We start from the raw sequence: 56,249 nt of genomic DNA on the forward strand, positions 1-56,249 counted from the left end.
CGTGGCCACGGAGCACGGCGTGGCGCTGCTCAACGGGACCGACGAGGTCGTGGAACTCGACCGCGAGGGGCCCGCCCGCGGCCCGCGTCGGCACGCCCTGCCGTACACCGCCGCGGACTTCGACGGGGACGGCCGGGACGAGCTGGTCCTTGCCTGGAGCGCGGACAGCGTGTTCGCCATGTACGGAGAGAACCCGACGCACTGGTGGATCACGGAAGGCACGTCGGGACGGGACCGGGCGGCGTTCGACGCGACGGCGTGGGTGAAGCGGCGGCCGTACGCTTCGCCGTCGTCCTGATCGCGGCAACGGTGTTGCGGTCTCGGGGCTCCGCCCCGGACCCCGCTGCTCGATCGCCGCAGGGGCTCTAATCCGCCGCAACAAACTCACGGATCGCCGCCGCCAAGGCCCTTGGCTGGTCCAAGGGAATCAACGTTCCGCAGTCGTCCAGCTCCACCAGCCGCCCCTGCGGCAGCAGTTCCGCGAGGCGCCGGCCGTGGGCCAGGGGCATCATGCGGTCCTGCTTGCCCCACACCACCAGCGCGGGCCGGTCATAGGTGCGCAGCGCGTCCGCCGCCTCCATCATCTCCGTCTTCACACCGGAGCGGAGGTAGTGCAGGAGGAGCTTGCGCGCCGCCGGATCCTTGCGCAGCGGCTCGATCCAGCGGTCGATGAGCTCGTGCGGGACCGGTCGCTGCGACATCACCGCGTACCCCGTGCCGGGCATGCGTCGCAGGGGCCGTACGGACAGCGTGCGCACGAGCATCGTGATGCCGCCGGGGACCCGGGCCGCCACTTCCAGGAGCTTGCCCGCCGGGCCCGGCGGATAGTTGTCGAAGGCCTCGCAGCCCGCGATGACCATGCGGCCCACCCGGTCGGGCCGCTCCGCGGCGAGCTGCTGGAGGCGCCCGGCGTCGTTCTCCACGAACACCGTGTCGTCGCCCAGTTTGAGCGCGTCGGCGAACTCGCCGATGAGCAACGCCACGGAGTGCGGGGTGATCTTGGCGCCGGGCCGCACGGGCACATGGTTGCTCCCGTACGGGAGGGTGGGCACGATGCACCGCACGGACGTGCCGAGTTCGTCGACGACGTGCCGCCACACCGTGCCGTCCTGGGCGAGCCCGTGGAGGAGGACGACGGTCGTGCCGTCGCCTCCCGTGTCCTCGTACGCGATCGGGCCCACGGAGAGGTCCACCGAGAGTTCCGTCTGCTGCGTCATGCCGCCGAGCCTAGGCCTCGTTCGTGCTCAGGGCAGGACGGCGATCCCGTCGAGTTCCACCATGGCCTGTTCGTCCCACAGGCGGCTCACTCCGATCACGGCCATCGCCGGGTAGTCGCGGCCCGCCAACTCCCGCCAGATCCGGCCGAGTTCGCGGGCGTTCTCCCGGTAGTCCGCCACGTCCGTGGCGTAGACCGTGACGCGCGCCAGGTGCTCCGGTGTGCCGCCGGACGCGCGCAGCGCGGTGAGCAGGTTCGTCAGGGCGCGGGTGAACTGTGCGGGGAGCGTGGCGCCCACGACCTTGCCGTCGGCGTCCAACGACGTCTGGCCCGCGAGCATCACCAGGCGGCCGCCCGTCGCGACGACGGCGTGGGAGAAGCCGGTGGGCGGGGAGAGTTCGGGCGGGTTGACGCGTTGCAGGTCGCCGCTGTTGCCGCTGCTCACGAGGACTCCTTGTCGTGTTCCTTGTACAACTCGCGGGCGATGATGGCGCGTTGGACCTCGGATGCGCCCTCGTAGATGCGGGGCGCCCGGACCTCGCGGTACAGGTGCTCAAGCACGTGACCGCGGCGCAGCGCCCGCGCTCCGTGCAACTGCACGGCGGCGTCGACGACTTGCTGGGCCGCCTCCGTGGCGATGAGCTTCGCGGCGGCGGCGCGGCGCGGTACGTCCGGGGCACCCTCGTCGTACGCGGACGCCGCCGCGTAGACCATGAGGCGCGCGGACTCGACCCGTACCGACATGTCGGCGACCTGGTGGGCGACGGTCTGGAGCTCCTTCAGGGGCGCGCCGAACGCCTCCCGCTCCGAGGTGTGCGTGAGCGTCGCGTCGAGGGCGGCCTGCGCCATGCCTACGGCGAAGGCGCCGACGCTGGGCCGGAACAGGTTCAGCGTGCCCATCGCGACGCGGAACCCGGCGTCGACCTCGCCGAGCAGGTCGTCGCGGGTGACCGGGACGCCGTCGAAGGCGAGGGTTCCGATGGGGTGCGGGGAGATCATGTCGAGGTGCTCGCCGGTCAGCCCCGGGCGGTCGGCGGGGACCGCGAAGGCCGTCACGCCGCGCGCGCCCGCGCCCTGGGTGGTGCGGGCGAAGACGGTGTAGACGTCGGCCTCGGGTGCGTTCGAGATCCAGCACTTCTCGCCGGTGAGCCGCCAGCCGCCGCCGTCGCCGTCGTCGGGCCTGGCTTCCAGGGACAGCGCCGCCGCGTCCGAGCCCGCCCCCGGCTCGCTCAGCGCGAACGCCGCCACGGCCCGGCCGGCGCCCACCTCCGGCACCCACCGCTCGCGCACCGCGGCGCCGCCGTACGCGTGGATCGGGTACGCCCCGAGCCCTTGCAGCGCGAGCGCCGTCTCGGCCTCCGTGCTGACGCGGGCCAGGGACTCGCGCAGCAGACACAGATCGAGCGCGCCCGAGGTGAACAGGCGCTCAAGGAGCCCGAGTTGGCCGAGTTCGGCGACGAGGGGGCGGTTGACGCGACCCGGTTCGCCCTTCTCGGCGAGTGGGGCGAGGCGGTCGGCCGCGAGGGCCCGTAGCTCGCCACACCACGCGAGCTGCTCCGGTTCGAGCGAGAATGTCCCCATACGTGGTGCTCCTCTCACGACTGCCTACCGGTCACACCCAGGAACCGTATCGCGCCCCGTTGACTGTCGTCACCATCACGATACGCTCGATGCGCGCCGCCTCACCCGGCGACGGCATGCGAGCCACTCACCACGAGGGGGCGCCAGGCCATGACCCACCATCCGCTCAGCCCACTGCTTCCTTCTGGGCACGTCGACACCTTCGCGCGCGACCATCTGCCGCCCGCCGAGCTGTGGCCGGGACTCACCTTCGACCTGCCCGAGCTGCGCTACCCGCAGCGGCTCAACTGCGGGGCCGAACTCCTCGACGCCACGATGGAACGGCACGGCGCGGACCGCCCGGCCTTCCACTCCCCTGGCCAACCCCCTTGGTCCTACGGCGAGTTGAAGGCGACGGTCGACCGGATCGCGCACGTGCTCACCGACGACCTGGGCGTCGTCCCCGGCAACCGGGTGCTGCTGCGCGGCCCCACCACCCGGCATCTCGCTGCCTGCTGGCTCGCCGTGATGAAGGCGGGGGCCGTCGCCGTGACCGTCCTCGCGCAGGCGCGGACGAGCGAGCTGGCCACCGTGTGCGGGATCGCGCAGGTGGGGCACGCCCTGTGCGACATCCGCTCGGTCGACGACCTGGCGAAGGCCGAGGTGCCGGGGCTGCGCGTCACCACGTTCGGCGGCGACGGACCCGACGACCTGCTGCACCGTGCGGCCGGGAAACCGGCGTCGTACAAGGCCGTGCCGACGGCCGCCGACGACGTCGCACTGATCGCCTTCACCTCGGGGACCACCGGGCGCCCCAAGGGGTGCATGCACTTCCACCGGGACGTGCTCGCGGTCGCGGACACCTTCGCGCGGCACGTACTGAAGGCCGGTCCCGACGACGTGTTCGCGGGGAGCCCGCCGCTGGGCTTCACGTTCGGGCTCGGCGGGCTTGTGATCTTCCCACTGCGGGCGGGTGCTTCGGCGCTGCTGCTCGAACAGGCGGGCCCGCAGAAGCTGTTGCCCGCGATCGCCGAGCACCGGGTGTCGGTGGTGTTCACCGCGCCGACCGCGTACCGGGCGATGCTTGCTCTGCTTGCCGAGGTCCCCTCGTACGACATCTCCTCGCTGCGCCGCTGCGTGTCCGCGGGCGAGAATCTGCCCGCCGCGACCTGGCAGGCCTGGCAGGAGGCGACCGGGCTCCGCATCATCAACGGGATCGGCGCGACGGAACTGCTCCACATCTTCATCTCGGCGGCGGACGACGCGATCCGGCCCGGCACCACGGGCGTTCCCGTGCCCGGCTGGGAGGCGCGGATCGTCGACACCGAGGGGCGCCAACTCCCGGACGGAGAGCCTGGGTTGCTCGCCGTGCGCGGCCCCGTCGGCTGCCGCTACCTCGCCGACGAGCGGCAGACCGTGTACGTACGGCACGGCTGGAACGTCACCGGGGACACGTACGTCCGCGAGGCCGACGGCTACTTCCGGTACGTGGCCCGCGCCGACGACATGATCATTTCCGCCGGGTACAACATCGCGGGCCCGGAGGTGGAGGACGCGCTGCTGCGCCACCCGGACGTGGCGGAGGCGGCTGTCGTCGGGCGGCCCGACGAGGAACGTGGTCAGGTCGCCGTCGCGTATGTGGTGCTGCGGGCGGGGGCGCGGCAGGACGCCGAGGGGCTGCGCGAGTTCGTGAAGGCCGAGCTGGTCCCGTACAAGTGCCCGCGCGCGATCGAGTTCCTGGACGCGCTGCCGCGCACGGCCACGGGAAAGCTCCAGCGGTTCCGGCTCCGCGAGCCCTCAGCCGTAGAGTGATCACGTGCCCGAGCAGCCCACGCATACGCCCCGCTCCCTCATCGTCACCCTGTACGGCGCCTACGGCCGCGGTCTGCCGGGGCCGCTGCCGGTCGCCGAGCTGATCCGGCTGCTCGGCGCGGTCGGCGTCGACGCCCCGTCCGTCCGCTCGGCGGTGTCCCGCCTGAAGCGCCGCGGCCTGCTGCTCCCGGCCCGCACCACCGCCGGAGCCGCCGCCTACGCCCTCTCCGACGACGCCCGCCAGCTCCTCGACGACGGCGACCGCCGCATCTACGGGAGCGGTTCGCCCGCCGACGGCTGGGTGCTCGCCGTGTTCTCCGTGCCGGAGTCCGAGCGCGCCAAGCGGCACGTGCTGCGCTCCACGCTCACCGGCCTCGGCTTCGGCACGGCGGCGCCCGGCGTATGGCTCGCGCCCCTCGCCGTCTACGAGGAGACCCGGCACACACTGGAGCGCATCGGCTGCTCCGGGTACGTGGAGCTGTTCCGCGGCGAGCACCTGGGCTTCGCGGCGACGGCCGACGCCGTGGCCGGCTGGTGGGACCTCTCCGCCCTCGCCAAGCTCCACGAGGCGTTCCTCGACGAGCACGAGCCGGTGCTGCGGGCGTGGGAGGCCCGCGAGGGCACCCCGCCACGCGAGGCCTACCGCGACTACCTCCTGGCCCTCGACTCCTGGCGCCACCTCCCGTACGCGGACCCCGGCCTGCCACCGGAACTCCTGCCGGAGGGGTGGCCGGGGGTGCGGGCGGCGGGGGTGTTCCGGTCGCTGGATCTGCGGCTCCGAAAGGCGGGGGCGCGATTCGCGGGCGATCCGGAGACGTGTGCCGACGGGTGAGTCCCGCCACGCCACGGGGCTCCGCCCCGGACCCCGCTGCTCAATCGCCGCAGGGGCTTTAAATGCTCACCCCGGCAGCATCAGCCGTGGTTTCGGGGCGTCCAGGCGGCCCGTCTGGGGGCGCCTGCTGCCTGCCCCGTACTGCTGGGGCCACGTCACTCCCGGCCCCGCGTACCCCTGTTCCGCCGCCGCGTGGAGCGTCCAGTTCGGGTCGTACAGGTGCGGGCGGGCCAGGGCGCAGAGGTCCGTACGGCCCGCCAGGACAAGGGAGTTGACGTCGTCCCACGAGGAGATCGCGCCGACCGCGACGACCGGGACACCGGCCTCCGCGCGGATCCGGTCCGCGTACGGCACCTGGTAGGAGCGGCCGAACGCGGGCCGCTCGTCCGAGACCACCTGCCCCGTGGACACGTCGATCGCGTCGGCGCCGTGCGCGGCGAAGGCACGGGCGATCGCGACGGCCTCCTCCGCGCTGGTGCCGCCCTCCGCCCAGTCCGTGGCGGAGATCCGCACCGTCATGGGCCGGTCGTCGGGCCACACCTCGCGTACGGCGTCGAAGACCTCCAGCGGGAACCGCAGCCGACCCTCCAGCGAGCCGCCGTACGCGTCCGTGCGCCGGTTCGTCAGCGGGGAGAGGAAGCCGGACAGCAAGTAGCCGTGCGCGCAGTGGAGTTCGAGGAGGTCGAAGCCCGAGCGCGCCGCGTTCCGTGCCGCCGACGTGAACTGCTCGCGTACGTCGGCGAGTTCGGCCGTCGGCAGCTCGCGCGGCAGCTGGCTGTCCGGGCGGTAGCGGAGCGCGGACGCCGCGACCAGCGGCCAGTTGTCGTCCCGCTCCGGGAGCGGTTCGTCCATGCCCTCCCACATCAGGCGCGTGGAACCCTTGCGGCCCGAGTGGCCGAGCTGCACACCGATCGCCGTGCCGGGCGCCCGCGTGTGGACGAAGTCCACGATCCTGCGCCAGGACGCCGCCTGTTCCGGTGTGTAGAGGCCCGCGCAGCCGGGCGTGATGCGGCCCTCGGGGCTCACGCACACCATTTCCGTCATGACGAGTCCGGCGCCGCCGAGGGCCCGCGCCCCCAGGTGCACGAGGTGGAAGTCGCCCGGCACCCCGTCCACCGCCGAGTACATGTCCATCGGCGAGACGACGACCCGGTTCCTCAGCTCCAGGCCGCCGAGCCGGAACGGCGTGAACATCGGCGGCGTGCCCTCGGGGCAGCCGAACTCCCGCTCCACCGCCTCCGTGAAGCCCGCGTCGCGCAGCCGCAGGTTCTCGTGTGTCACCCGGCGCGAGCGCGTGAGCAGGTTGAACGCGAACTGGCGCGGCGGCTGGTCGAGATAGCGGCCCAGCTCCTCGAACCACTGGAGGCTGGCCCGCGCCGCCCGCTGCGTCGACGCCACGACGGGCCTGCGCTCCTCCTCGTACGCGGTCAGCGCCGCGTCGGTCGTGGGCTGCTCGGTCAGGCACGCGGCGAGCGCGAGCGCGTCCTCGACGGCGAGCTTCGTACCGGAGCCGATGGAGAAGTGCGCGGTGTGCGCGGCGTCGCCGATGAGCACGCAATTGCCGTGCGACCAGCGGTCGTTGACGACGGTGCGGAAGGTCAGCCATGAAGAGTTGTTGGTCTTCAGGGTGCGGTCGCCGAGGGCGTCCGTGAAGATCTTGGCGCAGGCCTCGATCGACTCCCGTACGTCCATGCGGTCGAAGCCGGCCGCCTGCCACACCTCTTCGCGCATCTCGACGATGACCGTGGAGCCACCCTCGCTGAACGGGTAGCCGTGCAGCTGCATCACGCCGTGCTCGGTCTCGGCGATGTCGAAGCGGAAGGCGTCGAACGCGAAGTCGGCGGCGAGCCAGATGTAGCGGTTGCGGTGCTCCTCGATGTGCGGTCCGAACGCGTCGGCGTACGCCTCGCGGGTCTTGCTGTGCACGCCGTCGGCGGCGATGACCAGGTCGTACGCCTCGCGGAGCTCGTCGATCGGCGGCGCCTCCGCCTGGAAGCGCAGGTCCACGCCGAGTTCGCGGCAGCGGCTGTGCAGGATCTCCAGGAGGCGGCGGCGGCCGAGCGCCGCGAATCCGTGTCCCGTCGAGGTGTGGCGGCGGCCTTGGTGCACGATGTCGATGTCGTCCCAGCGCACGAACTCGTCCTGGAGCGCCCGGTAGACCACCGGGTCGGCGTGCTCGATGCCGCCGAGGGTCTCGTCGGACAGGACGACGCCGAAGCCGAAGGTGTCGTTCGGGGCGTTCCGCTCCCAGACCGTGATCTCCCGGTCCGGGTCGAGGCGCTTGAGGAGGGCGGCGGCGTACAGGCCGCCGGGGCCGCCTCCGATGACGGCGATGCGCCGGGCGCGTACGGTCATCCGCCGGTCACCTCCCCTGCCACTTCGGCGAGCGCTTGTCCGTGAACGCGGCGTGGAACTCGGCGTAGTCCTCGCCGTGCATGAGCAGCGCCTGCGTGGCCGCGTCCATCTCGATGGCCCCGGCCAGCGGCATGTCCAGCTCGGCCGTAAGCAGCGCCTTCGTCTGTGCGTACGCGAGGGCGGGCCCCTCGGCGAGGCGCCGGCCGAGGGCGAGCGCGGCCTCGTCGGCCCCGCCCTCGTCGGTCAGCTCGCTGATCAGGCCGATGCGCTCGGCCTCGGGCGCGCGGACCGCCTCGCCGAGCATCAGGAGGCGGGTGGCGTGGCCGAGGCCGACGACGCGGGGCAGCAGATAGGCCGCGCCCATGTCGCCGCCGGACAGGCCGACCTTCGTGAACAGGAACGCGAAGCGGGCGCTCGGGTCGGCGACGCGGAAGTCGGCGGCGAGCGCCAGGACCGCGCCCGCCCCGGCCGCGACCCCGTGCACGGCGGCGATCACGGGGAACGGGGCCTCGCGCACGGCCCGTACGACCTGCCCGGTCATCCGGTTGAAGTCGAGGATCTGCGCGGTGTCCATGGAGAGCGTGGCGCCGATGATCTCGTCGACGTCGCCGCCGGAGCAGAAGCCGCGGCCCTCGCCGGTGAGGACGAGGGCGCGCACGGACTTGGTCCGGGACAGCTCGGCGAGGAGGTCGCGCAGGTCGGCGTAGGCGCCGAAGGTGAGCGCGTTGAGTTTCTCGGGGCGGGCGAGCGTGACGGTGGCGACGCCGCTCTCGTCCACGACGTACGTCAGGTGCTGCCAGGAGTCGGTACGGGGGGTGGAGCCGGTGAAGGGACTCATGCGATGCCTCCGGCTGGTAGCGGGCGTGCCGAGGAGGGGCAAGACCCGTTGACCGTATCACCGCATCGTGACCGCCGTCACGAGTGCGCGATAAGCCAGAGTGTGGCCAAAGGGCGGAAAGGGTCGGACGTCCCGACCTGCACCGACCGGAGCCTCTTTCGCCCCACGCCGTACCATTCATAAGGTTGAACGCAGGACAGTCCCCCTTGAGCCCGTTCCTCCGAGCCCGCCCCCAGGATTCCGCCGTGACTCCCTTCTCCGGTCCCCCCACGCCCACGTCGTGGCGCATCGCACTGCCGCACACGGTCGCGGCCGTGCCGGTCGCGCGCGCCCTCGTGCGGACCGCGCTGTCCGAGATCGACTCACCGGCCGCGGACGCGGACACGGCGGAGCTGCTGACGGCGGAGCTGGTGGCGAACGCGGTGGAGCACACGACGGGGGACACACCGATCGAGCTGGTCGTGGAGCTGCTCGACTCCGGCTGTCAGGTCGAGGTGCACGACACGGACCCGGCGCCGCCCACCGACCTCACCAATCCCGAGGACGACGGGCCGCCCGACCCCTGGCAGGAGCACGGCCGCGGCCTGCTCCTCATCCGCACGCTCAGCTCGTCGTGCGGGCACCGCCCCACCGATTCCGGCAAGGCGGTGTGGTTCACGCTTCCCTCTACGGTGCCGCCGCAGCGCCCGGCGTCCGAGGCGTAGGTCCTGTCGGCTCAGCCTTCGCCCGCGCCGAGCCGCGAGTTGCGGCGGCCGTACAGCGCGTACACGAGCGCGCCCACGACGAGGAACACCGCGAACTGGACCCATGTCGTCCAGCCCGTGCCCCAGATCAGGTAGAGGCAGAAGCCGACGCCCAGGATCGGGCTGACCGGGTACAGCGGCACCCGGAACGAGCGCTTCAGGCCGGGGTGCGAGCGGCGCAGCGCGATCACCGCGATGTTCACGGCGACCATGGTGGCGAGCGTGCCGATGGTGGTCAGGTTGACGACGGCGTCGAGCGAGGAGAACGCGGCCGGGATCGCGAAGACGCTCGCGACGATCCAGGTATTGGCGACCGGCGTGTGCGTCTTCGGGGAGACCCGCTCGAAGACCCGCGGGATCAGCCCGTCGCGGGACATCGACATCAGGATCCGGGTCTGCCCGTACATCACCGCGAGCACGACCGAGGCGATGGCGACGACCGCGCCGAAGGCGATGACGCCGCCGCCGACACTCGACCCGGTGACCTGGTCGACGACGAGGGAGAGCGCCGCCGGCTTGTTCCCGACGGCGTCCGCGCCGAGCGCGCCGATGGCGGCGACGGCCACGGCGACGTAGAGCAGCGTGACGATGCCGATGCAGATCAGGATCGCGAGCGGGATGTTGCGCCGCGGGTTCTTGACCTCTTCACCGGCCGTGGTGACCGCGTCGAAGCCGATGTACGAGAAGAAGGCGAGCGAGGCGCCGGAGGTGACACCGGCCATGCCGTCCTTCAGGAACGGGGTCAGGTTGCCGGCCTCGAAGGCGGAGTACGCGATCGCGCAGAACACGATCAGGATGCCGATCTTGAGCACGGCCATCGCGGCGGTCGCCCCCGCGCTCTCCCTGATCCCGCGCACCAGCAGCGTGGCGGCCATCAGTATCACCACCACGGCGGGCAGGTTGATCACGCCGCCGTCGGCGGGCCCCGCGGACAGGGCCTCGGGCAGCTGCCGGCCGAAGACGCTGTCGAGCAGCTCGTTCAGATACTGGCTCCAGCCGACGGCCACGGCCGACACCGAGACGCCGTACTCCAGGAGCAGACACCAGCCCACGAGGAACGCGACGCGCTCGCCGAGGGTCGCGTAGGCGAAGGAGTACGAGGATCCGGAGACCGGGATCGCGCCGCCCAGCTCGGCGAAGGAGAACGCCGTGAAGATGCAGGTGATCGCCGCGAGGATGAACGAGAGGATGACGGCGGGGCCGGCCTCGGCGACCGTGTCGGACAGGCCGACGAAGATGCCGGTGCCGACGATCGCACCGACGCCGAAGCACACGAGCTGGAAGAGCCCCATGGTGCGCTTGAGGCCGTGGCCTTCGAGGTCGGCCCCCGATTCGGCGATGAGGGACTCGGGCGACTTGATGCGCAGGCCGGACGGGGTCGGCGACATGGGGTGGTGCTCTTTTCTGGTGGTGCGGGAGCGCGGCGGGGTATGCCGCATGCCGGTGGGGCCGGAGAGGGTGTTCCGGCCCCACCAGTTTGAACAGTTATGGGTGGTTCAGCGGGATTGGCGTGGTCAGCCGAGCGTGGCGACCATGACCGCCTTGATCGTGTGCATCCGGTTCTCGGCCTCGTCGAAGACGACGGAGTGCTCCGACTCGAAGACCTCGTCGGTGACCTCCAGGGACTCCAGACCGTACTTGGCGTGGATCTCGCGGCCGACCTTGGTGCCCAGGTCGTGGAAGGCGGGGAGGCAGTGCAGGAACTTCACGTCCGCGTTCCCCGTCGCGCGCAGTACGTCCATCGTCACCGCGTACGGCGCGAGCGACTTGATCCGCTCGTCCCAGATCTCCTCCGGCTCGCCCATCGACACCCACACGTCGGTGACCACGAAGTCGGCGCCGGCGACGCCCTCGTCGACGGCCTCGGTGAGCGTGATGCGCGCGCCACTGGTGGCGGCCAGCTCACGGGCCTTGGCGACGACGTCCTCGGCCGGCCAGTAGGCCTTCGGCGCGACGATGCGGACGTCCATGCCGAGCAGGGCGCCGGTGACGAGGTACGAGTTGCCCATGTTGAACCGGGCGTCGCCGAGGTAGGCGAAGGACATCTCGGTGAGCGGCTTGGCGCTGTGCTCGGTCATCGTGAGCACGTCGGCGAGCATCTGCGTGGGGTGCCAGTCGTCGGTCAGGCCGTTGTAGACCGGCACGCCGCCGTACTCGGCGAGCGTCTCGACGATGGACTGCTCGTCACCCCGGAACTCGATGGCATCGAACATCCGGCCGAGCACGCGAGCGGTGTCCTTGCTCGACTCCTTCTTGCCGATGTGCGAACCGGCCGGGTCGATGTACGTCGTCGACGCGCCCTGGTCGGCGGCCGCGACCTCGAAGGAGCAGCGCGTACGCGTGGACGCCTTCTCGAAGATCAGCGCCACGTTCTTACCCTTGAGGTGCTGCGTCTCGGTCCCCGCCTTCTTGGCCGCCTTCAGCTCAGCGGCCAGGTCGACCAGGCCTCGGAACTCCTCGGCGGTGAAATCCAGCTCCTTGAGGAAGTGGCGGCCGGTGAGGTTCATTCGGGGCTCCTGCGCGTGACTCGGGGACGGGGTCGGGACAGTGGAAGTCTATACGATGTTCCACATTTCTATTCATGATTATCCCTGGAACGTGCGCTCCCCCGCCAGCCACGTGCCCCGCACCCGGATCTCCCGCAGCAGCATGGGCTCCGTGGCCCGCGGGTCAGCCGACAGCCACACCAGGTCCGCGGGCGCCCCGGGCACGAGCGCGGCGCGCTCGTCGGCGAACGCCTGGTGCGCCGAACCCGCCGTGTACGCGTCCAGCGCCTCCTCGACCGTCAGCCGCTGATGGGGCAGCCAGCCGCCCTCCGGGTCACCGTCGAAGGTCCGCCGGGTCACCGCGACCTGGATCCCCTCCAGCGGCTCGTACGAGCTCACCGGCCAGTCGCTGCCGAACGAGAGCCGCGCTCCCCCGCTCCGCAGCTCGCCCATCGGGTACTGCAACGCCGTGCGCTTGTCGCCGATGCGCGGTACGGACAGCACGGTCTGAAGCGGGTCGGGCTGCGCCCACAGCGGCTCGAAGTTGGCGATCACGCCGAGTTCGGCGAAGCGCGGCAGATCGGCGGGGTCGACGAGCTGGACGTGCGTGATCACGGGACGCCGGTCCCACGCCTCGTTGGCCGCTGCCGCCGATTCGATCGCGTCGAGCGCGGCCCGCACTCCGGCGTCGCCGATGGCGTGGATGTGGATCTGGAAGCCGTCCGCGTCGAACGCCCGCACCGCCTCGGTCAGGGCCGACGGCTCCCACACCGGCATCCCGCAGCTGTGCGGGGCGTCGTCGTACGGCTCCAGGAGCGCGGCGGTGCCGCCCTCGATGACGCCGTCGCCGAAGAACTTCACGGTGCGGGCCGTGAGCAGTTCGCCGCCCTCGGCCTCGACGCGGTGCCGGGCTGCTTCGAACTCGGACCGCTGCTCGCGCCAGCGGTCCGGGTCGGCGCGCTGGGCGAGGTTGACGCGGAAGCGGAGGGCACCGCGGCGGGCCGCCTCCAGGTAGGCGTCGACCATCTCCGGCTCCACCCACGCGTCCTGAACCCACGTCAGGCCCGCCCGCGCGTACGCGTCCCCGGCCACGCCGATCGCGTCGACCAGCTCGTCCACGGGGCGGCCAGGCACCCGGTCGAGCACCAGGTCGCAGGCGTGCCACTCGCGCAGGGTGCCCATCGGGGTGCCGTCGGGGCGGCGCACGATCCAGCCCAGGCGCGGCTCCTGCGTCGTGGCGTCCACCCCGGCGCGGCGCAGCGCCTCGGTGTTGCACCACACCGTGTGGTAGTCGTACGCCCGCAGCACGACCGGCCGGTCCGGGACGGCGGCGTCAAGCAGCCGGGCGTCGAACTCGCCGTCGGGGACGAGCGCCGGGTCGTAGCTGGCGCCGACGATCCACTCCTCTTCGGGATGCGCTTCGGCCCACCGCCCGACCTCGGCGACGATCTCCGCTACGGAGCCCAACCCCTTGATCTGCGGGCCGAAGTGCTCCAGGCCGCCGAAGAGGGGGTGGGCGTGGCCGTCTCCGAAGGAGGGCATGAGCAGTCCGCCTTCGCCGAGGTCGAGCACCTCGTCGGCGGTGGCGGCCAGCGCCTCGGCCGCCGCCCCCAGAGCGACGATCCGGCCGCCCCGCACGGCGACGGCGGTGACATCGCCGTACGCCTCACTTCCGGTGCGGACGGTCCCGCGGAGTACCAGCACGTACATGGTCCTTTCGATGCGGTGGTCAGACGCGTTCGGCGTCGGTGGTGGTGAGCCGGGCGTACCTGGCCGGGTCGCGGTGTCGCACGCGCAGCGAAACCGCGACACCGAGAGCGAACAGCACCGGCAGCGGGGCGAGCAGCACCGCGTTGACGCCCGGTGTCGCGCCGGTGAGCAGGTCGAGGTTGGCGCACGCCAACCCGATGAGCACCGCGAGTCCGGCGAAGGAGAGGAGCGGCGCGAGCACCACCCGCCACGCGGGCAGCCCGCGCCGGTCGCGGCGGAAGAACCCGTACACCGCGAGCGCGGCGCAGGCCTGCATCAGCATCACGCCGAGGATGCCGGTGCCGTTGGTCCACAGGAACGTGACGCTGTACGGGTCCACTCCCACGATCAGCGTCACGACGACCGTGAGCAGGGCGATCGCCGACTGCACGACGACCGCGACGGCGGGCGAACCGGTGCGGGCGGTGACCCGGCCGAGGCGCCGCGGCAGCAGGCCCTCGCGGCCGAGGGCGTAGAAGTAGCGGGTGGCGCCGTTGTGGAAGGCGAGTGTGGCGGCGAAGGCGCTGGTGATGATCAGCAGATGCATGGCGTCGGCGGCCCAGGCCCCGGCGAACCGCTCGGTGGCGGTGAACACCATGTCGGCGCCGCCGTCCCCGTTCGCGACCCGCTGGGCGTCCTCGGCCCCGTACGCGTTGATGATCATCCAGACGGTGAAGGTGTAGAAGAGCGCGAGGAACGCGACGGCGATGTAGGTGGCGCGCGGCACCGTACGCTCCGGCTCGCGGGCCTCCTCGGCGTAGATCGCGGTCGCCTCGAAGCCGACGAACGCGCCGATGGCGAGGACGAACATGCCGCCGACGCCGCCGTTCGCGAGGTGGGCGGGCGACAGGACGGCGAACTCCGGGCCGTGCGGACCGCCGCCGTGCGCGAACACCCCCGCCTCGAACACCAGCAGGACGAGCACTTCGAGGACGAGCGCGACGCCCAACACCTTGGCGCTGAGCGTGACTTTGAGGTAGCCGAGCACGCCGATGGCGACGAGCCCGGCGAGCGCCCAGGCCCACCAGGGGATCAGTACGCCGGTCAGGTCCTGGAACCCCGACTCGGTGAACCAGCCGAAGGCGGCGAGGAGTCCGACCTCGATCGCGTTGTACGCGAGCAGCGCGACGTACGCGGAACCCACACCGGCGGGGCGGCCGAGGCCCCTGCCGATGTACGCGTAGAAGGCGCCGGCGTTGCGTACGTAGCGGCTCATCGCGGTGAAGCCCGCGGCGAAGACGATCAGGAGCAGACCGGAGACGAGGTAGCCGAGCGGCGCGCCCTGGCCCGCCATCCCGATGGCCAGCGGGGCGACGCCCGCCATGACGGTCAGCGGCGCCGCGGCGGCCACGACGAAGAAGACCAGGTCGCCGGTGCCGATGGCGCCCTTCTCCAGAGTGGGGGCGGCCTCTTCGGTCTCGATGGACGACGTCAAAACGAATGCCTTTCGTTTGCCGGGTCGGCAGGACCGTACGCTGGCCCGAGCCCCTCTGGGAAGAGGGCGGCATCTCACAAGGTGGGGACGGGACATGGGCAGACCGCGCACGGCGCTCCTGAATGCGGACCGCATCGCGCGGGAGGCGCTCGCGCTCATCGACGGCGAGGGTGCCGACGCGTTCAGCCTGCCCCGCCTGGCCGCGCGCCTCGGGGTACGGCCCTCGTCGCTCTACAACCACCTCGACGGCAGGGCGGCGGTCGTCGAAGGCGTGCGGCGCCTCGTCGTGGCCGAGATGGACACCTCGGCCTTCGCCGAACTGCCGTGGCCCAAGGGGCTTGCCGCGTGGGCCCGTTCGTACCGCGACGCCTTCGCCCGGCACCCGAACACCATCGCGCTGCTCGCCACCACGACCATCAGCTCGGCGGCCACCCTGACCATGTACGAGACGGTGGTCGACGCCCTGGCCCGGGGCGGCTGGCCGCGCGAACGGCTCGTGGCCGTGCTGACCAGCGTGGAGTCCTTCCTGCTCGGCTCGGCCCTGGACCTCGCCGCGCCACCGCTGATGATCGACACCGCCGAGCACGCGGGCGAGGTCCCGGTGCTCGCGGCGGCGCTCGCCTGTTCCCGCGAAAAGGCACGGCGGGCGGACGAGGCGTTCGAGACGGGGCTGGACGCACTGATCCGCGGCCTCGTGGCACAACGGGCGGAACTCGCCGTGAATTAAAGCGAGTTTAAAGCGGGTTGACGGGGTCCCTCTCGACCGGGCAGCTCATGCACCGCGGCCCGCCCCGGCCACGCCCCAGCTCGCTCCCCGGGATCTCGATGACCTCGACCCCCTGCTTGCGCAGGAACGTGTTCGTCGTGGCGTTCCGCTCGTACGCGACGACGACGCCCGGCTCGACGGCGAGCACATTGCAGCCGTCGTCCCACTGCTCGCGTTCGGCGGCGTGCACGTCCTGCGTCGCGGTCAGCACCCGGATCTCGGGGAGCCCGAGCGCGGCGGCGATCGCCCGGTGCATGTGCTCGGGCGGATGGTCGGTGACCTTCAACTCCGCGCCGGACGTGCCCGGTTCGATGGTGTACGAGCGCAGCATGCCGAGCCCCGCGTACTGCGTGAACGTATCGCCGTCGACCATCGTCATGACCGTGTCGAGGTGCATGAAGGCCCTCCGTTTCGGCATGTCGAGGGCGACGATGGTGCGCGCGGAGCCCGCCGCGAACAGCTTGTGCGCGAGCATCTCCACGGCCTGCGGCGTGGTCCGCTCGCTCATCCCGATGAGGACGGCGCCCTGCCCGATGACGAGGACGTCGCCGCCCTCGATGGTCGACGGATAGTCGGCCTGCCCCTCCGACCACACGTTGAAGCCGGCGTCACGGAACAACGGATGATGCCGATAGATCGCCTCGAAGTGGACGGTCTCGCGCTGCCGGGCCGGCCAGCGCATCGCGTTGATGGACACCCCGTCGTAGATCCAGGCCGAGGTGTCGCGGGTGAACAGGTGGTTGGGCAGCGGGCCGAGCAGGAAGTCGTCGAGCTCCATCACGTGGAAGCGCACGGAGGTCGGCTCCGGGTGCGCCGCCAGGAACTCGCGCTTCGTCATGCCGCCGATGAGCGCCTCGGCGAGCTCCTGCGCCGGCATCGTCTCGAAGGCGGCCCGCAGCGGGCCGGTGGCCAGCGGCCCGTACTCCTTCTCGTCGAAGACCCGGTCCAGGACGAGGCCGCGGGCGGCGTCGACGTCGAGCGCCTCGGTGAGCAGGTCCCCGAAGAGGTGCACGCTGACGCCCCGGTCGCGCAGCACGTCGGCGAACCCGTCGTGCTCCTGCCGGGCCCGGCGCACCCACAGCACGTCGTCGAAGAGCAACTGGTCCTTATTGCTCGGCGTGAGCCGCTTCAGCTCCAGATCGGGCCTGTGCAGAATCACTCGCCGCAAACGACCGGCCTCGGAGTCGACGTGAAATCCCATACGACCATCCTTACCCGCCACACCACGGTTGCGCCCGGGGGCTCCGCACCATCACGTCAGAGCCGAGGATCGACCGGCTCCGACTCGAGCGCCAACACCGCGAACACCACCTCATGCACCCGCCACAACGGCTCCCCCTCCACAAGCCGATCCAGGGCCTCCAGGCCCAACCCGTACTCACGAATCGCCAACGACCGCTTGTGCCCGAGAAACCGCCGCCGAAGCTCCGCCAGATTCTCCGGCCGCGTGTACTCCGGCCCGTAAATGATCCGGAGGTACTCACGCCCACGGCACTTCACCCCCGGCTGCACGAGCCGCCCCTTCGCGTCCCGCACCAACGCCCCGACCGGCTTGACGACCATGCCCTCGCCGCCCCGCCCGGTCATCTCCAGCCACCAGTCGACCCCGGCCCGCACCGACACGGCGTCACCCGTGTCGACGTACAGCCGCCGCGTCGTCCGCAGCAGCCCGGTCGTGTCGTGCGCGACGACCCGGTCGATCAGCGCGAGCTGCTCGTCGTGCGGCAGCCCGGCGAGTGAACGCCCACGGGCGGCCAGGATCTGGAACGGCGCGAGCCGCACCCCGTCGAGGCCGTCCGTGCTCCAGCAGTATCGGCGGTACGCGTCCGTGAACGCGGCGGCGTCGGCCGCCCGCCCCCGCTGACGCTCCAGCAGATCACCCAGGTCGACGCCCCGCCCGGCCGCCGCCTCCAGCGCCCCGAGCACGCCCGGGAACACGGCGCCGGACGCCGCGCCCACCGCCGCGTACTGCGCGCGCAGAAGCCCGGACGCCTTGAGCGACCACGGCATCAACTCGGTGTCGAACAGCACCCAGTCGGTGTCGAGCTCCTCCCAGAGACCGGCGGCGGTGACGGCGTCCCGCACCCGTCCGAGAACCGCCTCGGTGGTCGCCGCGTTGTCGAAGAACGGCCGCCCGGTGCGCGTGTAGACCGACCCGGTGACCACCGCACCGCCCTCCTCGCCGACCCCGAACCGCTCCCGCGCCGCCTCCGCGTCCCGGCACACCAGCACCACGGCCCGCGAACCCATGTGCTTCTCCTCGCACACGACCCGCTCCACACCATCGGCGGCGTACTGCGCGAACGCCTCCGCCGGGTGCTCCAGGTAGCCCTCCTCCGACGACGTCGCGGTCGGCGCCATCGTGGGCGGCAGATACGGCACCAACCGCGGGTCGACCGCGAACCGGCTCATGACCTCCAGGGCCGCCGCCGCGTTCTCCTCGCGCACGGTGACGCGCCCACTGTGCCGGGTCTCCACGACCCGCCGGCCCCGCACATCGGCGAGGTCCAGCGGCCGCCCCTCGTGCCCGCCCGGCGCCTCGGTGGCCAGCGGCCTGGCCGGCTCGTACCAGACCCGCTCGGCCGGTACGTCGACCAGCTCGCGCTCCGGCCAGCGCAGCGCGGTGAGCTTCCCGCCGAACACGGCGCCGGTGTCGAGGCAGATGGTGTTGTTGAGCCACGTGGCGGTCGGCACCGGGGTGTGGCCGTAGACCACGGCCGCCGTGCCGCGGTACTCCTCCGCCCACGGGTAGCGCACCGGCAGCCCGAACTCGTCGGTCTCACCGGTCGTGTCCCCGTACAGCGCGTGCGAGCGGACCCGACCCGACGTGCGGCCGTGGTACTTCTCGGGCAGCCCGGCGTGACACACGACGAGCTTCCCGCCGTCGAGGACGTAGTGGCTGACCAGGCCCTCCACGAACGTGCGCACCTCCGCGCGGAACTCCTCGCTCTCCCTGCCCAGCTGCTCGACCGTCTCGGCGAGGCCGTGCGTGTGCCGCACGTCGCGCCCCTTCATCCAACGGCCCAGCTTGTTCTCGTGGTTGCCGGGTACGCACAGCGCCGTACCGGCCTCCACCATGCCCATCACGCGGCGCAGCACGCCTGGTGTGTCGGGGCCGCGGTCCACCAGGTCACCGACGAAGACGGCGGTCCGACCCTCGGGGTGCTCCCCGCCCACGTAGCCCAACTTGCCGAGCAGCGCCTCGAGTTCGCTGGCGCATCCGTGGATGTCACCGACGATGTCGAACGGTCCGGTGAGATGCGTCAGATCGTTGAACCGCTTCTCACGCACGACGCCGGCACCCTCGACCTCCTCGGCGCCGCGCAGGACGTGCACCTTGCGAAAGCCCTCGCGCTCCAGGTGCTTGAGGGAACGCCGCAGTTCACGGGTGTGCCGGGTGATGACGCGGCGCGGCATGTCGGCGCGGTCGGTGCGCCCGGCGTTCCGCGCGGCGCACACGTCCTCCGGCACGTCGAGCACGATGGCGATGGGCAGCACGTCGTGCTTCCGCGCAAGCTCCACGAGCCGGCGACGGGACTCCTGCTGGACGTTGGTCGCGTCGACGACGGTCAGCCGCCCGGCCGCGAGCCGCTTGCCCGCGATGTAGTCCAGCACGTCGAAGGCGTCGCGGCTGGCACTCTGGTCGTTCTCGTCGTCGGCCACGAGGCCGCGGCAGAAGTCGCTGGAGATCACCTCGGTCGGCTTGAAGTGGGCGCGCGCGAACGTGGACTTGCCCGAGCCGGACGCGCCGACCAGCACGACGAGGGCGAGATCGGTGACGGGCAGCACGCGCCCTGCGGTGTCGGTGGTGGTCATGCCTTCGCCCCCTTCTCGTTCTCGTTCTCCATCGTCGCCTCGGTCACCGTGAACACCGCCATCTGCGTCGGCGGCCCCACCTCGGGATCGTCCGGCCCCACCGGCACGTACCGCACCCCGTACCCGTGCCGCGCCGCGACCCGCTCCGCCCAGTCACGGAACTCGGCCCGCGTCCACTCGAACCGGTGGTCACCGTGCCGCACATGCCCGGCGGGCAGGGACTCCCAGCGGACGTTGTACTCGACGTTCGGCGTGGTCACGACGACCGTACGGGGCCGCGCCGAACCGAACACCGCGTACTCGAGCGCGGGCAGCCGCGGCAGATCGAGGTGCTCGATGACCTCGCTGAGCACCGCGGCGTCGTACGCCTTGAGCCGCTTGTCGGTGTACGCGAGCGAGCCCTGCACGAGCCGTACGCGCGCGGCCTGTCGCTCGCTCATCCGGTCCAGCTTGAGCCGGCGGGAGGCCACAGTGAGCGCTCGCACGGACACGTCGACACCCACGATCTCGGTGAACCGCACGTCCTTGAGCAGCTCGCCCACCAACTGGCCCTGCCCACAGCCCAGATCGAGCACCCGGGCGGCTCCGGACTCCCGGAGCGCGGCGAGGATCGCCTCCCGGCGCCGCACCGCCAGCGGCACAGGGCGCTCGACGGTGTCGCTCTCCTCGTCCACGGCGTTGTCGATCTCGTCGACGTCCGTGTCGTCGGCGTCCGCGAGCCGGGCCAGCTCAAGGCGGTCCATGGCCTGCCGGGTCAGCGACCAGCGCCGCGCCAGATACCGGCCGACGATCAGCTTCTGCTCGGGGTGCCCGGCCAGCCAGCCGTCCCCCGCGCGCAGCAGCTTGTCGACCTCGTCGGCCGAGACCCAGTAGTGCTTGGCGTCGTCGAGCACCGGCAGCAGCACGTACAGGTGACGCAGCGCGTGCGCGAGCCGCAACTCGCCCTCCAGGACGAGCCGCACATAGCGCGAATCGCCCCACTCGGGGAACTGCTCGTCCAGCGGGACGGCCGTCGCCTCGACCGCCCACCCGAGCGGCTCGAACAGCTTCCGTACGAGGTCGGCCCCACCACGCGCCGGCAGCGCGGGCACCTCGATGCGCAGCGGCAGCGCCTGCTCCACGCGCTCCGGACGGGCCTTGCACACGCCGCGCAGCGCGCTGGAGAAGACGTTGCTCAACGCGACGGCCAGCAGCGACGACGCGGCATAGGGCCGGTCATTGACGTACTGCGCGAGCGCCGCGTCGGGCGCGCCGCCCCGCCCCTTGCCCCTGCCCCGCCTGGCCAGCGCCACGGGGTCCACTTCCAGCAGCAGCGCGGCCGTGCACCGCTCGTCGCCCGCCTCGGGGTAGAGGACGTGCGCGGTGCCGTGCGCCGTGCTGAAGACCTGCGCGTTCGCTGGATGCTTGTGCAGCAGAAAGCCCAGGTCGGTGGCCGGATTCGCGGCATTGCCTGTGGTCGAGATCGTCAGAAACACACGGCCGAGTATGGCTCCCGCCGCGCGCTCCCCACCATGGGTTTTCGCCCGCACGACGGCGCCCGGATCATCGAAGCGCGCACCACTGACCTGCATGATGGATGCATGGATCTTCGCGTATTCACCGAACCGCAGCAGGGCGCGACCTACGAGACGCTGCTCCGCGTCGCCAAGGCCGCCGAGGACTTGAATTACGGGGCCTTTTTCCGCTCGGACCACTACCTCCACATGGGACCCGTCGACGGTCTGCCGGGGCCCACGGACGCCTGGACGACGCTCGCCGGGCTCGCCCGCGAGACCCGGCGGATCCGGCTCGGCACGCTGATGACGGCCGGCACCTTCCGGCTGCCCGGCGTGCTCGCCATCCAGGTCGCGCAGGTCGACCAGATGTCCGGCGGCCGCGTCGAGCTGGGGCTCGGCTCCGGCTGGTACGAGGAGGAGCACTCCGCGTACGGCATCCCGTTCCCGAAGGAGAAGTTCGGGCGCCTCGAGGAGCAGCTCGCCATCGTGACGGGCCTGTGGGAGACGCCGGTCGGGCAGCGCTTCAACTACGACGGGACCTTCTACCAGTTGAAGGACTCCCCCGCCCTGCCCAAGCCCACCCAGCCGCGCGTCCCGATCCTCGTCGGCGGCCACGGCGCCAAGAAGACCCCGGCGCTCGCCGCCAAGTTCGCCACCGAGTTCAACATCCCCTTCGCCTCGATCTCCGACACGGAGCAGCAGTTCAAGCGCGTGAAGGCCGCGGCCGGCGAGCACGGGCGCGCCCAGGACGCGCTCACCTACTCCAACGCCCTCATCGCCTGCGTCGGCCGCACCGACGCCGAGGTCAAGCGCCGCGCCGACGCCATCGGCCGCGACGTCGACGAGCTCAAGGCCAACGGCCTCGCCGGCTCCCCCGCCGAGGTCGTCGAACGCCTCGCCGCCTACCAAGCCGTGGGCTCCCAACGGATGTACCTCCAGATGCTCGACCTCGACGACCTGGACCACCTGGACCTGATCGCCTCCGAGGTGACTCCGCAGCTGAGCTGAGCGGAGCTGAGCTGAGCGGAGCTGAGCTCAGCGGGGACGCTGCCGCGAGCGCTCCGACGGACGGGTGGGGGCGGCACGCCCCGAGGGAGCAGCACACCGACTGCCCCCCTGCTCACCCCCCGCCCCCGCCCCCGCCCCCAGCGGAGCGTTCGCGCACACGTCCTCTCGCACACCCGTCGACCTCGGCGCCCGCTCCTTCGGGCCCGCCGCCACGGTCGGGTGAAATCCCGTCAACCCGGCGCGTGGTGGCGGGGACGTGCAGTGACCCGGCCCCGGTCGTGATCGTTGACTCGGGCGGAGCCGGACCGCCCGGCCCCCGCGCCGGCGGTCCCTGCCGGGCGTCACGATTGCGTCAACTGCCTTCCCGCGCGGGAGGGCGAGGGCCGAGGAGGCCGCCATGTCCCAGGAAGCCGTGCCCGATGAGGCCGTGCACGACACGTCCCCGCCGGAGCAGGAAGGCGCACCCAAGGGTCTGCTGCAGCAGATGGAAGAGCTGATGGCCGCGCTCAACGCCGACCTGACGCAGCTCGACGCCGACCTCCAGCAGCCGCCCAGGACTTCGCCACCGAGCGGCGAGGACATCTGAACGAGACGCCCACCGCGTCGGGCGCCCGCGCGGCTCCGCGCCCGCCGGTCTCAGGCCGCCGAGTCCGAGTCCGGCTCGGGCGCGGGCTCCCGGCCGGCGAGGGGCAGCGCGCGGCAGTCCTCCGGGAGCCGCCGCAGTATCCCGAGGATTCTGTCCCGCGATTCATCCGCCGCGTCGATCGCTTCCATGCACTGCCAATAGGCTCCTTCCTCGAAGGACTCGCTCGCCACTCCGACGAGCGCGATGCCCACGTCGCCGAGCAGTACGCCGAGATCCACCAACGCCCGGTGCACATCGCCCAGTTCGGTCAGCTGCGCCGCCCGTATGCCACCGGCCCCCACGACCGGCGTCGCCGCACCCCCGCTGCCGCGCGCCCCCGCCTCGCTCAGTCCCAGCGCCTCGCCTCGTAACTCCCGCGGCCCTTGCATCGCGAGGCGGCCCCCTATCGCCTGCGCCAAGGCCTGTGCCTGCCACGCCTCCCTCATGATGTCCCGCGGATCCTGGCTCTCCGCCAGGGCCCGTCGGCCGACCCCGATGAGCCGCACCGCATCCATCGCGTCCCCGTCCGTCTCCCGCCCGAACTCCTTCGTCCACTACCCAGAGTGAAGGCATGTGCGGCGAAAAGCCAGGGGAAGCCCGAAATTTGTGGACACAAGGCCCGATGTGGATAAGCCAACGACTCCGGAGAGTGACATTCGGTGTCTGGGTGGGCAGTTGACGGAGCCGCGGCGTCCGCTCTAGCTCTACCCCGCGTCCGCCCTACCCCGCGTCGGCGCCCTCGCCCCGCGCCGGGAACCGCCGCTCGTTGCGGTCGATCTTCGCCGAGAGTGCGGCCAGCGCGTCGATGCCCAGCACCTCGCACAGTTGCAGCAGATACGCGAGGACGTCGGCGACCTCGTCCTCGACGCGGTGGGCCGAGCCCGGGTCCTCCATCACGCGCACCGACTGCTCGGGGGTCAACCACTGGAAGATCTCGACCAGTTCGGACGCCTCGACGCTCAGCGCGGCCGCCAGGTTCTTCGGCGTGTGGAAGGGCTGCCAGTCGCGGGCGACCGCGAACCGGGCCAGGCGCGCCTGGAGAGCCGCCACGTCGAGCGGACGGACTTCCTCACGGTCGCTCGCGGGGCGGGATTCTTCACGTTCCTCGTTCATGGCCCCAGGTCTACCATCGCCGCCCCTTCCGCCCGCGCTCCCCGCTCCGCCTCCGACCCCTCACCCACCGCGGCGACGAGCCGGATGTGGCCACGGGCGCACATCCGGGCGGCCAGCGCGGTGAGTTCGGCGCACTGGGAGCGGTCGAGACCCCGGTCGAAGCCGTCCGCGAGGACGGTCAGGCTCTGGTACGCCTCCGGGACCTCGGCCGCCGCGTCGACGGCGAGCACGCGGGGCCCGGTGAGCAGGACGAGCGCGAGGGCCAGGTACCTCAACTCGCCGTCCGCGAGCCGCTCGACGGGGCTGGTCACCCCGCCGCCGCGGTCCACGACGGCGCGCACGGTCCCGTCGGGCGCGGTCACGGCACGCACGTCGGCCACCGGTCCCACGAGGCCCGCGCGGGCCGCCGCGACGAACAGCGCGTGCCGGTGCCCGCACTCGGCTGCGGTGCGGCGCAGCACCGCGGCGAGGTTGTCGCAGCCGCCGTGCAGTCGGTCGGCCGCCGCGGGGGCCGGGGTGCGCATCCGCGTGGGGTCGGGGTCGCAGGCGAAGGTGGAGCGCAGGCCGACGACGACCTGTTCGGCCGCGGCGAGCACCTTGCGCTGCCCTTCGGTGCGGCCCGCGACGCGCAGCGGGAGCATCGCCGTGCCGAGCAGGTCGTCGGGGAGCGGCCCGCGGGTCACGGGCACCGAGCCCGCGGTGTGCCAGGCGGCCTGGACGTCGCGGCGGCCGGGGTCGCGCAGGGCGGTCTGCAGGTAGGTGATGTCGGGCCCGGTCAACCGCTCGCCGACGACGCGGAGTTCGGGCTCGGCCTGGACGGCCAGGTCGAGCCGTACGGGTCCCACCGGGCCTTCGACGGTGCAGCCGATGTGGAACCCGCGGCGGAGTTCGGCGTCGGGCCGTGCGCGTTCGGGAACGTAGGCGCGGGGGTCGGGGAACACGTCCGCCAGGTGTGCCCCGCCGCCGAGTCCGGCGAGTGCCGCGAAGGCGCGCAGCGCGCTGGTCTTGCCGCTGCCGCTGGGGCCCGACACGGCGGTGAACGGGCCGAGGGGGACGATGGTGCCGCGGTGCCGGGCGAAGGCGGCGAGCCTGAGCCGGGTCACGCGCGGGCGGTCGGGGGACGCGCCGGGGAGCGGCGGTGCGTCCCGCCGGAGCAGGGTCATGGGTTGAACGTATGCGGGCCGGACGCGCAGAACCGTTTGCGCGGGGTGGCCTTCCTACGATCGAGCGGACTATGCCCGTCGGGCTTGCCCCGGCGGTGCCGCTACGGCCGACCGGCTACGAGACGGCCCCCTGCACCAGCCCCTGGACCTCGGTACCGGGAGGCGCCAGCAGAAAGACATTGCGGTCGACGCGGTGCATGCCGCAGCCGAGGCCCATGACGACGCCGCTGCTGAAGTCCAGGACCCGCTTGGCCACATCGGTCTCGGCGCCGGTCAGGTCGAGCAGCACCGGGATGCCGGACATGACGGTCTCGGCGACCTCGCGCGCGTCGCCGAAGATGTTGATGCGCAGGACGACGAAGCGTCGTCGCGGCTCCGTCTCGGCTTCTGGCATCGCCCGGTGGTCGACGGCCGACGGCCACTCGTTGCGGCTGCGCAACGGGACGACCTGGGCGAGCCCTTCCCACTGTTCGTCGGTGACGTCGTGGCTGTTCACTGGCCCCACCCCGTATGGGCTCGCACTGATGTCTGCACCGCCCAATTCTTACGCGATGTAACCCGTTCGGCCCAACACCGACACGGTCCGGAGTCCGTGCGACCGGTCACACCCGGTCACCTCACACCTGGTCACCGGAGCGCGCCAGCCACCGACCGGCGTGCCGGGTGACCTCGATCGGGCGGCCGAAACAGGACGTCATCAGGTCCTTGGTGAGTACGTCGTCCACGGCGCCGCGGGCGAGGACGCGGCCCTCGCGCAGCAGGAGGGCGTGGCTGATGGCCGGAGAGAGCTCTTCCAGGTGATGCGTGACGGTCACCGTCGCCAACTCCGGTCGCCCGAGCGCGAGCTGACGCATCGTATCGATGAGGTCCTCGCGCGAGGGCAGGTCGAGCGCGTTGAACGGCTCGTCGAGCAGGAGCAGCGCCGGGTCCGCCATGAGGGCGCGGGCGATCAGCAGGCGGGCGCGCTGGCCACCGGAGCAGACACCGTAGGGGCGGTCGGCGAGCTCCTTGACCTGGAGTTCGGCGAGGAGCGCGTGGGCCCGCTCGCGCACCTCGTCGTCGTACGTCTTCCAGAGCGGTTGGACGGTGCCGCTGTGGCCGGTGAGGACGACGGCGTGGCCCGGCAGGTCCAGGGGGACGCGCTGCGAGGTGGAGACGTGCCCGATGAGCGCGCGCAGCTCACGGACGTCGACGCGGCCGAGCCGGTGGCCGAGGACCTCGACGGTGCCGGTGGTGGGGAAGTTGGTGGCACCGACGAGGCGCAGGATGCTGGTCTTGCCCGCGCCGTTCGGGCCGAGCAGGGCCCAGTGCTCGCCGGACCGGACCGTCCAGTCGATGTCGTCGAGGATGACCTGACCGGTGGTGTACCGGCGCATGCTCACGCCGTCGAGGGTGGCCACGGCCCGGCCCTGATTCTCGTTCATGGCGCCTCCTGCCTCATCGCGTACGAGCCGGTGACGGGTCGTCGTACGCGTCGGAGGGTAGCTGCATGTTGCATTCATCCCGATGGGTGTCCATTTCGTGGACGGGACGGTCCGGGCGGCGCGCGGCGAGACGGTGCCGGCCGCGCGCGAGGTGGAAATCGGAGTCGTGCACGACCGTTGACACCCCCATCGACCAAGTGATCTATTCACTTTATGAGTTACGCCGATCAACCCTCGCTGTCCGAGCGCCTCGCGGACGACATAGTCGAGATCATCCGCACCGAGCGGCTCTCCCCCGGCGACGCCCTGGCCTCCTCGCGCGAGCTGGCCAAGCGGTTCGAGGTGACGACGCCGACCGTGCGGGAGGCGCTGCGGCGCCTGGAGGCCATGCAGGTCGTGGAGTTCCGGCACGGGTCGGGGACGTACGTGGGGCCCGGCATCGAGCGGCGGCTGCTGGCCAATCCGCACCGGCCGCGCACCTCGCGGCGGTCCGTGCTCGAACTCGTCGAGGCCCGCCTCGTCGTCGAACCGGCGGTGGCGGCCGAGGCCGCGCGCATCCGACTCCCGCAAGGCGTCGAGCAGTTGGAGCACGCGGCCGCGAACGCCCTGTTCCCGCCCGAGGAGTCGCTGCGCCGCTCCGTGCACTTCCATGTGGCGCTCGCGACGGCCAGCGGGAACGCGCTGCTGAAGGAGACCGTCGAGGCGCTGCTCCAGGTCCGCGCCCGCGACCAGGTCGAGATCCGGCACCGCTACAACGACCGGGAGCGCGACCACGCGGAGCATCTGCGCATCGTCGAAGCCGTGCGCGAAGGCGACGCGGTGACCGCCGAGCGGCTCACCCGCGAGCACCTGACCGCGATCCGGGACACCGTGCTCACCGCCGAGTTCCCCGAGGGAGGTGAGTCGGCGTGAGCACCGAACAGCCCCTGCGGCTCGCCGAGTTGACGACCGAGGAGGCCGCCGAGGCCGTCACCCGCGCCCCTGTCGTCATCATCCCCGCCGGCGCCTACGAGCAGCACGGCCCCGGCATGCCGATCGCCACGGACACCATCCGCGCCGAGCACATCGCCGACCTCGTCGGGGCCCGGCTCGCCGGACGCGTGGTGATCGGCCCGCCGCTCCCGGTCGGCGTCTCGCCGCACCACATGGCGTTCGCCGGGACGGTGACGCTGACGACGACCACGTTCGCCGCGGTCGTGCGCGAGTACGTGGAGAGCCTGCGGCGGCACGGCTGGCGACGGTTCCTGGTGCTCACGGGGCACGGCGGCAACAACGCGACGCTGACCACGGTGGCGCAGGACCTGCTCGTGTCCCACCCCGACGTGCGGTTCGCCTGGACGCCGGTGACCGCACTCGCCTCCGGTGTGGTGGCGGGCCTGGGAGTGAGCGAGGTGCACGGACACAGCGGCGAGGCCGAGACCGCCCAAATGCTGTGTCTCGCACCGGAGTTGGTGCACCAGGACCGACTGAGGCCGGGCTCCGTCTCCATGGATGAACTGAAGCCCGAGGCGCGCCTCGCCCGCTCCTTCTCACAGCCGACGCTCACCCTGCCCTACGACGAGTTGAGCGCCAACGGAGTGCTCGGCGACCCGACGTCGGTCACGGCCGAGGACGGGCGGGCCATCGTGGACGCCGCCGTCGACCGCGTGTCCGCGTTCGTCGAGGAGTGGCTCGACTTGTAAGCCCCTGACACGAACCCCTGAGCAACCCTCATTTAGGAGCCGCAATGAAGGGTCTACTTCGGCGTGCCTGCGTACTGGCCGCCGCACTCGTCGCCGTACCGTTCGCCCCGGCCCACGCCTCCCCGGCCGCCCGCCCCACCGGCTGCGACGCCCCCGCCCCGCAGCGACCCGGCACCAGCGTCCCGCACACCATGACCAGCGGCGGCCGCGAGCGCACGTACCAGCTCCACCTCCCCAACGGCTATACGCCCGAACGCAGTTGGCCGCTGATCGTCGCCTACCACGGGCGCGGCAACACCGGCGCCGGAACGGAGGCGTTCTCGCGCCTCTCGACGCTGCCCGCGATCGTCGCCTACCCGAACGGCGTCGTCGGCACCGGCGACGGCGAGCGGCAGGCCTGGCAGGGCGCGCCGTACGCGGCGGCCGGCGTGGACGACGTCGCGTTCACCGGGGATCTGCTCGACTCCCTCGAAGGCTCGCTGTGCGTGAACGAGCGGCGGGTGTACGCCACCGGCAAGTCGAACGGCGCCGGGTTCACCGGCCTGCTCGCCTGCCGGATGTCCGACCGTTTCGCGGCCGTCGCACCGGTCGCGGGCGCCTTCTACCCCGGCACCCGCGAGGGCGGCTGCGCCCCGAAGCGCCCGATGCCCGTCCTCGACTTCCACGGCACCGGCGACACCACCATCCCGTACGCCGGTGACACCGACCGCGACCTGCCCGCGATCCAGGACTGGGTGCGCGAGTGGGCCGATCGGGACGGCTGCCGCACCCGAACACCCGACGAGGTCACCGACCCCGACATCACGACGTCGCGGTGGACCGGCTGCGCGGGCGGCGCGGAGGTGGCGCACGTCGCGGTCACCGACGGCGGGCACACCTGGCCGGGCGCCGACGGCTACAGCGGCGGCGGTTACACGACGCAGACGATCCAGGCCCACAAGGTGATGTGGGCGTTCTTCCGCAACCACCAACTCCCGTCCCCGCCACGTTAGTTCGGAGCCGTCATCATGACCGTACAGAGAGAGGCCCCCTCGCCCGACGAGGCGGGGGCGGCACGGCTGCCCCTGGTCATCCGCGCCCTCGGCGTCGTCGAGCGGGCGGGGAACGCGCTGCCGCACCCGTTCTGGCTGTTCTGGATCCTGTCGGCGGTGCTCGCCGTCGTCAGCGCCGTGCTCGCGGGACTCGACGTGTCGGTGGTGTCGCCCGCCGACCACAAGACGGTCGTCGTGCAGAACCTGCTCAGCGGCGACGGGCTCGCCATGGCGGTGTCGACGATGGTGTCGAACTTCGCCGAGTTCCCGCCGATGGCGACGATCGTGGTCGTCATCATGGGCGTCGCCGTCGCCGAGCGCAGCGGATTCCTGTCCGCCGCGATGAAGGTCGGGGTCGCACGGGTGCCCGCGTCGTGGGTGGTGTTCGCCGTCGCGTTCGCCGGGACGGTGGCGCACGTCGCGTCGGCCGCCGCGTACATCATCCTGGTGCCGCTCGGCGGACTCGCCTTCCGTGCCGTGGGCCGCTCCCCGATCCTCGGCATCGTCGTGGCGTACACGTCGATCGCCTCCGGCTACGACGCGAGCCCGGTGCCCACGCCGAACGACGCGATCTTCGCGGGCATCACGACGGCCGCCGCGAAGATCGCGGGCGGCGACGACGCGTACGTGTCACCCCTGTCCAACTGGTTCTTCAACATCGCCTCCTCGCTCCTGCTGGCCACGGTCATCACCCTGGTCACGCGCTGGGTGCTCGCCAAGCGCCCCGACCTCGACCCGGATCCCGACGCCGACGCCGAGGACCTGGGCACGCTGCACCTCAGCGAACGCGAACGGTCCGCGCTGCGCCGTGCGCTGCTCGCGCTCGGCGGCGGCCTGGTACTGGTCGTGGCGGCGCTCGCCCCCACGTCCTCTCCCCTGCGCGGGGCCGGCGGCAGCATCGTCGAGTCGCCGTTCATCGACGGCATCGCGGCCGTCGTGGCCGTCCTGTTCGCGCTCACCGGCATCGTGTACGGGGCGCGCTCGGGGTCGATCGCGAAGCCCGGCGACGTACCGAAGCTGATGGCGGCGGGCGTGAAGCAGATGGCGCCGGTGCTGGTGCTGTTCTTCGCGATCGCCCAGTTCCTCGCCTACTTCGACTGGACGCACATCGGCGACGTCCTGGCGGTGCGGGCTGCGGAACTCCTGGAGCACAGCGGGATGCCGATCGTCGTGGTGTTCCTGCTGATCCTGCTTCTGCTGACCGTCGTGAACGTCATGGTGACCAGCGGGTCCGCGATGTGGGCGCTGGCCGCGCCCGTCCTCGTACCGATGCTGATGCTGGCGCACGTGCCGGCCGAGACGACCCAGGCCCTGTTCCGCATCGCCGACTCCGGATCGACCGCGATCACCCCGATGAGCCCGTACTTCGTGATGGCCCTCGGCTTCCTCCAGCGCTACCGCAAGGACGCGGGCATCGGCACCCTCGCCGCGTACACGCTGCCGCTGGCGATCGCGATGACGGCGGCGTGGACGCTGCTGTTCCTCGCCTGGTGGGCGCTCGGAATTCCGCTGGGTCCTGGGGCTCCCGTGCGCTGACGCCGAGGGGATCGACGGCGCGCCGCCTCGGAGGTGACGTCAGGTTCGACGGGCATACGACGCGAGGCGATCGGCGAACTCCCCGACGAGGTCGCGGAGTTCGGCGGGGCGCTCGACCACGAACGGCCGGTCGAGCGAGGCGAGCACCGGGGGCAGCCAGTCGAGCCGCTGCGCCCGCAGCTCGACGCGCCGTCGGCGCTCGACGGCGGGCTCGGTCTCGTCCAGGACCGCGACACTCGCGGGGAGCCGGGCCCGGATCTGCTCGACGGTGCCGTGGACCCGCAGGGTCACCTCGTACCGGTACGCGGCCGTGGCGAGCCCCGACAGCACGCGCCGCGCCGGGTCGGGCCCCTCCGGCTCCTCGAACGTACCGGGCAGCGACCGCGCGTCCGCGATCCGGTCGAGCCGGAAGTTCCGGTCCTCGCCGAGCCCGGCGTCCCGCCCGGCGACGTACCAGCGGCCCGCGTGGGCGACGATCCCGTACGGATGCAGCGTGCGCTCGCTGCGCCGCCCCTCCCCGTCGACGTACCGGATCGAGACGGGCCGGCGGTGGCGCACCGCGTCGGCGACGGTGAGCAGCACCCCGGCGTCCGGGGCGGGGGCCTGCTCGCCGGGCCGGTCCGGGTCCGTGAAGGAGAGCGAGTCCAGGAGCGTGTCGAGCCGCCGGGCGAGCGGCTTGGGCAGCACCCGGCGGATCTTCGCGGCGGCCGTCTCGCTCGCCGTGTCCCCCGCCGCCGTGAGCCCCGCCCGCCGACCGGCGATCAGGCCGAGCAGCACGGCCAGCGCCTCGTCGTCGCCGAGCATCAGCGGGGGCAGCCGGTGCCCGGGGCCGAGCCGGTACCCGCCGTAGCGGCCGCGCACCGACTCCACGGGGACGTCGAGGTCGATGAGGTGGTCGACGTACCGCCGCACGGTGCGTCCGTCGACGCCGAGCCGGTCGGCGAGTTCGGCGACGGTCCGGGTGCCGCCGGACTGCAACAGCTCCAGGAGGGTGAGCACGCGGCCGGTGGGTCGGGACATGCCCGCAGGCTAACGCGAGAAGCCCGGATACCGGACCGATTCTGTCCGCTATTGCTTCTAGCCTGCGAAGCACCCGACCCGCCCAGAGCTCAGGGAGACCTCATGGACTTCGTATCGATCCGCATCATCACGGGTGACGTCGCCCGCCTCGTCGAGTTCTACGAGCGGGCCACCGGCGTGCAGGCGACGTGGGCGACCGAGGACTTCGCCGAACTCCGGACACCGCACGGCACGCTCGCGATCGCCAGCACCCGCACGGTCCCGCTGTTCGCCCCGGACTCGGCCCGCCCGGCCGCCAACGCCAGCGTGATCACCGAGTTCCTCGTCGCCGACGTGGACCGCGCCCACCGGGACCTGACCGCCCACGTCACGGACTTCGTCAACGAGCCCACCACGATGCCCTGGGGCAACCGCTCCCTGCTCTTCCGCGACCCCGACGGCAACCTGGTCAACTTCTTCACACCGGTCACCGCGGAGGCGGTCGCGAAGTTCGCGCGGTGACGCCCACACCGTGAGCGCCACCGGGCCCGCGTCGAGCGTCAGGCGTCCTTCTTCACCGGCTCCAGGATCGCCACGCACTCCACGTGGTGCGTCATCGGGAACAGATCGAACGCCCTGAGCATCCGCACCTTGTACCCGCCCTCCTTGAAGTACGCCAGGTCCCGGGCCAGCGCCGCCGGGTCACAGGCGACGTACGCGATGCGGCGCGCGCCGAGCGTCGTGAGGTGGGCGACCGTCTTCTTGCCCGCGCCCGCGCGCGGCGGGTCCAGGACGATGAGGTCGACCTCATCGATGCCGGTGCGCGGCAGGACCGCCTCGACCTTGCCCTGTTCGATACGGACCCGGTCGAAGGAGGCGAGGTTGTGCCGGGCGTCCTCGACCGCGCGCTTGCCGGACTCGATGCCGAGCACCGCGCCCTTGTCGCCGATCCGGTCCGCGAGCGCGCCCGCGAAGAGGCCGACGCCGCAGTACAGGTCGAGCGCCATCTCGCCCTTGCGGGGCAGCAGGCCCTGCATGACCGCGCGCATCAGCGTCTCGGCGGCCTGCGGGTGCACCTGCCAGAAGCCGCCGCTGCCGACCCGGTAGGTGCGGCCGTCGGCACGCTCGCGCACGAAGGCGCGGCCGTGGACGCGGTGGATTCCGCCGTCGTTCTCCTCGATACGCATGACGGAGGCAGGCTTGTCGAGTTCGACGAGGGGCAGCCGGGCGCCGGGCTTGGGCTCGAGGATCACCATGCGGTCCTGGGACCCGGTCGCCGCGATCGCCTCGACGGACTCCATGCCGGACCAGTCGTGCTTCTCGACGCCCAGCTCGGACACGCCCTCGGCGGCGATCATGCAGTGCTCGATGGGCTCGACCTCGTGCGAGCGGTGGCGGCGCAGGCCCGCGTTGCCGTCGGCGTCGACCGCGTACTGGACGCGCGTACGCCACTGCGGCACCTCGCCCGACGGGAGTTTGTCGCCCTCGGCCGGCATGACCGTGCCGTCCCAGCCGGCCTGCTCGGGCGTGAGGCCCGCGAGGCGCAGGAGCTGCTCGGCGATGACCTCGCCCTTGAGGCGGCGCTGCGCGCCGGGCTTGGCGTGCTGCCAGTCGCAGCCGCCGCAACGCCCTGGACCCGCGTACGGACAGGGTGCCTCGACGCGGTCCTTGGACGGCTCAAGCACCTGCACGGCGTCCGCGCGCAGGAAGCGCGCGCCCTCCTCGCCGTCGGTGACACGGGCGACGACCCGCTCCCCCGGGAGGGTGTGCCGGACGAAGAGGACCTGGCCCTCGGCCGTGCGCGCGATGCAGTGACCGCCGTGCGCGACGGGGCCGACCTCGACCTCGTACTCCTCCCCCACCAGTGACTTCGTCGGTTCTGCCTGCATGGCGGGGCTCCAGTACGTAAGGGGGAAATCTTCGGCGTCGCGGCCACGGAAAAGCGACCGGACAACAGCCCACCAGCTTACGTGGCTGTCGTCCGGCCGCTCACCAAGGCAGGCGCCCGGCTACTTGGAGCTGGGCTCCTTCGGGCGCTTCTCGACCGGACCGCGTCGCACGGCACCCGGCGCGTTCCACTCGGACCGCCTGCGGGCCCGCTTCTTCGCGGCCTCGGAGGACTCCAGCTGGTAGGGGACGGAGGTCACCATGATGCCGGGCGTGAAGAGCAGCCGGCCCTTCAGGCGCAGTGCGCTCTGGTTGTGCAGCAGGTGCTCGTACCAGTGGCCGACCACGTACTCCGGGATGATCACGCTGACCGCGTCGCGCGGGGACTCCTTACGGAGGTTCTTGACGTACTCGATGATCGGCCGGGTGATTTCCCGGTACGGCGAGTCAAGAACCTTGAGCGGTACGTCGATACCTCGACGCTCCCACTCGTCCCTCAATGCCTTCGTCTCCGCCGGATCAACATTGACGCTCAATGCCTCAAGGGTGTCCGTACGCATCAACTTGGCGTACGCGATCGCGCGCAGCGTCGGCCGGTGGATCTTCGACACGAGGACGAGCGAGTGGACCCGCGAGGGGCGCACGCTGTCGTCGGTCGGGACCTCGGGGGCGGCGATCTCCTCGGCGACCCGGTCGTAGTGCTTGCGGATCGCGGACATCGTCACGAAGAAGATGACCATGCCGAGCAGGGCGACCCAGGCGCCGTGCGTGAACTTCGTAAGGAGGACGACCACGAGGACGAGGCCGGTGAAGAACGCGCCGAACGTGTTGATCGCGCGGGAGCGGATCATGTGGCGTCGCTTGGCCTGGTCACGCTCGGAGGCCAGGTGCCGGTTCCAGTGCCGGACCATGCCGATCTGGCTGAGCGTGAACGACACGAAGACGCCCACGATGTACAGCTGGATCAGCCGGGTCGAGTCGGCTCCGTAGATGACGACCAGGAGGGCCGCGGCGCCCGCGAGCAGCACGATGCCGTTGGAGAACGCGAGGCGGTCGCCGCGGGTGTGCAGCTGGCGCGGCAGGTAGCGGTCCTGGGCGAGGATCGAGCCGAGCAGCGGGAAGCCGTTGTACGCGGTGTTGGCCGCGAGGAAGAGGACGAGGGCGGTGGCGGCCGCGAGGATCAGGAACATGAAGCTGCCGCCGCCGAAGACGGCCTCGGCGACCTGGGAGATCACCGGGTCCTGAACGAAGCCGGAGCCGACCGCGGCACCGTGGTGGATCAGGTCCTTCGCCGGGTTCTCCGCCATCCGTACGTCGGTCGTGAGGGCGAGCACGATGATGCCGCAGAACATGGTGACGGCGAGGCCGCCCATCAGCGCGAGGGTGCTCGCCGCGTTCTTCGACTTGGGCTTGCGGAACGCCGGGACGCCGTTGGAGATCGCCTCGACGCCGGTGAGCGCCGCACAACCGGAGGAGAAGGCCCGCAGCAGGAGGAACACGAGCGCGAAGCCCGCGAGGCCCTGGTGCTCGGCCTTGATGTGGAAGTCGGCGGTGGGCGCCTTCATGGAGTCGCCGAGGACGAGCCCGCGGAACGCACCCCAGGCGATCATGATGAAGACGCCGGCCACGAAGACGTACGTGGGAATGGCGAAAAGCTTCCCCGACTCCTTCACACCGCGCAGGTTCATCACGGTGAGCAGGACGATCACGACGACCGCGCACAGCACCTTGTGCTCGACCACGAACGGGATCGCGGAGCCGAGGTTCTCGATGCCGGACGAGATCGACACGGCCACGGTCAGGACGTAGTCGACGAGCAGCGCGCTCGCGACGGTGAGCCCGGCCTTCGGCCCGAGGTTGGTGTTCGCCACCTCGTAGTCGCCGCCACCGCTCGGATAGGCATGGACGTTCTGGCGGTAGGAGGCGACGACCGTGAACATCAGCACGACGACCGCGACCGCGATCCAGGGGCTGAAGTGGTACGCCGACACGCCCGCGATGGAGAGGACCAGCAGGACCTCGCCGGGCGCATACGCCACGGAGGACAGCGGGTCGGAGGCGAAAACGGGGAGTGCGATGCGCTTCGGCAGGAGCGTTTCCCCAAGCCGATCACTGCGCAGTGCGCGCCCGATCAAGATCCGTTTGGGCACGTCGGTCAGTTTGGACACGGAGAGGATCGTAAGCGTTCGAACGGGGGGCCGCCCACCCACCACCCCCATTCAGCTTCGTGCTCTGCGCCACGCCTTCTGCGATCTCGCCGCCGACGCGGAGGACGAGTTCCCTTACAGAGCCGATACGGTGGTCCAGAGCGCGAGCCGCACAGCAGCCCGCATCGTGCCCGAGATCGAGCCGCACCGGCTGGACCATGCCGCGAGAGAGAGCCATGAGCAGGACGTTTACGCAGGTCAAAAGGCCTATGAGGAGTGCGGGGTAGGGCCGTGCATATCGTGATCATGGGCTGTGGCCGAGTGGGGTCCCAACTCGCCCAGACACTGGAACAGCAAGGGCACACGGTGGCCGTGGTCGATCAGGACCCGACGGCGTTCCGTCGCCTGGGTTCGGGTTTCGGCGGCCGTCGCGTCACCGGAGTCGGTTTCGACCAGGACACCCTGCGCGAAGCGGGCATCGAGGAGGCCGGCGCCTTCGCCGCCGTCTCCAGTGGTGACAACTCGAACATCATCGCCGCGCGCGTGGCACGCGAGATGTTCGGCATCGAGAACGTGGCGGCGCGCATCTACGACCCCCGCCGTGCGGAGGTCTACCAGCGCCTGGGCATCCCGACGGTCGCCACGGTCCGCTGGACCGCCGACCAGATGCTGCGGCGCCTCCTGCCGTCCGGCGCGGAGCCGCTGTGGCGCGATCCCACCGGGGGCGTGCAGCTCGCCGAGGTGCACGCGTCGGAGTCCTGGATCGGCCAGAAGATCAGCCGCCTCCAGGAGGAGACGGGCGTACGCGTCGCGTTCCTGACCCGGCTCGGCGAGGCGATCCTGCCGACGTCGCAGACGGTGCTGCAGGAGGGCGACCTCGTGCACGTGATGATGCGCACGGACGACGTCGAGAAGGTCGAGGCGGCGTTCGCCGAGGGCCCTGAGGAAGGCGGTCACTGATGAGGGTCGCCATTGCAGGAGCCGGGGCGGTCGGTCGTTCGATTGCGGGCGAGCTCCTTGAGAACGGTCACGAGGTGCTCCTCGTCGACAAGGCGCCGACGGCCATCTCGGTCGAGCGCGTGCCGCAGGCGGAGTGGCTGCTCGCCGACGCCTGCGAGATCACGTCTCTCGACGAGGCGGCGTTGCAGCGCTGCAACGTCGTCATCGCGGCCACCGGCGACGACAAGGTCAACCTGGTCGTCTCGCTGCTCGCGAAGACCGAGTACGGGGTCCCGCGGGTCGTCGCCCGCGTCAACAACCCCAAGAACGAGTGGCTGTTCAACGAGTCGTGGGGCGTGGACGTGGCCGTCTCGACGCCGCGCCTGATGTCGGCGCTCGTCGAAGAGGCGGTCAGCGTGGGCGATCTCGTCCGCCTGCTCCGCTTCAGCCACGGTGACGCGAACCTGGTCGAGCTGACCCTCCCGGAGGAGTCGGCCCTGGCCGGCACCCGGGTCGGTGACGTCCAGTGGCCGCAGGACACGTCCCTGGTGACGATCATCCGCGGCACCCGCGTGCTGGCCCCCAGCGCGGAGGACTCCCTCGAGGCGGGCGACGAGCTGCTGTTCGTCGCGGCGCAGGCGCGCGAGGAACAGCTGGAGGACCTGCTGTCGGTCCGACGCGAGGACGCGTAGTCCGGTCATGCCTTTGGGGGGGCGCGGGGAACTGCGCAATCTTTTGGGGCGGACGACGCCCACCACGCGAACCGGCCTCAGACCTCGCGGCGATGGCGGTGGCGCGCGCCACCGTCCTCGGCACCGGAGACCCCGGCCTCGGCCTCCCGCTCCTTGGCGGCAGCCTCCTCCGCCTCCATCTCCGCGAACACGTCGATGGGCGCGGGCGCCTTCGCGAGGAAGACCCACGTGAGCCACACGGCCAGCAGGAACGGCGGGATCTTCAACGCGACCAGCACCCAGCCGAATTGCGTCGTGTCCCCCCACCAGTACAGCGGGAACAGAATCGCGCACTTGGCCAGGAGGATCAGGCCCCAGGCCCAACTCGCCTTGGCGTACGCCTTCTTGCGGCCGGGGTTGCGGGTCCGCCAGGAGAGGTTCTCCTTGAACACGGGCCCGAGGATCAGGCCGATCAGGGGCACCCCGCACAGCGTCGTGACGATGTACGCGAGCGCGAGCCCCAACGTGTAGAGCATGCCCGGCAGATAGAAGTCCTTGGCGTTGCCCGTCATCATCGCGAAGACGACACCGAAGGCGACACCGAAGACGCCACTGAAGGCGTGCTTGACGGTGTCCTTCATGACGAGGCGCACGGCAACGAGGACCAGGGACACCGCGAGGGCCGCGATGGCCGACATGTGCAGGTCCTTGTTGACCGTGAAGATGCTCACGAAGAGGAGGCCGGGCAGAACGGTCTCCACCATGCCCCGCACGCCGCCGAAGGCCTCGAAGAGCGCGGCCTCGGTCACGGACTTGTCCGTCACGTCCTGGCCTGTGTGTTCGCGGTCGGTCGGCTTGTCGAGGGACGTCACCGGCTACTCCCGTCCGAGCGGTCTGAGTTCGTACTTCGGGTTGAACAGCACCCTACGGCCCCGACTCATCGAGATCCGTCCCGAAGCTATGAGTTTGCGCCCCGGCTCGATCCCGACGATCGAGCGCCTGCCGAGCCACACCACGTCCACGGCGGCCGAGCCGTCGAACAACTCCGCCTCCAGCGCGGGAACTCCGGCGCGTGGTCGCAGGGTTACCGTGCGCAACGTACCAGTAACAGTGACCATTTGTCGGTCCGCACAATCGCCGATGCGCGTGCAGCCCGTGGTCTCCGAGTCCTCGCGCAGCTCCTCCGACTCCAGGTCCTCCTGGGAACTGGACAGCCTGTCGAGCATGCGCCGGAACCGGCCCGCCGGCTTCTCGGACGCCCTGTCGGATCGCGGAACAGCACTCATACTCGAAGCGTACCTGGGCCCTGCGACAGCGTCGTACCCGCTGGTGTACCCCGCTTTCGCGGGCCTCACCGCTCGAATCGGTACCCCATCCCCGGTTCCGTGACGAAGTGCCGCGGGTGCGAGGGATCGGTCTCCAACTTGCGTCGCAACTGCGCCATGTACACCCGCAGATAGTTGGTCTCCGTCCCGTACGAGGGCCCCCACACCTCCTGGAGCAGCTGCTTCTGGCTGACCAGGCGGCCCGTGTTGCGTACCAGGACCTCCAGGAGATGCCATTCGGTGGGGGTCAGCCGTACATCGTGCCCGCCCCGGTTGACCTTTTTCGCGGCCATGTCGACCGTGAAGTCCGAGGTCTCGACGATCCCCTCGTCCTCGGTCCCGCCCGTGGGTTCGGCCCGCCGCACGGCCGCCCGCAGCCGAGCCAGGAGCTCGTCCATGCCGAAGGGCTTGGTCACGTAGTCGTCGGCGCCCGCGTCGAGCGCCTCGACCTTCTCGTCGGACGAATGCCGCGCGGACAGCACGAGGATCGGTACGCGGGTCCAGCCGCGCAGCCCCTTGATCACCTCGACGCCGTCCATGTCGGGCAGGCCCAGGTCGAGGACGATCACGTCGGGGTGGCGGGCGGCGGCCAGCTGCAGCGCCTGCGCCCCGTCCGCGGCGGCGTCCACCTCGTACTTGCGCGCCTTCAGGTTGATGACGAGGGCGCGCACGATCTGCGGCTCGTCGTCGACAACGAGCACCCGGGTCATGCGTGCCTGCCTCTCTGGGGTCCAGCTGCCTGTCCGGCGGTCTGTACTGCGGTCTGTACTGCGGTCTGTACGGCTTCCGGGGCCGTGTCCTGCGTGGTGCGGGTCGCGGCCCGCAGGGTCAGGACCATGGTGAGCCCGCCTCCTGGAGTGTCCTCCGCGCCGAGCGTGCCCCCCATGGCCTCCGTGAAGCCGCGCGCCACGGCGAGCCCGAGGCCCACACCGGCGCCGCGCGGAGCGTCACCGTAGCGCTGGAAGGGAGCGAAAATCCGGTCCTTGGCCTCGTCCGGTACTCCGGGCCCGCGGTCCACGACGCGCAGCTCGACGCGGTCGCCGAGCGCGCTCGCGGAGACGAGGACGGGTTTGTCGGGCGGGCTGTACTTGACCGCGTTCTCGACGACGTTGGCGACGGCCCGCTCCAGGAGCCCCTTGTCCACGCTGACCATGGGCAGCGTCTCGGGTACGTCCAGGTCGACGCTGAGATCCGGGTCGGGCACGCCGACCAGCGCCATCGGCACGACCTCGTCGAGGTCGATCTCGCGGATGAGCGGGGTGACGGTGCCGGTCTGGAGGCGCGACATGTCGAGCAGGTTCCCGACGAGGTGGTCGAGCCGGTCGGCACCCTCCTCGATCCCGGCGAGCAGTTCCGCCTGGTCCTCGGGCGACCAGTCGACGTCCTCGGAGCGCAGAGACGACACCGACGCCTTGATGCTCGCGAGCGGCGTGCGCAGATCGTGCGAGACGGCGGCCAGCAGGGCCGTACGGATGCGGTTGCCCTCGGCGAGCGTGCGCGCCTGGTCGGCCTCGGACTGCAGGCGCTGGCGGTCGAGCACGACGGCGGCCTGCGCGGCGAAGGCGGCGAGCACGCGCCGGTCCTCCGCGGGCAGCACGCGCCCGGTCAGGGCGAGCGCGAGGTGGTCCCCGACCGGCATGTCGACATCGGCGTCCTCGGGCCGGCCGAGGGACTGCCCGCCGACGCTCGCCGCGCAGGTCCACGGCGCGGTGTCGCCCTCCCGCTCCAGGAGCGCCACGGACTCCATCGCGAAGGTCTCCCGTACGCGTTCGAGGAGCGCCTCCAGGCTGGTGTCGCCGCGCAGCACGCTGCCCGCCAGGAAGGAGAGGATCTCGGACTCGGCGCGCAGCCGGGCCGCCTGGTGGGTGCGGCGCGCGGCGGTGTCCACGACCGAGGCGACGGACACCGCGACGCCCACGAAGATCACGATGGCGACGATGTTGCGGGGGTCGGCGACGGTCCACAGGTGCAGGGGCGGCGTGAAGAAGTAGTTGAGCAGCAGTGAGCCGAAGGCCGCCGAGGCCAGCGCCGGCAGCAGTCCGCCGACCAGGGCGGCGGCGACCGTCAGCGACAGGAACAGCAGCATGTCGTTGGCGAGGCCGAGATCGCTGTTGGCGTGCGTGAGGACCAGCGCGAGCAGCGCGGGGCCGCCGACGCCGGTGAGCCAGCCCCATACGATCCGGGACCGGCCGAGCCGGGCGCCGCGGGCGACGGGCAGCCCGCGCCCCTTGGCGACCTCGTCGTGCGTGACGATGTGCACGTCGAGGTCGGGCCCGGACTCACGGGCGACGGTCGCACCGACACCAGGGCCGAACATGTACTGCCAGGTCTTGCGCCGTGAGGAGCCGAGGACGATCTGGGTGGCGTTGACGCCGCGGGCGAACTCCAGGAGGGCGGCGGGAATGTCGTCGCCGATGACGTGGTGGAACGTGCCGCCCAGGTCTTCGACCAGGGTGCGCTGGACGGCCAGCTCCTTGGGCGAGGCGGCGGTGAGGCCGTCGCTGCGGGCGATGTAGACCGCGAGCACCTCGCCGCCTGCGCCCTTCTCGGCGAGCCGCGCCGCGCGCCTGATCAACGTACGGCCCTCGGGACCTCCGGTCAGGCCGACGACGATGCGCTCGCGGGCCTGCCACGTGGAGCGGATGTTGTGCTCGCCCCGGTACTCCTGGAGGTACTCGTCGGCCCGGTCGGCGACCCACAGGAGGGCCAACTCCCGCAGCGCGGTGAGGTTTCCGGGGCGGAAGTAGTTGGAGAGCGCCGCGTCGACCTTGTCCGACTTGTAGATGTTGCCGTGGGCCATGCGGCGGCGCAGCGACTGGGGCGACATGTCGACGAGTTCGATCTGGTCGGCACGGCGGACGACTTCGTCGGGGACCGTCTCCCGTTGACGTACACCAGTGATCGAATCAACCACATCGCCCAACGACTCAAGATGCTGGATGTTGACGGTCGATATGACGTCGATGCCCGCACCGAGCAGTTCTTCGACGTCCTGCCAGCGCTTGGCGTTGCGCGAGCCCGGCACGTTCGTGTGGGCCAGTTCGTCGACGAGGGCGACGGCGGGCGCGCGCCGCAGCACGGCGTCCACGTCCATCTCGTGGAAGACCGTCCCCCGGTACGCGAGCTCCTGGCGCGGGATCTGCTCCAGGCCGTGCAGCATCACCTCGGTGCGTGGCCGGTCGTGGTGCTCGACGAACGCCACGACACAGTCCGTGCCCCGCTCCACCCGGCGGTGCGCCTCCGACAGCATCGCGTACGTCTTGCCGACGCCCGGCGCCGAACCGAGGTAGATACGTAGTTTGCCCCGCGTCCCGCGTCCCATGGCCTCATTGTCTTCCCGTGACTGCTCCGCGCAGCCTCGAGCCTACGGCCTGCGATCTGCGCAAATGGGGCGGAGAGCGGCCGGACGGGCACCCTTGACGCAACCCTGATGCGCAAAACCGGGGCCGCGCACCCTTCAGGATGCGCGGCCCCGGCCTCGTACGACTGCGTGAGCGCCTCAGCGGACCTCGGTGATCTCCGGGCCGCGGGCCAGCTGGCCCATGCCACCGGAGAAGCGCGAGGCTTCCTGGCTGTCGCTCTGGGAGCTCTCGGCGACCATCTGCGCGTCGTCGGGGAGCTTCAGGACGATCGGGTCGCGCGGGGCCATCGGGCCCTCGCCACGCACCACGACGGTGTCGCGGAAGATCTGCTCCAGGAGGCCGGCCGCCTGCGGCTGCACGGCGCCCTGGCCCGAGATCACGCCGCGCAGGAACCAGCGCGGGCCGTCCACGCCGATGAACCGCACGACCTGGAAACCGCCCGTGCCGTCCGGCAGCTGCACCGGCACCTGGGCCCGCAGCTCCCAGCCGAGCGGGCCCTCGACCTCGTCGATCACACCACCCTGCTGGGTGATGCCCGAGGCGATCTCCTCGCGGACCTCGCCCCAGATGCCCTCCTTCTTGGGGGCGGCGAAGGCCTGCAGCTGGATCGCGCTGTCCTGGAGGACGACGGTGGCCGCGACGATCGCGTCGCCCGCGACCTCCACACGCAGCTCCATGCCCTCCACGCCAGGGACGAACACGCCGCCCAGGTCCACCCGGCCCTCGCCGGGCTCGCGGACCTCGGAGGAGTCCCAGGGACCGTCGGGACGGGGCTCGGGCTCGAGCCGGACTCGATCCGACCCCTCCTCGTCCGTGTCGACACCGCCGACGCTGTCGACGACCTGCTCGGCCTCGTCGGCCGCATCCTCGGCGGCGCCGTTCTTGTTACGACGTCCGAACACGTCACTGTCCTTCCCGGTCGGATACGACCGAAGCGTATCGATTCCCACCCTTTTGACCGTCCGTGCCACTGCCGGCAACGGTCGGGTCACCCACGGCAGCGTGCCCGCCGGTGGACCCGAAGCCCCCCTCGGCCCGCACCGAATCGGGAAGCTCCGCGACCTCCTGGAAGCGGACCCTCTCGACCTGCTGGACCACCAGTTGGGCAATCCGGTCGAAGCGCTCGAACCGCACGCTCTCGCGCGGGTCGAGATTCACCACGATCACCTTGATCTCCCCACGGTACCCGGCATCCACCGTCCCTGGGGCATTCACCAGAGCCACGCCACAGCGCGCTGCGAGACCGGATCTGGGGTGCACAAAGGCCGCGTACCCCGCGGGCAGGGCGACCGACACACCGGTGGGCAGGACGACCCGCTCACCGGGCGCGAGCTCGCACGCCTCGGTGGTCCGCAGATCGGCTCCGGCGTCACCGGGATGCGCGTACGAGGGCAGCGGCACGTCGGGGTCGACGCGTCGCACGAGCACGCCGAGTTCGTTGCCGTTCACAGGGGTCACGGGTTCACCTCGAAGGCGCGGGCGCGCCTGACCTGGTCGGGGTCGCTCATGGCCGCCCGGATCTCTTCCTCGCGGCCGTTCTCGATGAAGTGGTCGACCTTGACCTCGATGAAGAGGGCGTCGGCGCGCACCGCCACGAGCCCGTCGGGAGCGCCGATCCGGCCGGTCGCGGTCGAGTAGATCTTGCGGCCGGCGACGGCCGTCACCTCGGCGGACAGATACAGCACCGTGTCCACGGGAACGGGCCGCACGAAGTCGGTCTCCAGGCGGCCGGTCACGGCGATGGCCTGAAGCAGCCAGTTCAGGGAGCCGAGCGTCTCGTCGAGCGCGGTCGCGAGGACCCCGCCGTGCGCGAGACCCGGCGCGCCCTGATGCGCGGGGCGCACGGTGAACTCGGCGGTGACGGTGACGCCTTCACCGGCCCGTGCCTCCAGGTGCAGCCCGTGCGGCTGCTCGCCACCACAGCCGAAACAGTGTCCGTAGTGCGCGCCGAGGAGCTCGCCGGGAGCGGGCGCGTCGGGGTGCCGCACCGGGGCTATGGCGTCGGCGGGGGGCGTCAGAGCTGCAGAAGTACCACTCACAGCCGCAGACCTTACCCGCGCCCCCTGTCACTGCACGCATCGTGCCAAGCTAGACCTCATGGAGCTCTCGACGATGCCTTACGACGAACGACTCACCGCGCCCCGTTCGTGGTGGTTGATCACGTTCATGGTGGGGGTCGTCGGGGCCATCATCCTGCTGCCCTTCGGCCCGTTGCCGCTGCTCGGGGGCTTCGTCGGCGGCCTGCTCATCGCGGCCGTGATCACCAGTTCGTACGGTTCGGCCCGGGTCCGCGTCGTCGCCGACTCGCTGGTCGCGGGCGACGCGAAGATCCCACTGTCCGCCCTCGGCGAGGTGCACGTCCTGGATGCGGAGGAGGCCCGCGCGTGGCGCACGTACAAGGCCGACCCGCGCGCCTTCATGCTGCTGCGCAGCTATGTCCCGACCGCGGTGCGGGCGGAGATCACCGATCCGTCGGACCCGACGCCGTACGTCTACCTGTCGACGCGCGAACCTGAAGCTTTGGCAAAGGCTCTGAGCCGCGCCTGAAAGAGGGCGGGCTCAGGCCCCGATCTCCAGGGCGTCCGGCGGCTCCTCCAGGGGCGGCAGTTCGTTCAGCGACTCCCAGGGCACCTGGTGCCGCCGCAGGTCCTGACGCACCCGGTCGGCCAGCTTCCTGGTGTCCCGCCGGTTCATGACCGCCCCCACGGCCGCGCCGATCATGAACGGGGCCAGGCTCGGAAGGTTCCGCACCATCCGCTTCATGATCTGCTGCCGCAGCTCGCGCTTCATGTGTACGCCGAGCGCCGCATTGACCGTAGTCGGCTTCGCCACGTCGATGCCGCGCTCCTCCGTCCATGCGGTCAGATAGGCGCTGCTGCGGGCCTTCAGTGCCCCTGGCGGCCGCAGTCCGTAGACCTCGTGCAGCTCGGCGATCAGCTTGAGCTCGATCGCGGCCACGCCGGTCACCTCCGCGGCCAGTTCGGTCGGCATCGCGGGTGGTACGGGCAGCATCGCGGCGGCGCCGACTCCCGCACCCACGGTGGATGTGGCGGCGGCCGCACCCGTGACCAGCTTGTCCGCGAGTTGTTCGGGGTCGAGCCCGGGGAACTGCTTGCGCAGGGTCGCCAGGTCCCGCACGGGAACCCGCGGCGCGTTCTCGATGATGCGATCGGCGAGATAGCCGATCGAGGCCTTGGCGGCCGCACCGCCCTTGGCCAGCCCCGTTCTGGCTGTTCTCGCGCCTCTCGCGACGGCGCCGCCTCTGCGTGCGCCGTCACCGCCGGCCACCGGGGCCGGCAGGTCGCCCGTCGACTCGTGGTCGTCCGCCGATTCGAGCGAGGCTTCTTCTCCGGGGGCACCGGGTACACCAGGTGCTCCTGGGAAAGAGCCTCGCTCGTCGTCACGCACGGCCTCTGACGGGCCTTGAGCCGTCCCGCGGACCTTCTTGTTGCGGGAACGGCGCTTCCAGGGCGGGGTCGAGCTGGTCATGCCCGACCCTGCCCTAGTCGCAGTCGCGGCAGATGGGCTGCCCGTTCTTCTCCCGCGCGAGCTGGCTCCTGTGGTGAACCAGGAAGCAGCTCATGCAGGTGAACTCGTCCTGCTGCTTGGGCAGGACACGGACGGCCAGCTCCTCGTTCGAAAGGTCGGCGCCCGGAAGCTCCAGGCCCTCCGCCGCCTCGAACTCGTCCACGTCGACGTTCGAAGCCGACTTGTCGTTACGCCGAGACTTCAGTTCCTCAATGCTGTCTTCGTTGAGGTCGTCATCGGTCTTGCGTGGGGTGTCGTAATCCGTTGCCATGTCGCTCTCCCCCTCTGGGTGTCTGCGGTGTCTCAAGCGCCGTAACGCATGAGAGGCCGGACTTGTGCCCGACCTGAGGCGGAGATTTTGCCTCACATCAAGGTCTGTTACTCAATCGACACCCAACTGGACCCCTCACGAGTGATCGTCTTGGGTGGCGAACGGGACCGTACACGGTCCGATTGCCGCACTGCACAGGCGCCACCCCGTGTACTTCCCGTGATCAAGGCGCCCGAAAACCCGGACTTTCCCGGCTTTCACGCGGCTTTTGCGATCACGGAGAGTGGACGGCCGAAAAAAAGCCCATGTGATCGATCACACAGGAGGTTCCCCGGCGCAGGTCCGGAAAATTCAGCCAAAAGCGAACGTCCCCAGCGCGTCGGCGGAAGCATGTCAGATCCATGCGCGGGACGCACGTTGAACCGGCCTAGATCGGCAGGGTGACCCGCATCACGAGCCCACCCCCCTCGCGTGGCTCGGCGGTGATGCGGCCCCCGTGGGCGCGCGCGACGGACCGGGCGATGGAGAGCCCGAGGCCCACGCCCTTGTCGCTGCCGGTGCGCTCGGTACGCAGCCGCCTGAACGGCTCGAAAAGGTTGTCGATCTCGTACGCCGGGACCACCGGGCCCGTGTTCGCGACCACCAGGACCGCCTGGCCGTGCTGGGCCTCCGTATCCACCTCCACCCATCCCCCTTCGGGGATGTTGTAGCGGACGGCGTTCTGCACGAGGTTCAGGGCGATGCGCTCCAGGAGCACGCCGTTGCCCTGGATCACCGCTTCCTTGCACTCACCGCGGATCTCCACGCCCTTCTCGTCGGCCTCGGCCCTGGCCTGGTCGATCGCCTGCGAGGCGACCTCCGCCAGGTCCACGGGCTTGCGCTCGACGATCTGGTTGTCGCTGCGGGCGAGCAGCAGCAGGCCCTCCACGAGCTGCTCACTGCGCTCGTTCGTGGCGAGCAGCGTCTTGCCGAGCTGCTGGAGCTCCACAGGGGCGCCCGGATCGGAGAGGTGCACCTCCAGGAGGGTGCGGTTGATCGCGAGCGGTGTACGCAGCTCATGGGAGGCGTTTCCGACGAAGCGCTGCTGTGCCGTGAAGGCGCGCTCCAGGCGGTCCAGCATCTCGTCGAAGGTGTCCGACAGCTCCTTCAGCTCGTCGTCCGGGCCGTCCAGCTCGATGCGGCGCGTCAGGTCCGTGCCGGCGACCCGGCGCGCGGTGCGCGTGATCCGGCCGAGCGGGGACAGGACGCGGCCAGCCATGGCGTAGCCGAAGGCGAAGGCGATGACGGCGAGGCCCATCAGAGCCATCAGGGATCGGCTCAGGAGCACGTCGAGAGCGTGTTGACGCTGCTTATTGACGCAGTCGTTCATCAGATCGTTCAGCTCGCTCGCCGAGATGTTCCCCGGCGGGAAGTTGCAGCTGGTGCTGATGACGTGCCCGTCGGTGACCTTGAACGGCAGATCGCCGCCCACGTCGAGGGCCTGCGCGGCCAGAAGGTAGATGATCGAGAGCAGCAGGATGCCCGCGATGAGGAACATGCCTCCGTACAGCAGCGTGAGCCGTATCCGGATGGTCGGGCGGAGCCAGGGGAAGGGCGGCTCCGCCTTCGGCCCGGGCTTCCATGTCGGTTTCGGTGGCGCCTGGGAGGGTGGCGCGGGTGCGGCGGCCATCTAGGGATCAGATCCGGTAGCCCGAGCCGGGCACGGTGACGATGACGGCGGGCTCGCCCAGCTTGCGGCGCAGGGTCATCACGGTGACCCGTACGACGTTCGTGAACGGGTCCGTGTTCTCGTCCCAGGCCTTCTCCAGGAGCTGCTCGGCCGAGACGACCGCGCCCTCGCTGCGCAGCAGCACCTCGAGAACGGCGAACTCCTTGGGGGCGAGCTGGATCTCCTTGCCGTCCCGGAACACCTCGCGGCGGTTCGGGTCGAGCTTGATCCCCGCACGCTCGAGCACGGGCGGCAGCGGCATGCTCGTGCGCCGCCCCAGGGCCCGTACACGGGCCGTCAGCTCGCTGAACGCGAAGGGCTTGGGGAGATAGTCGTCCGCCCCGATCTCCAGGCCCTCCACGCGATCGCTGACGTCGCCGGAGGCGGTCAGCATGAGGATGCGGGTGGGCATGCCCAGCTCGACGAGCTTGCGGGCGACGTCGTCGCCGTGCACGAGCGGGAGATCGCGGTCGAGAACGACCACGTCGTAGTCGTTGACGCCGATGCGCTCCAGGGCGGCCGCACCGTCGTACACGACGTCGACGGCCATGGCCTCCCGGCGGAGTCCGGTGGCCACCGCATCGGCGAGCAGTTGCTCGTCCTCGACGACGAGTACGCGCACGTCGCTTGTCCTTCCTCTGGTCGCCCACCGGCGCGTCTCTCGGGCGCGCGAGCAGGTCAGGTCTTGGGCTGTGGTCACCATCCTGCCCCTTTCGGCCATAAACCGGCTGTAAGACGGACGGGCACCCCGGGGAATGCGGGATTTTCTGCGGGGGCCGAGGTTTCTCCGGAAGGCGGCCTGGGGAGGACGGCTGTACATCCGCGATCACGCTTTGTATGTGGCATGCCACGAGCCGCTGTCGAGACCGCTCTCCACCAGGGACGGCTCGGGACGTGATCGCCCCTCCCAAGGGCACACCCCCGTGCCATCGACCCACGACCCAGGACGAGGGGGCGCAACCATGGACGCATTTACCGCAGGACTTCTGCAGCGCATCAAGGCGGCCGAGACCGACCTGACGCGGGCGCGCGAGACCGGTGACGACTTCCTCGCCGAGGTCGAGCAGGGCGAGCTGGACGACCTCCGCCGCCTGGCCGCCGAGCACGGCGTGGAGATTCACGCCTCGAGCGTCTGACGCATGCAGGAGGGCCCCGGCGCCTGGTCGATCCAGGCAGGCGCCGGGGCCCTTTCGTGTGCCGTGAGCCGGGACGCTCAGTCGTGCCAGGCGCCGAGTTCTTCCAGCCAGTTCTGAAGCGGCTCGAAAACGCCGGGGGGCGCCGCGACGGTCAGCTCCGGCGAGAGCGGCTCCCCGGGGCGACCGCCGGTGAGGGCGCCCGCCTCGCGCGCGATGAGGTCGCCGGCCGCGAAGTCCCAGGGGTTCAGGCCGCGTTCGTAGTAGGCGTCCATGCGGCCGAGGGCCACGTCGCACAGGTCGATGGCGGCCGAGCCGCCGCGCCGGATGTCGCGCACGCGGGGCACCAGGTGACCAAGGACCTCGGCCTGGCGGGCGCGGCGCGACTCCAGATAACCGAAGCCGGTGCCGACGAGGGCCTGATCGAGGGGCGGCGCCACGCGCACGCGTGCGGGGCGGTCGTTCACGAAGGCACCTTCGCCGAGGACGGCGCGGTAGGTCTCGGCGCGCATCGGGGCGGCGACGACGCCGACGAGCGTCTCGCCGTCCTTGAGGGCCGCGATGGAGACCGACCAATCGGGGCGCCCGTAAAGGTAGTTGACGGTTCCGTCGATGGGGTCGATCACCCACTGGACGCCGCTGGTGCCCTCCGTGGAGGAGCCCTCCTCACCGAGCACCCCGTCGTCGGGGCGGCGCTCGGCCAGGTAGGCCGTGATCAGCTTCTCGGAGGCGATGTCCATCTCGGTGACGACATCAACGGCGCTCGTCTTGGTGGCGGCGACGCCGAGGTCCTCGGGCCTGCCGTCGCGCAGGAACACACCGGCCCGGGCCGCGGCCTCCAGGGCGATCTCGAGCAGTTCCGCCTTGAGGGACTTGAGGGACGCGAGGTCGTCGGCGGTGTGGGCGGCCTCAGTGGCCTTGGGGTCGGTCACGTCACTGTCCTTATGCGTACGGGCTGTCGGCGCCGGCGGCGGCCGGCTTGGGGGTGCGGGCGGGGCAGCAGCCCACGGGACACAGGTCGTGGCTCGCGCCGAGAGCACCCAGCGCGCAAGGCGTGACGTTCCTGCCGCTCTCGGCGGCGGCCCGCTCCAGGGCCAACTCCCGTACCGCGGCGGCGAAGCGCGGGTCGGCTCCCACGGTGGCGGAGCGGCGCACCGGAAGGCCGAGGTCCGCGGCCTTCGCCTCGGCCTCGGTGTCGAGGTCGTAGAGGACCTCCATGTGGTCGGAGACGAAGCCGATGGGCGCCATGACCACGGCCGGCACGCCCGCCGCGTGGCGCTCCTCCAGGTGGTCGCAGATGTCGGGCTCGAGCCACGGGATGTGCGGGGCGCCGGAACGCGACTGGTAGACGAGCCGCCAGGGGTGGTCGACGCCGGTCTCCTCGCGCACCGCGTCGGCGATGAGCCGCGCGACGTCCAGGTGCTGCTTCACGTACGCGCCCCCTTCGCCGTGCTCCTCGGCCCGCCCGGAGGTGTCGGCCGCCGCGTTCGGAATGGAGTGCGTCGTGAAGGCGATGTGGGCGCCCGCGCGGACGTCCTCGGGGAGATCGGCGAGGGACTTCAGGACACCCTCGACCATGGGGCGCACGAAGCCGGGGTGGTTGAAGTAGTGCCGCAGCTTGTCGATCCTCGGCAGCTCCAGGCCCTCGGCCTCCAGCGCGGCGAGCGCCTCCGCGAGGTTCTCGCGGTACTGGCGGCAGCCCGAGTACGAGGCGTAGGCGCTGGTGGCGAGGACGAGGATGCGGCGGTGGCCGTCGGTGACCATCTCGCGCAGCGTGTCCGTCAGGTACGGCGCCCAGTTCCGGTTGCCCCAGTAGACCGGCAGTTCCAGGCCGTGCTCGGCGAAGTCCTTGCGCAGGGCGTCGAGCAGGGCCCTGTTCTGGTCGTTGATGGGGCTGACCCCGCCGAACAGGAAGTAGTGCTGCCCGACCTCTTTGAGCCGCTCCTTGGGGATGCCTCGGCCGCGCGTCACGTTCTCCAGGAACGGGACGACGTCGTCGGGGCCCTCCGGGCCGCCGAACGAGAGCAGCAGCAGGGCGTCGTAGGGGCGGGCATCGAGGCTGGCAGCGTGCGCGTCTGGCATGTCTTCGATCCTGCCACCCGGCACTGACAGGCGGAAAACCGCGTGTGCCCTGGCCGTGGCGCGCGTAAGCTGTATCGACCACTTTTACGCCTTACCGGAGTCGACTTGCCCAGCCCCTACCGCGCCATATTCGCCCCGCCCGGGACCAAGAGCTTCTCCGCGGCCGGGCTCCTGGGCCGAATGCCCCTGTCCATGATGGGCATCGGCATCGTCACGATGGTCTCCCAGCTGACCGGGCGCTACGGGCTCGCGGGAGCCCTGTCCGCGACGGTGGCGCTGTCCGCCGCGCTGATCGGTCCGCAGATCTCCCGGCTCGTCGACCGGCACGGGCAGCGCCGGGTGCTCCGGCCGGCCACCCTGATCTCGCTCGTCGCCGTCACCGGTCTCCTGCTGTGCGCGAAGTACACGGCTCCGGACTGGACCCTCTTCGCCTGCGCGGCGCTCGTCGGCTGCGTCCCGAGCGTCGGCTCGATGATCCGGTCACGGTGGGCGGCCCTGTACGGGGACGTCCCGCGGCAGCTCCACACCGCGTACTCCTTCGAGTCGGTGCTGGACGAGGTGTGCTTCGTGTTCGGGCCGATCATCTCGATCGGCCTGTCCACTGTGTGGTTCCCGGAGGCGGGGCCGCTACTGGCGGGCTGTTTCCTCGCGGTCGGCGTCTTCTGGCTGACGTCGCAGCGGGCCACGGAACCGATCCCGCACCCGCGTGAGCAGCACAGCCGCGGATCGGCCCTACGCGCGCGTGGCTTGCAGGTTCTGGTGGCGACCTTCGTCGCGACGGGGGCGATCTTCGGGTCGATCGACGTCGTCACGGTGGCCTACGCCGAGGACCTCGGCCACAAGTCGATGGCCAGCGTGGTGCTCGCCGTCTACGCGACCGGCTCCTGCCTCGCGGGCGCCCTGTTCGGCCTGCTGCACTTCAAGGGAGCGCCTGCTCCCAGGTGGCTGGTGGGTGTCGTCACGATGGCCGTGAGTATGATCCCCCTCCAACTGGTCGGGAACCTGCCACTCCTGGCCGTGGCGCTCTTCGTCGCGGGCCTGTCCGTCGCACCGACGATGATCACGACGATGGCCCTCGTCGAGCAGCACGTACCACGCGCGAAGCTGACCGAGGGCATGACCTGGGTGAGCACCGGCCTCATGGTCGGCGTCGCGCTCGGTTCCTCCGTGGCCGGCTGGGTGATCGACGCGGCCGGGGCGGATACCGGGTACGCGGTGCCGGGGGTATCCGGCGCCGTCGCGGTCCTCGTCGGGCTCCTGGGCTATCGCCGGCTGAAGCGGCCGGTTCCGCAGCGGGGAGGAAGCACAGATGAGCAGGCCACCGAGGGGCACGCGGGGCGCGCCGGGGACGCAGACGGGCACTCGGAGGAGCAGCGAAGCCTGGCGTAACTGGGCGGGGAACGTCACCGCACGCCCCGTGCGCGAGGTGACACCCGCGTCCGTCGAGGAGCTGACAGCGGCGGTCCGCAGTGCCGCCGAGGAGGGCCTCAAGGTGAAGGCCGTCGGCTCGGGCCACTCCTTCACGGCGGCGGCCGCGACCGACGGAGTATTGATACGCCCTCAACTGTTGACCGGAATCCGCAGCATTGACCGGGTGAACGGGACCGTCACGGTCGAGGCCGGTACTCCGCTCAAGCGACTCAACATGGCCCTGGCCCGCGAGGGCCTGTCGCTCACGAACATGGGCGACATCATGGAGCAGACGGTCTCCGGCGCCACCAGCACCGGCACGCACGGCACGGGCCGCGACTCCGCGTCGATCGCCGCGCAGATCAAGGGACTTGAGCTGGTCACCGCGAGCGGGGAACTCCTCACGTGCTCGGAGAAGGGCACCGAGGACGAACGCGCGCTCTTCGCGGCCGCCCGCATCGGTCTCGGCGCCCTCGGCATCGTCACGGCGATCACCTTCGCCGTGGAGCCGATCTTCCTGCTCTCCGCGCGCGAGGAGCCGATGCCCCTCGACCGGGTACTCACGGACTTCGAGGAGCTGCACGCCGAGAACGAGCACTTCGAGTTCTACTGGTTCCCGCACACGGACAGCTGCAACACCAAGCGGAACAACCGCAGCGCGGGCCCGGAGGCCCCCGTCCCGAAGGTCAGCGGCTTCGTCGAGGACGAGGTGCTCTCCAACGGCCTGTTCCAGGTGGTCAATTCGATCGGCCGCGCCGTGCCCGCCACGATCCCGGCGATCGCCAAGGTCTCCAGCCGGGCGCTGTCCTCCCGGACGTACACGGACATTCCCTACAAGGTCTTCACATCGCCGCGCCGCGTGCGCTTCGTGGAGATGGAGTACGCGGTTCCGCGCGCGGCCCTCGTGGACACCCTGCGCGAGTTGAAGTCCATGGTCGACCGCTCACGCCTGCGGATCAGCTTCCCCGTCGAGGTCCGCACCGCCCCGGCCGACGACATCGCGCTGTCCACGGCGTCCGACCGCGACACCGCCTACGTAGCCGTGCACATGTACAAGGGGACGCCCTACCACCGGTACTTCACCGCGGCCGAGCAGATCCTCACCGCCCACGAGGGGCGTCCGCACTGGGGCAAGATGCACACGCGCGATGCGGAGTACTTCGCGCGCGTGTACCCGCGCTTCGCCGAGTTCACGGCTCTGCGCGACCGCCTGGACCCGGACCGCGTGTTCGGCAACGCCTATCTGCGGCGGGTCCTCGGCGACTGACCCGGCAGCCCCCGAAGGGGCCCGCACCGGGTCACTCCGACGGCGGCTGGACGTCCGAGCCCCGCGTGGGAGCGGTGGTCGGGTCGGTGGTGCTGCCACTGTCCGAACCGGAGTCCGAGCCGCTGTCGGATCCCGAGTCCGAACCGGAGTCGGAGGACCCACTGTCCGAACCCGAATCGGAACCCGAGTCCGAATCCGAGTCGGAGGACCCGCTGTCCGAACCGGAGTCCGAACCCGTGTCGGATCCGCCGGTGTCGCCCGTCGTCGGGGTGGCACTCGGGTCCGGGGCGGTGGTGCCGGAGTCGTCGTTCTGCTGCGTACCGGTGTCCGAGCCGGTGCTGCTGCCATCGGACGGCGTCTGAGTGGTGTCCGGAGTGGTGTCGCTGCCGGACGAGGAGTTCCGCCCCTTGAAGGCGTCGCCGATCGTGGTGCCGCCGCCACCACCACCGAAGGTGTGGCCCGACACCAGCTCGTACGTCGTGATGCCGCCCATGGTGACGCCGAACACGAGTGCCGCGGCGATCAGCGGCCGCTTCCAGCTCTTGATGCGCGAACGGTGCACGGTGCCCTCGGTGAACTCGTCGTCGGCATCCGCGCCACCGTCGACGTCCGCGATGCCGTCGGCGTGCTCACCGTCCGGAGCACGCAGCATCCGCGTGGCCTCGTCGATCGTTTCGGGCCTGATCAGCTGGGTCTTCTCGGGGTCGGCCGCGGCGGTCGCGCCCGCGGCGCCCAGCAGTTGCGTCTGGCCGGTGTCCTCGTCGGGCAGCAGGTCGGCCACGGCGCCCGTGTCGAGCAGTTGGGTGCCCTCGGTGGCCGAGGCGGGGATCCGCTCCATGGCGGCGGCCTGCTCGAGCGCGGAGAACTGCGGCGGCGCCGTCGGCTCGTCGGCGCCCGCGGCCGGGGTCTGCCGTGTTCCCCAGGTCGTGGTGGTCGGCAGCGCTGTCATGGCCGGCCGGGCCGGGGGCGGCTCGTCGCCCGTGACCATGGAGCTCGTGGCGTCCATCGAGGAGTCCGAGCGGAACGTACGGGGCACGGGGGTGCCGTTCTCCGTGACGGGCGTCTGCCGGGCCTTGGGCTTCACCACCTTGACGTCGCGTATCTGCTCTCCGGTACGCCTGAAGAAGTGCTGGAAGAGCGTGCCACCGCAGGTGGCGAGGGCGCTGACCACGCCGGCGCCGAGGATCGTCCCGTAGACACCGAGGCCGGAGGCGAGCTTCGCGGCCACGACGGCGGCGACCGCACTGCCCGCCACCTGCGGGACGCTCAGATCCAGCCGCTTCCCCTTGGGCTCCTCCTCCATGTCCTCGGATATGTCCTCGGAGATCTCCGGCTTCTTGCCCATTGTTGGAACTTGCCTGCCTTTCTCGACAAAACCACCCATGCCCCGGCGAAGCTCCCAAGAGTAAGCGAACTCCCCAGGACACAAGAGAAAGGACGTATCGGAGGAGGAATCAGTTCCGGTTCCGGAGATTTCGTGAAGCAGAACACGCCGACTCCACACATCGGCCGCAAGGATCGGGGGATCGCGGCCCCAACTCCCGCCCCCCGAGAGAACTTCGGCGGCGTGCCGATCCACGCAAGTGGCCCGAATGGAGTACTGTTGCGAGCCCTGGGGCCGGTCTCCCGCCAGGGTGCTCGGGTCCTGTCAGGACCGTGGGGAGGGGGTTCGCTGCACAGGGTGACGGAGTCCGTCACTTAGCGTTGCGAATAGGTAACCGTGCCATAACGGCGACCCCGGGCCCATGCCCGACACGCCGGGCAACTCGGCAAGGTTGTGGCAGGCTGCACCCGGGCAGGCCACACTCGACTAGCGGAAGCAGCGACGCACGTGACGTCGGCAGGCACCACCCGGGAGGTCCCCATGCCCGAACTGCGTGTCGTGGCCGTCTCTAACGACGGCACACGGCTGGTGCTGAAGGCTGCGGACAGCACGGAGTACACGCTGCCGATCGACGAGCGCCTCCGGGCCGCCGTACGTGGCGACCGTCCGCGCCTCGGCCAGATCGAGATCGAGGTGGAGAGCCACCTCCGCCCGCGCGACATTCAGGCGCGTATACGGGCAGGCGCGACCGCCGAGGAGGTCGCGCAGTTCGCCGGCATCCCGGTCGACCGGGTGCGCCGCTTCGAGGGTCCCGTGCTCGCGGAGCGCGCGTTCATGGCCGAGCGCGCCAGGAAGACCCCCGTGCGCCGCCCCGGCGAGAACGCCGGCCCCCAGCTGGGCGAGGCGGTGCAGGAGCGTCTCGTGCTGCGGGGCGCCGACAAGGACTCGGTCCAGTGGGACTCCTGGCGCCGCGACGACGGCACGTGGGAGGTCCTGCTCGTCTACCGGGTCGCGGGCGAACCGCACTCGGCGAGCTGGACGTACGACCCGCCGCGCAGGCTCGTCCAGGCCGTGGACGACGAGGCGCGCTCGCTGATCGGCGAGTCCGACGACATCGGCACGCCCGAACCCACGTTCCCCTTCGTGCCGCGCATCGCCCGGCTGCCCAGGGACCGCCCCCTCGACCGCGCCCTGGACCGGCAGCTCGAGCGGCCGGCGCCGCCCGTGGAACCGGAGCCCGAGGAGACCGAGCTGCCGGCGATCGCCTCGTCCGCCCCGCCGGAGCGCGACTCGCTGACCAGCCTCCTGGAGGCCGTGCCCAGCTACCGGGGCGACCTCGCGGTGCCCGAGCGCCCTGCCGTGGCCCCCGAGCCGCCGCAGGAGGAGCCCGAGCCGCCCGCGGCCGCCGAGGTGGAGGAGCCGGCGGCGCCCGCCGCGTCGGCCGGAGCCGGATCGGCGTACGCGGACATCCTGATGCCGCGCGCCGTCGCCGGCCACCGTGACCGCCTCA

53 protein-coding genes (2 of these 53 cut by a window edge) are annotated in these 56,249 nt (G+C 71.2%); 19 read left to right on the forward strand and 34 right to left on the reverse strand.

Annotated elements, in window-relative coordinates; genetic code table 11:
• Window positions 1–298, forward strand: partial view of an FG-GAP repeat domain-containing protein gene (locus tag OKJ99_RS36875; RefSeq protein WP_326022704.1) — the final stretch only. Its footprint begins 1,157 nt before the window's first position; 298 of the gene's 1,455 nt are visible here — the last part of the coding sequence; its start codon lies beyond the left edge, outside the window; it ends in the stop codon at window positions 296–298.
• Window positions 299–365: 67 nt separating this feature from the next.
• On the opposite strand, the gene OKJ99_RS36880 is transcribed toward OKJ99_RS36875, so the two are convergent.
• Genes OKJ99_RS36880 through OKJ99_RS36890 form a run of 3 tightly spaced genes read right to left on the reverse strand, consistent with a single transcriptional unit; the run spans window position 366 to window position 2,797 of the window.
• Window positions 366–1,217: an alpha/beta fold hydrolase gene (locus OKJ99_RS36880; protein ID WP_326022705.1), complete on the reverse strand. Its 852-nt coding sequence runs from the start codon at window positions 1,215–1,217 to the stop codon at window positions 366–368.
• Window positions 1,218–1,244: 27 nt separating this feature from the next.
• Entirely contained in the window at window positions 1,245–1,661 is a 417-nt protein-coding gene (locus tag OKJ99_RS36885; RefSeq protein WP_326022707.1) for a RidA family protein, read from the reverse strand.
• Entirely contained in the window at window positions 1,658–2,797 is a 1,140-nt protein-coding gene (locus OKJ99_RS36890) for an acyl-CoA dehydrogenase family protein (protein WP_326022709.1), read from the reverse strand. Before OKJ99_RS36890 ends, OKJ99_RS36885 begins: the two co-directional genes overlap by 4 nt.
• A 150-nt stretch (window positions 2,798–2,947) precedes the next feature.
• Here OKJ99_RS36890 and OKJ99_RS36895 point away from each other — a divergent pair, with 150 nt between their 5' ends.
• Window positions 2,948–4,588, forward strand: coding sequence for an AMP-binding protein (locus OKJ99_RS36895; protein WP_326022710.1), 1,641 nt, complete (start codon window positions 2,948–2,950; stop codon window positions 4,586–4,588).
• A 4-nt stretch (window positions 4,589–4,592) separates the two neighbouring features.
• Complete coding sequence (locus OKJ99_RS36900; RefSeq protein ID WP_326022712.1) at window positions 4,593–5,420, forward strand: PaaX family transcriptional regulator; 828 nt, start codon at window positions 4,593–4,595, stop codon at window positions 5,418–5,420.
• Between the two features lie 66 nt (window positions 5,421–5,486).
• Here OKJ99_RS36900 and OKJ99_RS36905 read toward each other — a convergent pair whose 3' ends face one another.
• Together OKJ99_RS36905 and OKJ99_RS36910 are read right to left on the reverse strand one after the other, a co-directional pair.
• On the reverse strand, window positions 5,487–7,775 hold the full coding sequence (locus OKJ99_RS36905; protein ID WP_326022713.1) for a bifunctional salicylyl-CoA 5-hydroxylase/oxidoreductase: 2,289 nt from the start codon (window positions 7,773–7,775) through the stop codon (window positions 5,487–5,489).
• Window positions 7,776–7,782: 7 nt separating this feature from the next.
• Complete coding sequence (locus OKJ99_RS36910; protein WP_326022715.1) at window positions 7,783–8,613, reverse strand: enoyl-CoA hydratase family protein; 831 nt, start codon at window positions 8,611–8,613, stop codon at window positions 7,783–7,785.
• Window positions 8,614–8,858: 245 nt separating this feature from the next.
• On the opposite strand from OKJ99_RS36910, the gene OKJ99_RS36915 reads away from it, so the two are divergent.
• Entirely contained in the window at window positions 8,859–9,317 is a 459-nt protein-coding gene (locus OKJ99_RS36915) for an ATP-binding protein (RefSeq protein WP_326022717.1), read from the forward strand.
• A gap of 11 nt (window positions 9,318–9,328) precedes the next feature.
• On the opposite strand, the gene OKJ99_RS36920 is transcribed toward OKJ99_RS36915, so the two are convergent.
• From OKJ99_RS36920 to OKJ99_RS36935, 4 genes are all read right to left on the reverse strand, one after another.
• Entirely contained in the window at window positions 9,329–10,744 is a 1,416-nt protein-coding gene (locus tag OKJ99_RS36920) for an amino acid permease (RefSeq protein WP_326022719.1), read from the reverse strand.
• A gap of 126 nt (window positions 10,745–10,870) precedes the next feature.
• Entirely contained in the window at window positions 10,871–11,863 is a 993-nt protein-coding gene (gene argF, locus OKJ99_RS36925; RefSeq protein WP_326022721.1) for an ornithine carbamoyltransferase, read from the reverse strand.
• 78 nt (window positions 11,864–11,941) lie between these two features.
• Entirely contained in the window at window positions 11,942–13,546 is a 1,605-nt protein-coding gene (locus OKJ99_RS36930) for an amidohydrolase (RefSeq protein WP_407700838.1), read from the reverse strand.
• A gap of 25 nt (window positions 13,547–13,571) precedes the next feature.
• Window positions 13,572–15,026, reverse strand: a complete 1,455-nt coding sequence (locus OKJ99_RS36935; RefSeq protein WP_326022725.1) for an APC family permease — start codon at window positions 15,024–15,026, stop codon at window positions 13,572–13,574.
• A gap of 94 nt (window positions 15,027–15,120) precedes the next feature.
• Between OKJ99_RS36935 and OKJ99_RS36940 the strand changes: the two genes are divergently transcribed.
• Window positions 15,121–15,753, forward strand: coding sequence for a TetR/AcrR family transcriptional regulator (locus OKJ99_RS36940; protein ID WP_326022727.1), 633 nt, complete (start codon window positions 15,121–15,123; stop codon window positions 15,751–15,753).
• Window positions 15,754–15,760: 7 nt separating this feature from the next.
• Here the strand turns inward: OKJ99_RS36940 and OKJ99_RS36945 are convergent, their stop codons facing one another.
• The 3 genes from OKJ99_RS36945 to OKJ99_RS36955 are packed head-to-tail and all read right to left on the reverse strand — an operon-like array spanning window position 15,761 to window position 21,083.
• A complete protein-coding gene (locus OKJ99_RS36945; protein ID WP_326022729.1) occupies window positions 15,761–16,993 on the reverse strand; it encodes an arginine deiminase in 1,233 nt (410 codons plus the stop codon).
• Between the two features lie 56 nt (window positions 16,994–17,049).
• On the reverse strand, window positions 17,050–19,608 hold the full coding sequence (locus OKJ99_RS36950) for a polynucleotide kinase-phosphatase (protein WP_326022731.1): 2,559 nt from the start codon (window positions 19,606–19,608) through the stop codon (window positions 17,050–17,052).
• The gene (locus OKJ99_RS36955) at window positions 19,605–21,083 is read right to left on the reverse strand and encodes a 3' terminal RNA ribose 2'-O-methyltransferase Hen1 (RefSeq protein ID WP_326022733.1); all 1,479 of its coding nucleotides are present in this window, start codon (window positions 21,081–21,083) and stop codon (window positions 19,605–19,607) included. Before OKJ99_RS36955 ends, OKJ99_RS36950 begins: the two co-directional genes overlap by 4 nt.
• A 105-nt stretch (window positions 21,084–21,188) precedes the next feature.
• Here OKJ99_RS36955 and OKJ99_RS36960 point away from each other — a divergent pair, with 105 nt between their 5' ends.
• The gene (locus OKJ99_RS36960) at window positions 21,189–22,112 is read left to right on the forward strand and encodes an LLM class F420-dependent oxidoreductase (RefSeq protein WP_326022735.1); all 924 of its coding nucleotides are present in this window, start codon (window positions 21,189–21,191) and stop codon (window positions 22,110–22,112) included.
• Window positions 22,113–22,509: 397 nt separating this feature from the next.
• Complete coding sequence (locus tag OKJ99_RS36965) at window positions 22,510–22,698, forward strand: hypothetical protein (protein ID WP_326022736.1); 189 nt, start codon at window positions 22,510–22,512, stop codon at window positions 22,696–22,698.
• Between the two features lie 50 nt (window positions 22,699–22,748).
• Here OKJ99_RS36965 and OKJ99_RS36970 read toward each other — a convergent pair whose 3' ends face one another.
• From OKJ99_RS36970 to OKJ99_RS36990, 5 genes are all read right to left on the reverse strand, one after another.
• Window positions 22,749–23,252, reverse strand: coding sequence for a DUF6099 family protein (locus OKJ99_RS36970; RefSeq protein WP_326022738.1), 504 nt, complete (start codon window positions 23,250–23,252; stop codon window positions 22,749–22,751).
• A gap of 205 nt (window positions 23,253–23,457) precedes the next feature.
• Entirely contained in the window at window positions 23,458–23,850 is a 393-nt protein-coding gene (locus OKJ99_RS36975; protein ID WP_326022739.1) for a nucleotide pyrophosphohydrolase, read from the reverse strand.
• On the reverse strand, window positions 23,847–25,013 hold the full coding sequence (locus tag OKJ99_RS36980) for an AAA family ATPase (protein WP_326022741.1): 1,167 nt from the start codon (window positions 25,011–25,013) through the stop codon (window positions 23,847–23,849). Before OKJ99_RS36980 ends, OKJ99_RS36975 begins: the two co-directional genes overlap by 4 nt.
• 115 nt (window positions 25,014–25,128) lie before the next feature.
• Complete coding sequence (locus tag OKJ99_RS36985; protein WP_326022742.1) at window positions 25,129–25,509, reverse strand: cell division protein SepF; 381 nt, start codon at window positions 25,507–25,509, stop codon at window positions 25,129–25,131.
• 121 nt (window positions 25,510–25,630) lie between these two features.
• Window positions 25,631–26,437, reverse strand: a complete 807-nt coding sequence (locus OKJ99_RS36990) for an ABC transporter ATP-binding protein (protein WP_326022743.1) — start codon at window positions 26,435–26,437, stop codon at window positions 25,631–25,633.
• 213 nt (window positions 26,438–26,650) lie between these two features.
• On the opposite strand from OKJ99_RS36990, the gene OKJ99_RS36995 reads away from it, so the two are divergent.
• The 4 genes from OKJ99_RS36995 to OKJ99_RS37010 are packed head-to-tail and all read left to right on the forward strand — an operon-like array spanning window position 26,651 to window position 30,686.
• Window positions 26,651–27,349 (forward strand): FadR/GntR family transcriptional regulator, encoded by a 699-nt coding sequence (locus OKJ99_RS36995; RefSeq protein ID WP_326022745.1) that lies wholly within the window; start codon window positions 26,651–26,653, stop codon window positions 27,347–27,349.
• Window positions 27,346–28,119, forward strand: a complete 774-nt coding sequence (locus OKJ99_RS37000; RefSeq protein WP_326022746.1) for a creatininase family protein — start codon at window positions 27,346–27,348, stop codon at window positions 28,117–28,119. Before OKJ99_RS36995 ends, OKJ99_RS37000 begins: the two co-directional genes overlap by 4 nt.
• Before the next feature lie 44 nt (window positions 28,120–28,163).
• Window positions 28,164–29,111: an alpha/beta hydrolase family esterase gene (locus OKJ99_RS37005; protein WP_326022747.1), complete on the forward strand. Its 948-nt coding sequence runs from the start codon at window positions 28,164–28,166 to the stop codon at window positions 29,109–29,111.
• Window positions 29,112–29,126: 15 nt separating this feature from the next.
• Window positions 29,127–30,686: an AbgT family transporter gene (locus OKJ99_RS37010; protein WP_326022748.1), complete on the forward strand. Its 1,560-nt coding sequence runs from the start codon at window positions 29,127–29,129 to the stop codon at window positions 30,684–30,686.
• 39 nt (window positions 30,687–30,725) lie between these two features.
• On the opposite strand, the gene OKJ99_RS37015 is transcribed toward OKJ99_RS37010, so the two are convergent.
• Window positions 30,726–31,706 carry a helix-turn-helix transcriptional regulator gene (locus OKJ99_RS37015; protein WP_326022750.1) on the reverse strand — a complete coding sequence of 327 codons (981 nt, stop codon included), beginning with the start codon at window positions 31,704–31,706 and terminating at the stop codon, window positions 30,726–30,728.
• Between the two features lie 102 nt (window positions 31,707–31,808).
• Between OKJ99_RS37015 and OKJ99_RS37020 the strand changes: the two genes are divergently transcribed.
• Window positions 31,809–32,207 carry a VOC family protein gene (locus OKJ99_RS37020; RefSeq protein ID WP_326022752.1) on the forward strand — a complete coding sequence of 133 codons (399 nt, stop codon included), beginning with the start codon at window positions 31,809–31,811 and terminating at the stop codon, window positions 32,205–32,207.
• A 38-nt stretch (window positions 32,208–32,245) separates the two neighbouring features.
• Here the strand turns inward: OKJ99_RS37020 and OKJ99_RS37025 are convergent, their stop codons facing one another.
• Together OKJ99_RS37025 and OKJ99_RS37030 are read right to left on the reverse strand one after the other, a co-directional pair.
• On the reverse strand, window positions 32,246–33,574 hold the full coding sequence (locus OKJ99_RS37025; RefSeq protein ID WP_326022754.1) for a class I SAM-dependent RNA methyltransferase: 1,329 nt from the start codon (window positions 33,572–33,574) through the stop codon (window positions 32,246–32,248).
• Between the two features lie 120 nt (window positions 33,575–33,694).
• Window positions 33,695–35,740, reverse strand: a complete 2,046-nt coding sequence (locus tag OKJ99_RS37030) for an APC family permease (protein ID WP_326022756.1) — start codon at window positions 35,738–35,740, stop codon at window positions 33,695–33,697.
• Between the two features lie 270 nt (window positions 35,741–36,010).
• Here OKJ99_RS37030 and OKJ99_RS37035 point away from each other — a divergent pair, with 270 nt between their 5' ends.
• The gene (locus OKJ99_RS37035; protein WP_306318136.1) at window positions 36,011–36,679 is read left to right on the forward strand and encodes a potassium channel family protein; all 669 of its coding nucleotides are present in this window, start codon (window positions 36,011–36,013) and stop codon (window positions 36,677–36,679) included.
• The gene (locus OKJ99_RS37040; protein WP_266715002.1) at window positions 36,679–37,350 is read left to right on the forward strand and encodes a potassium channel family protein; all 672 of its coding nucleotides are present in this window, start codon (window positions 36,679–36,681) and stop codon (window positions 37,348–37,350) included. The genes OKJ99_RS37035 and OKJ99_RS37040 overlap by 1 nt, the downstream gene beginning before the upstream one ends.
• A 77-nt stretch (window positions 37,351–37,427) precedes the next feature.
• Here OKJ99_RS37040 and OKJ99_RS37045 read toward each other — a convergent pair whose 3' ends face one another.
• The 7 genes from OKJ99_RS37045 to OKJ99_RS37075 all read right to left on the reverse strand — a co-directional run bounded on the left by OKJ99_RS37045 (window position 37,428) and on the right by OKJ99_RS37075 (window position 44,055).
• The gene (locus OKJ99_RS37045) at window positions 37,428–38,201 is read right to left on the reverse strand and encodes a DUF3159 domain-containing protein (RefSeq protein ID WP_326022758.1); all 774 of its coding nucleotides are present in this window, start codon (window positions 38,199–38,201) and stop codon (window positions 37,428–37,430) included.
• A gap of 3 nt (window positions 38,202–38,204) precedes the next feature.
• Entirely contained in the window at window positions 38,205–38,615 is a 411-nt protein-coding gene (locus OKJ99_RS37050) for an OB-fold nucleic acid binding domain-containing protein (RefSeq protein ID WP_326022759.1), read from the reverse strand.
• A gap of 65 nt (window positions 38,616–38,680) precedes the next feature.
• Window positions 38,681–39,364, reverse strand: a complete 684-nt coding sequence (locus OKJ99_RS37055; protein ID WP_266714999.1) for a response regulator — start codon at window positions 39,362–39,364, stop codon at window positions 38,681–38,683.
• Window positions 39,361–41,976: a sensor histidine kinase KdpD gene (locus OKJ99_RS37060; protein ID WP_326022761.1), complete on the reverse strand. Its 2,616-nt coding sequence runs from the start codon at window positions 41,974–41,976 to the stop codon at window positions 39,361–39,363. Before OKJ99_RS37060 ends, OKJ99_RS37055 begins: the two co-directional genes overlap by 4 nt.
• A gap of 177 nt (window positions 41,977–42,153) precedes the next feature.
• Window positions 42,154–42,918, reverse strand: coding sequence for a DUF3710 domain-containing protein (locus tag OKJ99_RS37065; protein ID WP_326022762.1), 765 nt, complete (start codon window positions 42,916–42,918; stop codon window positions 42,154–42,156).
• A 1-nt stretch (window position 42,919) separates the two neighbouring features.
• Window positions 42,920–43,465 (reverse strand): dUTP diphosphatase, encoded by a 546-nt coding sequence (gene dut, locus OKJ99_RS37070; protein ID WP_326022823.1) that lies wholly within the window; start codon window positions 43,463–43,465, stop codon window positions 42,920–42,922.
• A gap of 5 nt (window positions 43,466–43,470) precedes the next feature.
• The gene (locus OKJ99_RS37075) at window positions 43,471–44,055 is read right to left on the reverse strand and encodes a PaaI family thioesterase (RefSeq protein ID WP_326022764.1); all 585 of its coding nucleotides are present in this window, start codon (window positions 44,053–44,055) and stop codon (window positions 43,471–43,473) included.
• A 58-nt stretch (window positions 44,056–44,113) separates the two neighbouring features.
• Between OKJ99_RS37075 and OKJ99_RS37080 the strand changes: the two genes are divergently transcribed.
• Window positions 44,114–44,563, forward strand: coding sequence for a DUF3093 domain-containing protein (locus OKJ99_RS37080; RefSeq protein WP_326022765.1), 450 nt, complete (start codon window positions 44,114–44,116; stop codon window positions 44,561–44,563).
• Window positions 44,564–44,575: 12 nt separating this feature from the next.
• Here OKJ99_RS37080 and OKJ99_RS37085 read toward each other — a convergent pair whose 3' ends face one another.
• The 4 genes from OKJ99_RS37085 to OKJ99_RS37100 all read right to left on the reverse strand — a co-directional run bounded on the left by OKJ99_RS37085 (window position 44,576) and on the right by OKJ99_RS37100 (window position 48,145).
• Entirely contained in the window at window positions 44,576–45,505 is a 930-nt protein-coding gene (locus tag OKJ99_RS37085; RefSeq protein WP_326022766.1) for a hypothetical protein, read from the reverse strand.
• Between the two features lie 13 nt (window positions 45,506–45,518).
• Window positions 45,519–45,815, reverse strand: a complete 297-nt coding sequence (locus tag OKJ99_RS37090; RefSeq protein ID WP_018535993.1) for a DUF4193 domain-containing protein — start codon at window positions 45,813–45,815, stop codon at window positions 45,519–45,521.
• 427 nt (window positions 45,816–46,242) lie between these two features.
• On the reverse strand, window positions 46,243–47,484 hold the full coding sequence (locus tag OKJ99_RS37095) for a sensor histidine kinase (protein WP_326022768.1): 1,242 nt from the start codon (window positions 47,482–47,484) through the stop codon (window positions 46,243–46,245).
• A 7-nt stretch (window positions 47,485–47,491) separates the two neighbouring features.
• Window positions 47,492–48,145, reverse strand: coding sequence for a response regulator transcription factor (locus OKJ99_RS37100; RefSeq protein WP_266714992.1), 654 nt, complete (start codon window positions 48,143–48,145; stop codon window positions 47,492–47,494).
• A 340-nt stretch (window positions 48,146–48,485) separates the two neighbouring features.
• On the opposite strand from OKJ99_RS37100, the gene OKJ99_RS37105 reads away from it, so the two are divergent.
• A complete protein-coding gene (locus OKJ99_RS37105) occupies window positions 48,486–48,659 on the forward strand; it encodes a hypothetical protein (protein WP_326022770.1) in 174 nt (57 codons plus the stop codon).
• 77 nt (window positions 48,660–48,736) lie between these two features.
• On the opposite strand, the gene OKJ99_RS37110 is transcribed toward OKJ99_RS37105, so the two are convergent.
• Window positions 48,737–49,513 carry an inositol monophosphatase family protein gene (locus OKJ99_RS37110; protein WP_326022824.1) on the reverse strand — a complete coding sequence of 259 codons (777 nt, stop codon included), beginning with the start codon at window positions 49,511–49,513 and terminating at the stop codon, window positions 48,737–48,739.
• Between the two features lie 85 nt (window positions 49,514–49,598).
• Window positions 49,599–50,738 (reverse strand): ferrochelatase, encoded by a 1,140-nt coding sequence (locus OKJ99_RS37115; protein ID WP_326022771.1) that lies wholly within the window; start codon window positions 50,736–50,738, stop codon window positions 49,599–49,601.
• Window positions 50,739–50,843: 105 nt separating this feature from the next.
• Between OKJ99_RS37115 and OKJ99_RS37120 the strand changes: the two genes are divergently transcribed.
• Together OKJ99_RS37120 and OKJ99_RS37125 are read left to right on the forward strand one after the other, a co-directional pair.
• Window positions 50,844–52,127: an MFS transporter gene (locus OKJ99_RS37120; RefSeq protein ID WP_326022772.1), complete on the forward strand. Its 1,284-nt coding sequence runs from the start codon at window positions 50,844–50,846 to the stop codon at window positions 52,125–52,127.
• A complete protein-coding gene (locus OKJ99_RS37125) occupies window positions 52,048–53,415 on the forward strand; it encodes a D-arabinono-1,4-lactone oxidase (protein ID WP_326022773.1) in 1,368 nt (455 codons plus the stop codon). Before OKJ99_RS37120 ends, OKJ99_RS37125 begins: the two co-directional genes overlap by 80 nt.
• A gap of 31 nt (window positions 53,416–53,446) precedes the next feature.
• On the opposite strand, the gene OKJ99_RS37130 is transcribed toward OKJ99_RS37125, so the two are convergent.
• Window positions 53,447–54,760: a hypothetical protein gene (locus OKJ99_RS37130; RefSeq protein ID WP_326022775.1), complete on the reverse strand. Its 1,314-nt coding sequence runs from the start codon at window positions 54,758–54,760 to the stop codon at window positions 53,447–53,449.
• Window positions 54,761–55,279: 519 nt separating this feature from the next.
• On the opposite strand from OKJ99_RS37130, the gene sepH reads away from it, so the two are divergent.
• Window positions 55,280–56,249 carry the 5' portion of a septation protein SepH gene (gene sepH / locus OKJ99_RS37135; RefSeq protein WP_326022776.1) on the forward strand. The gene runs 113 nt beyond the window's last position, so the window shows 970 of its 1,083 coding nt (coding positions 1–970); it begins with the start codon at window positions 55,280–55,282; its stop codon lies beyond the right edge, outside the window.

This window comes from Streptomyces endophyticus (assembly GCF_035798155.1).
Classification (GTDB): Bacteria; Actinomycetota; Actinomycetes; order Streptomycetales; family Streptomycetaceae; genus Streptomyces; species Streptomyces endophyticus.

Excerpts from the sequence above, each read along its gene's own strand:
- OKJ99_RS36975 (WP_326022739.1), bottom strand. The coding sequence starts at position 23,850 with ATGAACGAGGAACGTGAAGAATCCCGCCCCGCGAGCGACCGTGAGGAA.
- OKJ99_RS37090 (WP_018535993.1), bottom strand. The coding sequence starts at position 45,815 with ATGGCAACGGATTACGACACCCCACGCAAGACCGATGACGACCTCAAC.
- OKJ99_RS37125 (WP_326022773.1), top strand. The coding sequence starts at position 52,048 with ATGAGCAGGCCACCGAGGGGCACGCGGGGCGCGCCGGGGACGCAGACG.
- OKJ99_RS37060 (WP_326022761.1), bottom strand. The coding sequence starts at position 41,976 with ATGGGACGCGGGACGCGGGGCAAACTACGTATCTACCTCGGTTCGGCG.
- OKJ99_RS37095 (WP_326022768.1), bottom strand. The coding sequence starts at position 47,484 with ATGGCCGCCGCACCCGCGCCACCCTCCCAGGCGCCACCGAAACCGACA.
- OKJ99_RS36995 (WP_326022745.1), top strand. The coding sequence starts at position 26,651 with ATGAGTTACGCCGATCAACCCTCGCTGTCCGAGCGCCTCGCGGACGAC.
- argF (WP_326022721.1), bottom strand. The coding sequence starts at position 11,863 with ATGAACCTCACCGGCCGCCACTTCCTCAAGGAGCTGGATTTCACCGCC.
- OKJ99_RS36950 (WP_326022731.1), bottom strand. The coding sequence starts at position 19,608 with ATGACCACCACCGACACCGCAGGGCGCGTGCTGCCCGTCACCGATCTC.
- OKJ99_RS37025 (WP_326022754.1), bottom strand. The coding sequence starts at position 33,574 with ATGCAGGCAGAACCGACGAAGTCACTGGTGGGGGAGGAGTACGAGGTC.
- OKJ99_RS36895 (WP_326022710.1), top strand. The coding sequence starts at position 2,948 with ATGACCCACCATCCGCTCAGCCCACTGCTTCCTTCTGGGCACGTCGAC.
- OKJ99_RS37015 (WP_326022750.1), bottom strand. The coding sequence starts at position 31,706 with ATGTCCCGACCCACCGGCCGCGTGCTCACCCTCCTGGAGCTGTTGCAG.
- OKJ99_RS36880 (WP_326022705.1), bottom strand. The coding sequence starts at position 1,217 with ATGACGCAGCAGACGGAACTCTCGGTGGACCTCTCCGTGGGCCCGATC.
- OKJ99_RS36905 (WP_326022713.1), bottom strand. The coding sequence starts at position 7,775 with ATGACCGTACGCGCCCGGCGCATCGCCGTCATCGGAGGCGGCCCCGGC.
- OKJ99_RS36910 (WP_326022715.1), bottom strand. The coding sequence starts at position 8,613 with ATGAGTCCCTTCACCGGCTCCACCCCCCGTACCGACTCCTGGCAGCAC.
- OKJ99_RS37010 (WP_326022748.1), top strand. The coding sequence starts at position 29,127 with ATGACCGTACAGAGAGAGGCCCCCTCGCCCGACGAGGCGGGGGCGGCA.
- OKJ99_RS37050 (WP_326022759.1), bottom strand. The coding sequence starts at position 38,615 with ATGAGTGCTGTTCCGCGATCCGACAGGGCGTCCGAGAAGCCGGCGGGC.
- OKJ99_RS37130 (WP_326022775.1), bottom strand. The coding sequence starts at position 54,760 with ATGGGCAAGAAGCCGGAGATCTCCGAGGACATATCCGAGGACATGGAG.
- OKJ99_RS36920 (WP_326022719.1), bottom strand. The coding sequence starts at position 10,744 with ATGTCGCCGACCCCGTCCGGCCTGCGCATCAAGTCGCCCGAGTCCCTC.
- OKJ99_RS37115 (WP_326022771.1), bottom strand. The coding sequence starts at position 50,738 with ATGCCAGACGCGCACGCTGCCAGCCTCGATGCCCGCCCCTACGACGCC.
- OKJ99_RS36990 (WP_326022743.1), bottom strand. The coding sequence starts at position 26,437 with ATGAACGAGAATCAGGGCCGGGCCGTGGCCACCCTCGACGGCGTGAGC.
- OKJ99_RS37080 (WP_326022765.1), top strand. The coding sequence starts at position 44,114 with ATGGAGCTCTCGACGATGCCTTACGACGAACGACTCACCGCGCCCCGT.
- OKJ99_RS37085 (WP_326022766.1), bottom strand. The coding sequence starts at position 45,505 with ATGACCAGCTCGACCCCGCCCTGGAAGCGCCGTTCCCGCAACAAGAAG.
- OKJ99_RS37040 (WP_266715002.1), top strand. The coding sequence starts at position 36,679 with ATGAGGGTCGCCATTGCAGGAGCCGGGGCGGTCGGTCGTTCGATTGCG.
- OKJ99_RS36960 (WP_326022735.1), top strand. The coding sequence starts at position 21,189 with ATGGATCTTCGCGTATTCACCGAACCGCAGCAGGGCGCGACCTACGAG.
- OKJ99_RS37055 (WP_266714999.1), bottom strand. The coding sequence starts at position 39,364 with ATGACCCGGGTGCTCGTTGTCGACGACGAGCCGCAGATCGTGCGCGCC.
- OKJ99_RS37105 (WP_326022770.1), top strand. The coding sequence starts at position 48,486 with ATGGACGCATTTACCGCAGGACTTCTGCAGCGCATCAAGGCGGCCGAG.
- OKJ99_RS37020 (WP_326022752.1), top strand. The coding sequence starts at position 31,809 with ATGGACTTCGTATCGATCCGCATCATCACGGGTGACGTCGCCCGCCTC.
- OKJ99_RS36970 (WP_326022738.1), bottom strand. The coding sequence starts at position 23,252 with ATGGATGCGGTGCGGCTCATCGGGGTCGGCCGACGGGCCCTGGCGGAG.
- OKJ99_RS36945 (WP_326022729.1), bottom strand. The coding sequence starts at position 16,993 with ATGGGATTTCACGTCGACTCCGAGGCCGGTCGTTTGCGGCGAGTGATT.
- OKJ99_RS37005 (WP_326022747.1), top strand. The coding sequence starts at position 28,164 with ATGAAGGGTCTACTTCGGCGTGCCTGCGTACTGGCCGCCGCACTCGTC.
- OKJ99_RS36965 (WP_326022736.1), top strand. The coding sequence starts at position 22,510 with ATGTCCCAGGAAGCCGTGCCCGATGAGGCCGTGCACGACACGTCCCCG.
- OKJ99_RS36890 (WP_326022709.1), bottom strand. The coding sequence starts at position 2,797 with ATGGGGACATTCTCGCTCGAACCGGAGCAGCTCGCGTGGTGTGGCGAG.
- OKJ99_RS36980 (WP_326022741.1), bottom strand. The coding sequence starts at position 25,013 with ATGACCCTGCTCCGGCGGGACGCACCGCCGCTCCCCGGCGCGTCCCCC.
- OKJ99_RS36940 (WP_326022727.1), top strand. The coding sequence starts at position 15,121 with ATGGGCAGACCGCGCACGGCGCTCCTGAATGCGGACCGCATCGCGCGG.